This window comes from Cytobacillus oceanisediminis, from assembly GCF_007830235.1.
Taxonomy (GTDB): Bacteria; Bacillota; Bacilli; order Bacillales; family Cytobacillaceae; genus Cytobacillus; species Cytobacillus oceanisediminis.
The window spans coordinates 1-57,671 of record NZ_VLKI01000015.1 but is presented as its reverse complement, the minus strand read 5'-3'; the positions used below and the strand labels follow the sequence as shown (position 1 = coordinate 57,671).

At 43.7% G+C, this 57,671-nt stretch carries 52 protein-coding genes (1 of these 52 running past the window's edge); 8 read left to right on the top strand and 44 right to left on the bottom strand.

Translation table 11 applies throughout. The features are described from left to right. The 16 genes from wecB to prfA form a co-directional block, all read right to left on the bottom strand. Positions 1 to 1,050 carry the 5' portion of a non-hydrolyzing UDP-N-acetylglucosamine 2-epimerase gene (gene wecB, locus IQ19_RS19875; protein WP_144544387.1) on the bottom strand. 102 nt of this gene lie to the left of the window's left edge, so the window shows 1,050 of its 1,152 coding nt (coding positions 1–1,050); the start codon lies at positions 1,048 to 1,050; the stop codon falls past the left edge of the window. A 61-nt stretch (positions 1,051 to 1,111) separates the two neighbouring features. Continuing rightward, entirely contained in the window at positions 1,112 to 1,741 is a 630-nt protein-coding gene (gene upp, locus IQ19_RS19870; RefSeq protein ID WP_110063723.1) for a uracil phosphoribosyltransferase, read from the bottom strand. Positions 1,742 to 1,925: 184 nt separating this feature from the next. Further along, on the bottom strand, positions 1,926 to 3,167 hold the full coding sequence (locus IQ19_RS19865) for a serine hydroxymethyltransferase (protein ID WP_144544385.1): 1,242 nt from the start codon (positions 3,165 to 3,167) through the stop codon (positions 1,926 to 1,928). A 217-nt stretch (positions 3,168 to 3,384) separates the two neighbouring features. Beyond that, positions 3,385 to 4,380: an anti sigma factor C-terminal domain-containing protein gene (locus IQ19_RS19860; RefSeq protein ID WP_144544383.1), complete on the bottom strand. Its 996-nt coding sequence runs from the start codon at positions 4,378 to 4,380 to the stop codon at positions 3,385 to 3,387. Next, complete coding sequence (locus IQ19_RS19855; RefSeq protein ID WP_144544381.1) at positions 4,373 to 4,906, bottom strand: sigma-70 family RNA polymerase sigma factor; 534 nt, start codon at positions 4,904 to 4,906, stop codon at positions 4,373 to 4,375. Before IQ19_RS19855 ends, IQ19_RS19860 begins: the two co-directional genes overlap by 8 nt. Positions 4,907 to 5,082: 176 nt before the next feature. Further along, on the bottom strand, positions 5,083 to 5,646 hold the full coding sequence (locus tag IQ19_RS19850) for a TIGR01440 family protein (protein ID WP_144544380.1): 564 nt from the start codon (positions 5,644 to 5,646) through the stop codon (positions 5,083 to 5,085). Positions 5,647 to 5,699: 53 nt separating this feature from the next. Beyond that, positions 5,700 to 6,140 carry a ribose 5-phosphate isomerase B gene (gene rpiB, locus IQ19_RS19845; protein ID WP_144544378.1) on the bottom strand — a complete coding sequence of 147 codons (441 nt, stop codon included), beginning with the start codon at positions 6,138 to 6,140 and terminating at the stop codon, positions 5,700 to 5,702. A 143-nt stretch (positions 6,141 to 6,283) separates the two neighbouring features. Next, entirely contained in the window at positions 6,284 to 7,579 is a 1,296-nt protein-coding gene (locus IQ19_RS19840; RefSeq protein ID WP_144544376.1) for a methyl-accepting chemotaxis protein, read from the bottom strand. Positions 7,580 to 7,594: 15 nt separating this feature from the next. Next, positions 7,595 to 7,996 (bottom strand): low molecular weight protein arginine phosphatase, encoded by a 402-nt coding sequence (locus IQ19_RS19835; RefSeq protein ID WP_242021072.1) that lies wholly within the window; start codon positions 7,994 to 7,996, stop codon positions 7,595 to 7,597. Between the two features lie 311 nt (positions 7,997 to 8,307). Next, complete coding sequence (locus IQ19_RS19830; protein WP_144544372.1) at positions 8,308 to 8,859, bottom strand: manganese efflux pump MntP; 552 nt, start codon at positions 8,857 to 8,859, stop codon at positions 8,308 to 8,310. A gap of 382 nt (positions 8,860 to 9,241) precedes the next feature. Further along, a complete protein-coding gene (locus IQ19_RS19825; RefSeq protein ID WP_144544370.1) occupies positions 9,242 to 10,282 on the bottom strand; it encodes an L-threonylcarbamoyladenylate synthase in 1,041 nt (346 codons plus the stop codon). A 176-nt stretch (positions 10,283 to 10,458) separates the two neighbouring features. Beyond that, positions 10,459 to 10,905, bottom strand: coding sequence for a GNAT family N-acetyltransferase (locus IQ19_RS19820; protein ID WP_144544368.1), 447 nt, complete (start codon positions 10,903 to 10,905; stop codon positions 10,459 to 10,461). 163 nt (positions 10,906 to 11,068) lie between these two features. After that, entirely contained in the window at positions 11,069 to 11,449 is a 381-nt protein-coding gene (locus IQ19_RS19815; protein ID WP_144544366.1) for a KGG domain-containing protein, read from the bottom strand. A gap of 173 nt (positions 11,450 to 11,622) precedes the next feature. Further along, positions 11,623 to 12,315 carry a stage II sporulation protein R gene (spoIIR, locus tag IQ19_RS19810; protein WP_144544364.1) on the bottom strand — a complete coding sequence of 231 codons (693 nt, stop codon included), beginning with the start codon at positions 12,313 to 12,315 and terminating at the stop codon, positions 11,623 to 11,625. A 170-nt stretch (positions 12,316 to 12,485) separates the two neighbouring features. Continuing rightward, a complete protein-coding gene (prmC, locus tag IQ19_RS19805) occupies positions 12,486 to 13,340 on the bottom strand; it encodes a peptide chain release factor N(5)-glutamine methyltransferase (RefSeq protein WP_144544362.1) in 855 nt (284 codons plus the stop codon). 7 nt (positions 13,341 to 13,347) lie between these two features. Then, complete coding sequence (gene prfA / locus IQ19_RS19800) at positions 13,348 to 14,421, bottom strand: peptide chain release factor 1 (RefSeq protein WP_144544360.1); 1,074 nt, start codon at positions 14,419 to 14,421, stop codon at positions 13,348 to 13,350. Between the two features lie 216 nt (positions 14,422 to 14,637). Between prfA and IQ19_RS19795 the strand changes: the two genes are divergently transcribed. Both IQ19_RS19795 and IQ19_RS19790 read left to right on the top strand, forming a co-directional pair. After that, positions 14,638 to 15,297: a GntR family transcriptional regulator gene (locus IQ19_RS19795; RefSeq protein ID WP_144544358.1), complete on the top strand. Its 660-nt coding sequence runs from the start codon at positions 14,638 to 14,640 to the stop codon at positions 15,295 to 15,297. Positions 15,298 to 15,308: 11 nt separating this feature from the next. Next, complete coding sequence (locus IQ19_RS19790; RefSeq protein ID WP_144544356.1) at positions 15,309 to 16,271, top strand: DMT family transporter; 963 nt, start codon at positions 15,309 to 15,311, stop codon at positions 16,269 to 16,271. Positions 16,272 to 16,297: 26 nt separating this feature from the next. Here the strand turns inward: IQ19_RS19790 and IQ19_RS19785 are convergent, their stop codons facing one another. From IQ19_RS19785 to IQ19_RS19745, 9 genes are all read right to left on the bottom strand, one after another. Continuing rightward, complete coding sequence (locus IQ19_RS19785; RefSeq protein WP_144544354.1) at positions 16,298 to 16,738, bottom strand: hypothetical protein; 441 nt, start codon at positions 16,736 to 16,738, stop codon at positions 16,298 to 16,300. A gap of 499 nt (positions 16,739 to 17,237) precedes the next feature. Then, on the bottom strand, positions 17,238 to 17,858 hold the full coding sequence (locus IQ19_RS19780) for a thymidine kinase (RefSeq protein ID WP_144544352.1): 621 nt from the start codon (positions 17,856 to 17,858) through the stop codon (positions 17,238 to 17,240). Positions 17,859 to 18,152: 294 nt separating this feature from the next. Next, entirely contained in the window at positions 18,153 to 18,365 is a 213-nt protein-coding gene (gene rpmE, locus IQ19_RS19775) for a 50S ribosomal protein L31 (protein ID WP_009332279.1), read from the bottom strand. 417 nt (positions 18,366 to 18,782) lie between these two features. After that, positions 18,783 to 20,048, bottom strand: a complete 1,266-nt coding sequence (gene rho, locus IQ19_RS19770; protein ID WP_144544350.1) for a transcription termination factor Rho — start codon at positions 20,046 to 20,048, stop codon at positions 18,783 to 18,785. Positions 20,049 to 20,399: 351 nt separating this feature from the next. Next, positions 20,400 to 21,362 carry a class II fructose-bisphosphatase gene (gene glpX / locus IQ19_RS19765; RefSeq protein WP_144544348.1) on the bottom strand — a complete coding sequence of 321 codons (963 nt, stop codon included), beginning with the start codon at positions 21,360 to 21,362 and terminating at the stop codon, positions 20,400 to 20,402. A gap of 316 nt (positions 21,363 to 21,678) precedes the next feature. After that, positions 21,679 to 22,965 carry a UDP-N-acetylglucosamine 1-carboxyvinyltransferase gene (locus IQ19_RS19760; RefSeq protein WP_144544346.1) on the bottom strand — a complete coding sequence of 429 codons (1,287 nt, stop codon included), beginning with the start codon at positions 22,963 to 22,965 and terminating at the stop codon, positions 21,679 to 21,681. Between the two features lie 834 nt (positions 22,966 to 23,799). Next, a complete protein-coding gene (gene fsa, locus IQ19_RS19755) occupies positions 23,800 to 24,441 on the bottom strand; it encodes a fructose-6-phosphate aldolase (protein ID WP_144544344.1) in 642 nt (213 codons plus the stop codon). Positions 24,442 to 24,762: 321 nt separating this feature from the next. Next, entirely contained in the window at positions 24,763 to 25,620 is an 858-nt protein-coding gene (locus IQ19_RS19750) for a class II fructose-bisphosphate aldolase (protein WP_144544342.1), read from the bottom strand. A gap of 256 nt (positions 25,621 to 25,876) precedes the next feature. Beyond that, positions 25,877 to 26,254 carry a response regulator gene (locus IQ19_RS19745; RefSeq protein WP_199749505.1) on the bottom strand — a complete coding sequence of 126 codons (378 nt, stop codon included), beginning with the start codon at positions 26,252 to 26,254 and terminating at the stop codon, positions 25,877 to 25,879. A 214-nt stretch (positions 26,255 to 26,468) separates the two neighbouring features. Here IQ19_RS19745 and IQ19_RS19740 point away from each other — a divergent pair, with 214 nt between their 5' ends. After that, complete coding sequence (locus IQ19_RS19740) at positions 26,469 to 26,990, top strand: DUF2529 domain-containing protein (RefSeq protein ID WP_144544339.1); 522 nt, start codon at positions 26,469 to 26,471, stop codon at positions 26,988 to 26,990. A gap of 153 nt (positions 26,991 to 27,143) precedes the next feature. On the opposite strand, the gene IQ19_RS19735 is transcribed toward IQ19_RS19740, so the two are convergent. The 10 genes from IQ19_RS19735 to IQ19_RS19695 form a co-directional block, all read right to left on the bottom strand. After that, on the bottom strand, positions 27,144 to 28,748 hold the full coding sequence (locus IQ19_RS19735; protein ID WP_144544337.1) for a CTP synthase: 1,605 nt from the start codon (positions 28,746 to 28,748) through the stop codon (positions 27,144 to 27,146). 303 nt (positions 28,749 to 29,051) lie between these two features. Then, complete coding sequence (gene rpoE, locus IQ19_RS19730) at positions 29,052 to 29,630, bottom strand: DNA-directed RNA polymerase subunit delta (RefSeq protein WP_144544335.1); 579 nt, start codon at positions 29,628 to 29,630, stop codon at positions 29,052 to 29,054. A 506-nt stretch (positions 29,631 to 30,136) separates the two neighbouring features. Continuing rightward, a complete protein-coding gene (locus tag IQ19_RS28160; protein WP_181395925.1) occupies positions 30,137 to 30,313 on the bottom strand; it encodes a hypothetical protein in 177 nt (58 codons plus the stop codon). A gap of 163 nt (positions 30,314 to 30,476) precedes the next feature. Next, a complete protein-coding gene (icmF, locus tag IQ19_RS19725; RefSeq protein WP_144544333.1) occupies positions 30,477 to 33,743 on the bottom strand; it encodes a fused isobutyryl-CoA mutase/GTPase IcmF in 3,267 nt (1,088 codons plus the stop codon). A gap of 70 nt (positions 33,744 to 33,813) precedes the next feature. Next, entirely contained in the window at positions 33,814 to 34,458 is a 645-nt protein-coding gene (locus tag IQ19_RS19720; protein WP_144544331.1) for a TetR/AcrR family transcriptional regulator, read from the bottom strand. Positions 34,459 to 34,589: 131 nt separating this feature from the next. After that, on the bottom strand, positions 34,590 to 35,729 hold the full coding sequence (locus tag IQ19_RS19715; protein ID WP_144544329.1) for an acyl-CoA dehydrogenase: 1,140 nt from the start codon (positions 35,727 to 35,729) through the stop codon (positions 34,590 to 34,592). A 164-nt stretch (positions 35,730 to 35,893) separates the two neighbouring features. Continuing rightward, the gene (locus tag IQ19_RS19710) at positions 35,894 to 37,024 is read right to left on the bottom strand and encodes an acyl-CoA dehydrogenase (protein ID WP_144544327.1); all 1,131 of its coding nucleotides are present in this window, start codon (positions 37,022 to 37,024) and stop codon (positions 35,894 to 35,896) included. A gap of 85 nt (positions 37,025 to 37,109) precedes the next feature. Continuing rightward, positions 37,110 to 37,961: a 3-hydroxybutyryl-CoA dehydrogenase gene (locus IQ19_RS19705; protein ID WP_144544325.1), complete on the bottom strand. Its 852-nt coding sequence runs from the start codon at positions 37,959 to 37,961 to the stop codon at positions 37,110 to 37,112. Between the two features lie 436 nt (positions 37,962 to 38,397). Next, a complete protein-coding gene (locus IQ19_RS19700) occupies positions 38,398 to 39,585 on the bottom strand; it encodes an acetyl-CoA C-acetyltransferase (protein ID WP_144544323.1) in 1,188 nt (395 codons plus the stop codon). An 845-nt stretch (positions 39,586 to 40,430) separates the two neighbouring features. After that, positions 40,431 to 42,542: a heterodisulfide reductase-related iron-sulfur binding cluster gene (locus IQ19_RS19695; protein WP_144544321.1), complete on the bottom strand. Its 2,112-nt coding sequence runs from the start codon at positions 42,540 to 42,542 to the stop codon at positions 40,431 to 40,433. Positions 42,543 to 42,838: 296 nt separating this feature from the next. Here IQ19_RS19695 and cls point away from each other — a divergent pair, with 296 nt between their 5' ends. Together cls and uvsE are read left to right on the top strand one after the other, a co-directional pair. Next, positions 42,839 to 44,047, top strand: coding sequence for a cardiolipin synthase (gene cls / locus IQ19_RS19690; protein WP_415802569.1), 1,209 nt, complete (start codon positions 42,839 to 42,841; stop codon positions 44,045 to 44,047). Positions 44,048 to 44,078: 31 nt separating this feature from the next. Then, positions 44,079 to 45,035 carry a UV DNA damage repair endonuclease UvsE gene (gene uvsE, locus IQ19_RS19685; protein WP_144544319.1) on the top strand — a complete coding sequence of 319 codons (957 nt, stop codon included), beginning with the start codon at positions 44,079 to 44,081 and terminating at the stop codon, positions 45,033 to 45,035. Between the two features lie 268 nt (positions 45,036 to 45,303). Here uvsE and IQ19_RS19680 read toward each other — a convergent pair whose 3' ends face one another. After that, on the bottom strand, positions 45,304 to 45,855 hold the full coding sequence (locus IQ19_RS19680) for a cysteine dioxygenase (protein WP_144544317.1): 552 nt from the start codon (positions 45,853 to 45,855) through the stop codon (positions 45,304 to 45,306). 26 nt (positions 45,856 to 45,881) lie between these two features. Further along, on the bottom strand, positions 45,882 to 46,796 hold the full coding sequence (locus IQ19_RS19675; RefSeq protein WP_144544315.1) for a DMT family transporter: 915 nt from the start codon (positions 46,794 to 46,796) through the stop codon (positions 45,882 to 45,884). 186 nt (positions 46,797 to 46,982) lie between these two features. Between IQ19_RS19675 and IQ19_RS19670 the strand changes: the two genes are divergently transcribed. Together IQ19_RS19670 and IQ19_RS19665 are read left to right on the top strand one after the other, a co-directional pair. Continuing rightward, a complete protein-coding gene (locus IQ19_RS19670) occupies positions 46,983 to 48,614 on the top strand; it encodes an acetolactate synthase large subunit (protein WP_144544313.1) in 1,632 nt (543 codons plus the stop codon). Between the two features lie 14 nt (positions 48,615 to 48,628). Continuing rightward, on the top strand, positions 48,629 to 50,065 hold the full coding sequence (locus tag IQ19_RS19665) for an aldehyde dehydrogenase family protein (RefSeq protein ID WP_144544311.1): 1,437 nt from the start codon (positions 48,629 to 48,631) through the stop codon (positions 50,063 to 50,065). Between the two features lie 272 nt (positions 50,066 to 50,337). Here the strand turns inward: IQ19_RS19665 and IQ19_RS19660 are convergent, their stop codons facing one another. The 7 genes from IQ19_RS19660 to speE form a co-directional block, all read right to left on the bottom strand. Further along, positions 50,338 to 50,517, bottom strand: a complete 180-nt coding sequence (locus tag IQ19_RS19660; RefSeq protein ID WP_144544309.1) for a XapX domain-containing protein — start codon at positions 50,515 to 50,517, stop codon at positions 50,338 to 50,340. A gap of 133 nt (positions 50,518 to 50,650) precedes the next feature. After that, entirely contained in the window at positions 50,651 to 52,321 is a 1,671-nt protein-coding gene (argS, locus tag IQ19_RS19655; protein ID WP_144544307.1) for an arginine--tRNA ligase, read from the bottom strand. After that, complete coding sequence (locus tag IQ19_RS19650) at positions 52,308 to 52,760, bottom strand: YwiB family protein (protein WP_199749504.1); 453 nt, start codon at positions 52,758 to 52,760, stop codon at positions 52,308 to 52,310. Before IQ19_RS19650 ends, argS begins: the two co-directional genes overlap by 14 nt. 190 nt (positions 52,761 to 52,950) lie before the next feature. Continuing rightward, positions 52,951 to 53,130, bottom strand: a complete 180-nt coding sequence (locus IQ19_RS19645; protein WP_144544305.1) for a hypothetical protein — start codon at positions 53,128 to 53,130, stop codon at positions 52,951 to 52,953. 18 nt (positions 53,131 to 53,148) lie between these two features. Continuing rightward, positions 53,149 to 53,337: a DUF4177 domain-containing protein gene (locus IQ19_RS19640; protein WP_144544303.1), complete on the bottom strand. Its 189-nt coding sequence runs from the start codon at positions 53,335 to 53,337 to the stop codon at positions 53,149 to 53,151. An 88-nt stretch (positions 53,338 to 53,425) separates the two neighbouring features. Next, positions 53,426 to 54,310 carry an agmatinase gene (speB, locus tag IQ19_RS19635; RefSeq protein ID WP_144544301.1) on the bottom strand — a complete coding sequence of 295 codons (885 nt, stop codon included), beginning with the start codon at positions 54,308 to 54,310 and terminating at the stop codon, positions 53,426 to 53,428. Positions 54,311 to 54,364: 54 nt separating this feature from the next. Further along, complete coding sequence (gene speE, locus IQ19_RS19630) at positions 54,365 to 55,192, bottom strand: spermidine synthase (protein ID WP_144544299.1); 828 nt, start codon at positions 55,190 to 55,192, stop codon at positions 54,365 to 54,367. A gap of 256 nt (positions 55,193 to 55,448) precedes the next feature. On the opposite strand from speE, the gene IQ19_RS19625 reads away from it, so the two are divergent. Then, positions 55,449 to 57,518, top strand: a complete 2,070-nt coding sequence (locus tag IQ19_RS19625) for a transglycosylase domain-containing protein (RefSeq protein WP_144544297.1) — start codon at positions 55,449 to 55,451, stop codon at positions 57,516 to 57,518. Positions 57,519 to 57,671: the final 153 nt, after the last annotated feature.

The following is a 57,671-nucleotide window of genomic DNA, read 5'->3' as shown; positions in this document are numbered from 1 at the left end:
ATTTACGGCTTTAGCCATTTTTTCATACGCAGCCTGGTCAGTTAAAAGCTCTGTGGCCAGTTCATAGATTGGCTGTTCTTCGATACCGGCAAGCTTTAGGGTACCCGCTTCAATCCCTTCAGGCCTTTCCGTTGTATCACGCAGTACAAGTACAGGCACGCCAAGCGATGGCGCTTCTTCCTGAACTCCGCCTGAGTCTGTTAAAATCAAATGGGCTCTGGATGCAAAGTTGTGAAAATCAATGACATCAAGCGGTTCAATTAAATGAATTCGGTTGTCGTCACCTAGAATTTCAGAAGCGATTTCCCTTACAGCAGGGTTTAGGTGTACAGGGTAAACCACTTGAATGTCATTCTGTTCTTCCACAAGCCTCTTAATTGCCTTGAACATGTTTCTCATCGGTTCGCCCAAGTTTTCACGGCGGTGTGCGGTCAGCAGCACAAGGCGGTCATCGCCGACTTTTTCAAGCACTTCATGATGATACTCGTCCTTAACGGTTGTTTTAAGTGCATCTATCGCTGTATTTCCTGTAATGAAAATGTTCTCGGTCCGTTTGTTTTCATTTAAAAGGTTTTCAGCTGACTTCGCTGTCGGCGAGAAATGAAGATCAGCCATAACGCCTGTTAACTGGCGGTTCATTTCCTCAGGGAATGGAGAGTACTTATTCCATGTACGCAATCCAGCTTCAACATGGCCGACTTCTATCTGATTATAGAATGCAGCAAGGCTCGCAATGAAGGTAGTGGTCGTATCGCCATGAACAAGCACAATATCGGGCTTTACTTCCTTCATGATTTTATCAAGGCCTTCCAGTCCGCGCGTTGTCACATCCACGAGTGTCTGGCGATCTTTCATGATATTCAGGTCATAATCTGGTGTAACCTTGAAAATAGTTAAAACCTGATCGAGCATTTCACGATGCTGTGCTGTTACGGTTACAATGGATTCAAAATGATCAGGATGTTTTTGCAGTTCCAGAACAAGCGGAGCCATTTTAATGGCTTCAGGCCTTGTCCCAAAAATCGTCATTACTTTAATCGGGCGATTCATTCGAAGCACCTTCCTTTTTTAAAAGATATAAGATCTTTCGTCTGCTGCAAGATGTTTAAACTTATTTCGTACCGAATAAACGGTCGCCTGCATCTCCAAGACCAGGGACAATATAGCCTTTTTCGTTCAATTTTTCGTCTAATGCTGCAATATAAATGTCAACGTCAGGGTGTGCTTCCTTCACTGCCTCTACCCCTTCAGGAGCTGCAATCAGGCACATGAATTTGATGTTTTTGCCGCCGCGCTTTTTAAGAGAGTGAATGGCTTCAACAGCAGAACCGCCAGTTGCAAGCATAGGATCGACTACGATGAAGTCTCTTTCTTCCACATCACTCGGAAGCTTTACATAGTATTCAACCGGCTGCAATGTTTCCGGGTCGCGGTATAAGCCAATGTGTCCTACCTTTGCAGCTGGGATCAGCTTCAGGATGCCGTCAACCATACCGATTCCAGCACGTAAAATCGGGATAATTCCAATCTTCTTGCCTGATAATACGTTTGATTTTGTTAAGCTGACAGGTGTTTCAATTTCGATTTCTTCCAACGGCATATCACGAGTGATTTCGAATGCCATAAGTGTTGCCACTTCGTCGACAAGCTCGCGAAATTCCTTTGTTCCCGTACTTTTTTCACGAATGTATGTAAGCTTATGCTGAATTAATGGATGGTCAAAAACGTAAACCTTTGCCATGAGTATCTCTCCTTTTCAATATGCAGAATGAGTCGAACCACACTTCGTCTAATTTTACAGAAAAACAGTTCCATCGGCAACTATGATTCGCTTTTGTAAAGGAAAAGTCATTTTTCTAAGATTCCCTATATCTGTTTTTTGCATACAAAAGCCGGTCCCCGCAAAAGAGACCGGCTGCTTTTTATTATTTTTCAGGATATAAAGTGAAGCTGCTTGTTAAAGCTTCAACACGCTGGCTGGCTTCTTTAAGCTTCTCTTCATCTTCATGATTTTTTAATGTGAAGGCAATGATGGACGCGATTTCTTCCATCTCCTTTTCGCCAAAGCCGCGGGATGTAACAGCCGCTGTACCAATGCGGACACCGCTTGTTACGAATGGGCTTTCTGGATCAAAAGGAATTGTATTTTTGTTGACCGTAATGCCTACCTCATCAAGCACTTTTTCAGCTACTTTACCCGTTAAGCCAAGGGAACGAAGATCAACTAATAATAAGTGGTTGTCTGTGCCGCCGGAAACAAGGTCAATTCCTTCACTTTGCAATGCTTCAGCCAGCTTTTTGGCATTGGAAATGATATTGCCTGCATATGTTTTGAAATCTTCCTGAAGTGCTTCGCCGAAAGCAACAGCTTTTGCAGCAATTACGTGCATTAATGGACCACCCTGGATACCAGGGAAAATGGATTTATCAATCTTCTTCGCATACTCTTCTTTGCAAAGAATCATGCCGCCGCGCGGTCCGCGCAACGTCTTATGAGTAGTGGTTGTAACAAAGTCCGCAAACGGAACCGGATTCTGGTGAAGCCCAGCTGCCACAAGTCCTGCGATATGAGCCATATCAACCATTAGCATCGCGCCTACTTCATCCGCAATTTCACGGAAACGTTTGAAATCAATTTCACGCGGATAAGCACTTGCACCCGCTACAATTAATTTCGGCTTATGCTGGCGGGCTTTTTCAAGCACATCCTCATAGTTGATGCGATGTGTATCTTCATCCACACCATACTCCACGAAATTATACTGAACGCCGCTGAAGTTAACAGGGCTTCCGTGTGTTAAATGTCCCCCGTGGGAAAGATTCATACCAAGAACAGTGTCACCCTGCTCCAATACAGTGAAATAAACAGCCATGTTCGCCTGTGCGCCTGAATGCGGCTGCACGTTCACATGCTCAGCTCCGAAAATTTGCTTCGCGCGGTCACGGGCCAAATCTTCGACCACATCTACATGTTCACAACCGCCATAATAGCGTCGGCCAGGATAGCCTTCAGCATATTTATTCGTTAAAACGGAACCCTGTGCTTCCATTACCGCTTCACTGACAAAGTTTTCAGAAGCGATTAATTCAATCTTTGATCTCTGGCGTCCCAACTCATCTTGAATTGACTTGAAAACCTGCTCGTCCTGCTGTACTAAATGCTTCATAAGAATCCTCCCTTTTCCTCAACACACTTTTTGTTGGTTAGAAGTATAACCTTTCAGAACTAGACAGCTGTCCAGTCCCAGCGCCTATAAGACGCATACACATTTCTATGTATCGTTCTTTTGTAAAAATTCTTTTTTATTTTATCATGTTTTTAAAAAAAGTGACAGGTACCTAAACCAGTTCATTTAACTGATATAGGTACCTGTCACCATCTTGTTATTCCCAGTTCCAGTAATCCAATTCGCCGAGGCGGGCACCTCGGATTTGTTCTTCTTCTTTCAGCTTTAATAGTTCTTTTACCGGGCCGGTTACGACAGCGCCGTATACGCTGAAGTCATTTTCTTTTAGATAGTTATGTCGTTCTTCGAGGTGATCAAGCCCTAAGAAATTTTCATAATAGCTTTGTGATTCATTTTTTAAAAGGTTTTCCATCTGTTTGAGCATGATGGCTTTGTTTTCGTCCATAAATTCCTCTGTCAGTGATAATTTTGATTCTGACATATAATCATCGCCCGCTTCCCTGCCGCCTGTGAGGCCATAAATAGAGGATAGTTCGATTGAATCCCCTCCACCGCCATATCCGGTCTTGAATTCTTTCAGTTCACCTGTATATAGCGGCATCCAAAGAACTTCGAGGTCATATGGCTTTAACAGTTCAAGCAGTTCTTCTGGCTCCATGAATGATTTTGTAGAAAACGACATTTCTCCCACTGTGCCTTCATGGATTTTATCCAATGCGGACCACACATTTGGATTCCCTTGACCTGATAGTTTCGTACCACTGTTAGGGTTTTCAGGCAGGTAAAAGCGATAAATGCTTTCTGTATTAGGCTCAAACCGCTGAATGTTTAGGGTTGAATAGGTATTAAATAGCCTTTTTTCGAGCTGAACCTCTCCAACAGCCTGATATTCCCGCCCAACCTTGCGCGTAATAGGGTATGAGATTTTCTGTGTCATAAACGGGGTAACTTCTTTTGTTGTCATTCCGCCAAAATCCTCATGCAGATTCGGCTGTTTCCAATCCATTGCAACCTTGCTGTAGAACGTATGCTTCCTCTCACTATGATTGGCATCAGATATTATATTCACCGCCATCATATAGACCCAGAAAAGCAGCAGGCAGGCAGCTAGAACTCGTATGACTCTAATCGTTAACGTAAAACGATACCTGGTCATGATCTTCTTTTCGCGGTCCTTGTTCCAGTCAGTCATTTTTCTCCCTCCATTGTTCATCGGCCAGCTGTGCCAGCTTTCTCCGCGCCCGATGCAGTGTTACCTTCACCTGATTTACTGATAGATCGAGTGCTTCTTCTATCTCACTATAGCTAAAGGATTCAAATTCTCTTAAATACAAAATAGAGCGATATTGCTCCGGCAAGCAGCTTAGCAAATCTTCAACATTTTCTCTTGTTTCTCTTTTTATTGCTGAATCCTCCGGCAGCCCAAATGGACTCGTCATTTCATCCATGGGAAATATGTAATCGGCAAAGGGAATCTTTTTTCTTCTCTGCCGCTTTCGCCATTCATCCAAATAGGCATTTCTGGCTACTTTAAAAAGCCACGCCCTGACATCCTCCTGCTGATAGAAAGAGAGAGAAACCGTTGCCCTGACGAAAGTCTCCTGCGTTAAATCCTCAGCCGTTTCCTTTGAACCGGACATCTTATATAAATAGTAATAAAGCGGCCTGGCATAATGGCGATACAAATCGTCCAGTTGATTCCGCCGGCTCTCCTTCAAGGTTTCCCTCCCCCTCTCTTTCAGAACCTTCGCAAGTAAAACGTGCAGCTCTGCTAAATGTTACACCTTTTTTTCAAAAAAGGTACCAGGTACCTGTACCACTTCGGCCAACTGGTATAGGTGCCTGGTTCCAGCAGACTTTAATAAAAAAAGCCCCTCTTCTGAAGGGACTTCGATTAGCATGATTCGTTTTCGGATTTTCGTTCATAGATGGCCCTGGCTCCGCCGATTAGTTTTGGCCTTGTTTTTGCCATAGTGACATGGGCATCACCGACAGATTTCTGTGTAGTCCGGATAGGGACGGCTACATGCTTCAAATGCATGCCAATCAGCGTGTCTCCGATATCAATGCCGGCATCTGCCTTGATAAACTCCACCATTACTGGATCACGGAAGTGTTCATAGGCATATGTTGCCATCGCGCCGCCGGCCGTGCGGTGAGGGATGACAGTCACTTCATCGAGATTTTTCGCCTCAGCTGTTTCCCGCTCGACTACCAGCGCCCGGTTCAAATGTTCGCAGCATTGAAAAGCCAGCGCTACTCCAGTATCTTTACGGAGCTTGCCCATCCTCGTAAAAATCATGTCTGCTACTTGCTCAGTGCCGGACGTACCAATCCGTTTGCCTGCCACCTCACTTGTGCTGCATCCTACTACAAGGATTTGTCGTTCATTTAAAGGAACTTGTTCACTAAATTCATTAATAATTGTATCAAGCTCTTTTTTCCATTGTTCAATCAAAAAGCTCACCCTTTCGGAAGCTTTATTTATCGTACTTTTATGAACTAACGCTTTTATTTTGCTTCGTATGCTGTAATTTTCCCTACACGGTTTTCATGGCGGCCGCCTTCAAATTCAGTTGAAAGCCACACTTTGGCGATTTCACGGGCCAGTCCAGGTCCAATTACCCGTTCACCCATCGCAAGGATATTGCTGTCATTATGCTCACGGGTTGCTTTGGCACTAAAGACATCATGCACAAGCGCACAGCGAATTCCTTTAACTTTATTCGCAGAAATGCTCATGCCAATGCCGGTGCCGCAAATCAAAATAGCTTTTTCAAATTCGCCATTGGCTACCTTTTCAGCTACCGGAAGTGCATAATCCGGATAATCTACTGATGTTTCGCATTCACAGCCGAAATCTTCATATTCAATACCCATTTCATCCATTAAGCTTTTGATTTCTTCGCGGAGATTAATTCCGCCATGATCTGATGCAATTGCAATCTTCATCTGAAACCCTCCTGTTTGAAAAGCCCGCATTATAAATTAAAATCCTTCTCTTATTTTGACATAAAAGCAGGAAATTATAAAGATAATGATCATGTTGCAAGATGAAAGAGAGCCTCAATAATGAAGCTCCCTTTTACAGAATATTAAAGCTTAAATTTTGTGATCGTACCATTTAATTTTTCGGCTTGCTCTTTCAGTTCAAACGCCAGTTTTTCCACATTTGCAATCACAGCTGTTTGCTGTTGGGTAGCAGCAGCAACCTCCTGGGCCCCAGCAGAAGTTTCTTCGGCTATTGCCGCAACCTCCTGTGATTGTGTAGAGGTATGCTGAATGCCCTCCATTTGGTTGTCTACCAACCCGGAAATAGCAGAAACAGAAGCGGCCATTTCATTAACCGTTTTTGCCATTTCCTCGATGACTTCATTTGTTTGTGTTCCTTTTTTCACTTCATTGTTTGCCGTTTCTACTTGAAGTGAAATTTGCTTCACGACGTTACGGACTTCTTCCTGAATGTTTTTAATCAATTCGGAAATTCCCTGGACCGCCTGGGCACTTTCATCAGCCAGCTTTCTGACTTCTTCAGCTACCACAGCAAACCCTCTTCCATGGTCACCAGCACGGGCAGCTTCAATAGATGCATTTAAAGCGAGGAGATTTGTCTGCGCCGCAATATCGCCGACAAGCTGAATAATCTGCTCTACTTTAACTGCATTTTCTTCAAGCCGTTTAACCGTTTGAAGTGATTCTTCATTATCCTGCGCCAATTTTTCAATTCCTGAAATGAGAGAATGAATGACTTTCTTCGATTCCATCAGGTCCTCGACCATTTCCCCGGAAACAGTCTCAGACGCTTTAGCTTTATCCTGTACCTCTTCTGCAATGCGGATGACATCCTCCATTGATTCAGCGGTAGATTGGATCGAAACGGCCGAATTATCCGCTCCCAGGGAAATCTCGCTGATGGTTCTGGCGATGGAATTAGCCTGCTCTGCGGCAACGGAAGATTCCGTTGAAATCGCAATCACTTTATTATTTGTTTCTTTAAAGTTCTCATCAATTTTCTGGACCATATCTCTTAAACTGAATAGCATATGGTTAAACGCGATGCCGAGTGAACGGATTTCATCATCTGATTTGGATAGCTCTGCGTCTTCACGGATATCCCCCTGGGCAGCCATTAAAGCCGTTTTTTCAAGCTTCTGCAAAGGCTTGATAATAAATCCTGCGGCAAAGAAGGCTAATATCCCTGACCATATAACCCCCATGGTTAATGTTAAAATCCTAAAAACAACTTCTCCGAATGGAAGCGAATCTTCGATGCTTGGAAATAAAACATAAAGAAAAATAGCACTTGTTGTGTATGTAATAATGGCCAGTGAAGTAATAAATAAAACGAGCTTTTTCCTCAGGCCAAATTTATAACCCTTTTTCTCCCCCATTATTGTGCCCCCTGATTAATCTTTCTCTGTTTTTAAGCGGTTCAAAATCTGGTCAATCGTTTCTGTCATATCTTCATAAGTGCTTCTATATATCTCAACAGGCCCGCCATAAGGGTCGATAATATCGCCTGCTCCAGCCTGGCCAGCAAACTCTTTTAGCGTATAAGTTTTACCGGCTGCGCCAGGAAACATAGCAAGAACCGTCCCTTTATGGCCTGACGTCATTGTTAAAATATAAGTAGCCCAATCCGCTAAAGACTCGGTCATGCCAGAAGATTTATGCTCAAGCTGGATTCCCTGCTCTTCCAGCACCTTTTTCGTGTGTGCAGAAGCATCGCTTCCATCAGCTGCAAATACACCTGCAGATTTGACCTCAACACCCGGTAAGCCCTTGCTTTTTAAAATGGCTGCTGCCATCGGGCTTCTGCAAGTATTTCCTGTACAAACAAACAATACATTCGTCACAGATCGGTTCCTCCTTATTATATCGGTATAAATCCACAATCATTTATTTTTTGAGCGAAAAAATTACACATCTGTACTTTTCTTACATTATAAGTCAAATTTCCCATCACATATATAGCAACGGGTCAAAAAAAGAAAAAGGGTGACAGGTACCCTTTTCATTTTTCACAAATTATTAACATTTAAACACCGGCAAGACTGGCTGCTACTGCATTCGACAAAATTCGGGTGGTACCTGGTACCTCTACTGGTACCTCTACCTTTTATAAAAACAGCAATTTCACTCCAAACGCGAGCAGGATAGCCCCGCCAAGGGCTTCGCTGTAGGAGCCCATCCATCCCTTGACTTTTCTGCCTGTGAGAAGCCCTGCCCAGGTTAATGCGGTAGCACCGATTCCGAATAATGTCAGCACCAGAAGGGTTTTCGCACCGTAGATTCCGAGACTGAGCCCGACGGAGAAGCTATCAAGGCTTACGCTCAGAGCAAAAAGAAGCAACCCCAGACCCACTGGTGTAATCAGGCTATCTTCATCCTCCCTGAAGCTTGACCACATCATTTGCACGCCTAATAAAAGGAGCAATCCTCCGCCAACATAGCCGGCAATAGCCCCGAATGTATTTGAAAGGAATCTGCCTGCGATCATTCCCAGCAAGGGCATCCACACATGGAAAAGTCCGATTGTAATCCCGATTTTGAAAATTTGCCTGAGGCCGAGTCTGTACATTCCCATGCCCAGGCCGACCGAAAAGGCATCCATCCCCAACGCGAATGCCATTAAAGCCAGTGTTAGTATTTCTCCTATCATCGCTGACATTTTTCCGCCCCCTTGGACTTGCTAATTCAGCATATGCACGTCCAAACGGTTTTAGAATGCCATTCTATTTTTTGAAAATCTTCGGCTGGCTGGTTCATAACCTTTGAGTCTAAGTTTAGGTTTTTTGTTTATTTTGTTTGATTTTTGAATTCAATATAGCCTGTTTTTATATACCTATCTGAAAGATAGGAGATTTTATGGTATTTTTTCGTTTTATTGTTTCATTTTTTAAGGATTATAGAGCAACTTTTAATTTTTATATCACTTTTATAATTTACCGATCAACTTTTCTTTTTTATGCACGACTTCCCGGTCTGATAGGTTTTTTTCCAACTCAACGCAAAAAGCCGTCCCTTTCCGAAACGGCTCTTCTTCTATATAATCAGCTAATGACCCGATGGCCTGCTGCTTTCATCAGCCGGTTCATGATGGCGTGGCCTACGCCTTCGTTCGGAAACATTTCACTGAAAATAATATCAGCATCAGTATTATTAAAATGCCTTAAAGCTTTATATAGCGAGCTTGCGACAGTCTCAAGAAATTCGCGCTGCCCGCAAGCAAATACATAATTCGCCTGGTAAAATCCTTCGTTTTCAGCTGTTGTTAAAACTCCCACAGAAAGTCCTTCCTGCTTTTTTTCATCAACAAGCCGCTGAATGTCTTCTCGAGTTCCCTCTACTAAATAAAGAGGCGCATCCGGTGCGTAATGGCGATACTTCATTCCAGGAGATTTCGGTGCCTGTTCCTCATCGGTTAATGCAGGATCAACACTAATCTCGCCAACAACCGCTTCAAGCTGTTCCTTTGTGATACCGCCCGGCCTCAAGATGACCGGTACTTCACCTGTGCAATCCAGTACAGTCGATTCAACACCAACACCTGTCGGACCTCCATTCACAATGCCGGCAATCCGGCCATTCAGGTCTTCCCAAACATGGTCAGCTGTCGTTGGACTTGGTCTTCCAGACCGATTAGCACTTGGAGCTGCAATGGGAAGCCTCGTTTTTTCCAATAACGCAAGTGCCACAGGGTGATCTGGCATCCTGACTGCGACTGTGGATAACCCTGCTGTGGCGAAATCTGAAAGAACGCCTTTCTTCATATTAAAAATAAGTGTTAACGGTCCCGGCCAAAAACTCTCCATAAGCGCCTGCGCCTTCTCAGGTATTTCCTCTACAAAGGCGTTCAGCTGCCTTTGTTGAGCGATGTGGATAATAAGGGGATTATCGCTTGGACGTCCTTTTGCTCCAAAGATTTTCCTTACCGCATCATCATTTTCCGCATTCCCGCCTAAACCATATACCGTTTCAGTCGGGAAAGCTACCACTTCATTATTTTTTAAAAGATCGGCAGCCTGTGAAAGCTGTGGGTAACTTTCTCCTTTATCCACATTGTTATCCACCGACCATCTTTTAGTAATCATTGTTATCCACCTTCATAAAAAATGTTTTTTAGCTGTCAAAATTCCTTTGTTTTCGACATTTTTTTGAACATCACTTTGGAAAGTATAGTAGAAGATAGAGGATAACTCAAGTTTTATCCACAAATTGTGTATAAATAATGCGATTTTGTGTATAACTTTGGCAACATACCCACAATTCACATGGATAATTTCAAAAAGAAAGAGTTATCCACAGTCAGAATATGTTTTACGTGATCTGATTCAAATAAAACTTCTGGCAGTTGCTTTGTTTCCTCCTGTTTGAATCCAAGCAAACGGAAAAAATCTAGTGAGTTTCTTTTATTTGAAGCGAGATATAATGAATGGAGGTTTCGATCCCTTGCTAAGATTAATATTTGCTCGAAAAGGACGAATAAATCTTTTTCAGATGCGGAAGCTGACATAACAAGCGACCTCAACAAACCTACTTCTCCATGGGGCTCAATTCCCAGGGTAGCTTTAATATCCCCCGATTCATTCTCCATAATCAAAAAATATTCAATCGCATCCTTAATCCCATCCGTGCTTAAATTAGCCGCTTCCAAAAATGCTGTCAGTCTATCCGCATCTTCCAATTGTGCACATCGTACTACACCTGTTTCCATTTCTTCACCCCATTTTTGTTATTGTCATTCTATGAATATGAAAAAATAGAAAAAGTAGAACAAGAAAAATACTAGACTGCAACAATAAAACAAAAACACGGCAGCTGTCATTATCCGCTGCCGTGTCTATTTTAAAATCGTATTGAATTTTTCAGGTAAATAATTAGTCGTTAGAGTTGCCGCCTTTACGGCCGATTTCTTCGTAGAAATCGCGGTCGTGGTTTTCACTTGTTGCTTCTCCGCCTTTTCTTCCTATTTCTTGATAGAATTCTTTGTCATGGCTTTCAGCTGTTGCCTCTCCGCCTTTTTGTCCTATTTCCTGATAGAATTCACTATCATGGCTCTCAGCTGTCGCTTCTCCGCCTTTTTGGCCAATTTCCTGATAGAAGTCCTTATCATGGTTTTGGCTTGTAGCTTCTCCGCCTTTTGAGCCAATTTCCTGATAGAATTCTTTATCATGGTTGCGGCTAGTAGCTTCTCCGCCCATACGTCCTCTTTCCTCACGAGACATTTTATCGTTGTTATTATTGTTGTTTTTAGCCATTATCTTTCATCTCCTTTTTGTTTATGTTTTGTTGTTACACTACTTTAAATATCCGTTTTTGATAGAATCAAACGTATGAAAAGAAGATGTTAACACCTTGTCTTAATTGTAATATTTTTTCCAGCTTCTAAAATGATTCTAAAAAAGAAAAGACTTGCCGTCACAGCAAGTCTTTATCCGAAGATTTTCTCCCATATTTCTACTAAAAAGAATTTTACCTCTACAGGCTGTTCATCTTCTTCTGTATAAACAGGAGGTGTATCTTCCTTTGGCTCTTTTTTCGAATCTGTGCCAGCAGCAGCTACCTCTTTCTCTGCTTTAACGTCTCCCTTTTTTTCACCTTCTTCAAAACCTTCACTTACAGCCACACCGTTTGAAAAATCTAAGAAGCATAGAGGAGGGAATAACACACACCACCAGTTGGCCCCTTTGCCTTCACCCAGTGTAATTAAAATCGCTTCATACTCACCGGCGGGATATAAAAACTGGCCGTATAGCTTTGTAGGAAAACTTACTTTTCCAAAATCCGTATTTACTTTCTGGTCAAATCCTTCTCCCTCAACAACTTCTTCTGCAATCTTTTGAATCTCTGGCAATCTGGACTGAATCAAGTTTCGGGCATCTTCTATCGATGTTAACTCTGCAACCCACTCTGTAATCTCTTCGTTTACAGCGTCTCTAACTTTTCTCTTAAGTTCCTGGTCCTCTTCATCATCACTGTTAGCCAGAATTCGAAGCCTGATTGCCTCGCTTGGAATCACCATCGGTTCATCTGCCGTCACTTCTGTTTTTGGTATATATAAACTTAGAATCGTTCCCAAGGATAAAATCAACACATATAATTTCACAATCGTTTTTGTTTTCATCTCTCCGACACCGTCCCTTCACTATCCTCATTGTGGACAGGATGCCAGATTCTTAAACTATTAAAATTAAAAAAATTCCTAATAACATTTTCTTCTCTAACAACCTATAAAAATCGACAAAATTCGGGTGGTACCTGGTACCAATAAAAAAACCGCCACCCGGCGATTTTTTATCCTATTTCTGCAAATACCATGCGGTCTTTACCGTTGATGTCAAAGATTGTTTCTACTTTTGCATGTGGGAAGGTTTGCTGCAGAAGTGAGGAGACGGCTTCGCTTTGGCCGGTGCCTACTTCTAAGCCTACGATGGCCCGCCCGTTTAGGACGGCTGGCAGTTCCTCCATGAAACGCCTGTACAGATCGAGGCCATCTTCTCCGGCAAATAGAGCACGATGTGGTTCGTGCTTGGTGACAACGTCTGACATCCATTCTACGTCCCTCTCAGGAATATAAGGAGGATTTGATAGGATGATATCAAACCGCTTTCCCTGAGAAATAAATGGCTGCAGAAGATCCCCATGCACAAATTCAATGTCAGCGCCATTCTGCTCTGCATTTTCCTTTGCCAACTGCAGTGTCGGGCCGTAAATATCTGTTGCTGCTACATGTAGTTCTGGCTTCTCAAGCTTCATAGTGACTGCAATCGCTCCGCTGCCTGTACCTATATCCGCTAATTGGAGTCCATCAGCATCTCCAAACAACTTCGGGATCCTTTGCAGGGCATGATACACAAGCTCTTCCGTTTCCGGCCTTGGAATAAGTACATCCTCATTCACTAGGAAAGTCCGCCCATAAAATTCTTCAGAACCAATAATATATTGCACAGGCTGTCCCGCGGCGTGAGCATGTACAGCCTCCTGAAAGACCTCCAGGATCTCGGGCTGCAAATTTTCGCGTAAATTTGCCAAAAAGCTCGCTCTGCCCATTTGCATAAAGTGCTGCAATAATAACTCGCCGGCATTTTCATCGCGGTTCGCCTTTTTTAAAAAAGAAGAAGCCCAATTGAGGGCTTCATATACTTTCATGGTTGGATTACTCATTGGATGCACTGTCCAGTTTCGCAGATTGCTCTTCAACGATTAGCGCGTCAATGACTTCATCTAGTTTACCTTGAAGAATTTGATCAAGCTTTTGGATCGTTAAGCCAATGCGGTGATCGGTTACACGGTTTTGCGGGAAGTTGTACGTACGGATACGTTCTGAACGGTCACCTGTTCCAACAGCAGATTTACGCTGCTGATCGTACTCAGCCTGTGCTTCCTGCTGGAATTTATCATACACACGTGCACGAAGGACCTTCATCGCTTTTTCCTTATTCTTGATCTGTGATTTTTCATCCTGGCAGGATACAACCGTACCAGTCGGCAAGTGAGTTAAACGCACGGCTGACATGGTGGTGTTAACACTCTGTCCGCCCGGTCCGCTTGATGCGAATGTATCTACACGTATATCTTTTTCATGAATATCAATTTCGACTTCTTCTGCTTCAGGAAGAACAGCAACAGTTGCAGTAGAAGTGTGGATACGCCCGCCAGATTCTGTTTCCGGAACACGCTGAACACGGTGTGCGCCGTTTTCAAACTTAAGTTTGGAATATGCGCCATTTCCGTTGATCATAAAAATGATTTCCTTATATCCGCCAACACCTGTGGAGCTGGCTTCAATAACGTCGATCTTCCAGCCCTGCGCCTCGGCATAGCGGCTGTACATACGATATAAGTCGCCTGCAAATAAAGCTGCCTCGTCACCGCCGGCCGCTCCGCGGATTTCCATAATAACGTTCTTATCATCATTAGGGTCTTTAGGAATAAGAAGGATTTTCAGGCGGGCTTCCAGGTCCTCTTTTCTTTCCTCAAGCTCATCCAACTCTTCTTTTACCATTTCGCGCATTTCCGCATCAAGCTTTTCTTCCAGCATAGCACGCGCATCCTGGTATTGTTCTTTCACTTCTTTATATTCTCGATATGTGTCAACAGTTTCCTGAATATCAGACTGTTCCTTTGAATATTCACGCAGCTTTTTTGGATCATTGACAATTTCCGGATCGCTCAAAAGCTCATTTAGTCTTTCATAACGGTCCTCTACAGATTGAAGACGATCAAACACAGCCATTCACCTCATTTTATCCATTAGCCGCCGGACTTTAGCCAGCGGAATATATTTTAAAAATAAATTTACATCCGTAACTCCATAACATTCTAATTATAGTATAGGTGATAGTTGCAGTCAAAACCAATCGCGAATATGGATGCTGTCCTGCTGGCGAAAGAAATTTTCTGAAAAGTCATTGCCTGTTTTTGTGATATCCGATATATTGGTTTTATGAAAAATAAAAAATTTACTCCAATTAAACGTTTGTCCCTAAGAGATGAAGTTTACGAAACACTAAAGAACAGTATTGTCCAGCTTGATTTCGAACCGGGTGCGCGACTTCATGACAAGGAACTTGCTGAGGATTTCGGGATCAGCCGGACTCCAGTCAGGGAAGCTTTAAAGCGACTTGAGGATGAAGGGCTTGTTGAATCAACTCCCGGCTCCTCTACCCGTGTTACACCATTAAAAGAAGAGGAGGCCAGCCACGCTTTTACAGTAGCAGCTGCTTTGCACGCATTGGGCGCCAGGCTCTCAATTCCACAATTAGCTGAAAGAGATTTAGACCTGTTGGAATCAGCCAATGAAGAACTGGAACTTGCTTTGAAACAACAGGACTTTATTGGTGCGATCAAGGCTGATGAAGCTTTCCACCAAATATATCTTCAGGCAGCAAAAAATCCAGAGATTATCTCGGCTTTAAAAAGAATCATACCAAAGATTCAGCGTCTGGAAATAGCCCAATTCGGGTCTTTAAATGGGCTTAAATCTGTTGAACAGCATAAAAAGATTATTGAAGTTAGCAGGCAAAGAAATGCGGATATGGCATCCAGGCTTGTTGAGGAAAACTGGCTGAGTCTCGGAGAGCTTTTAACAAGCAAAGGAAAATGAGGTGATCTGGCTTGAAGGCAATTATATTAGGGGTTTGCTCCGCATTCTTCTTTGCGTTTACGTTCGTATTGAACCGCGCAATGGAAATGGATGGCGGCAGCTGGCTTTGGAGCGCGTCGCTCCGCTATTTTTTTATGGTTCCCCTGCTGGTGGCAATTGTGGCTTTTAGAGGGAACTTGCGCCCGCTTTTAGCTGAAATGAAAAAAGCGCCCGGACAGTGGCTATTATGGAGCTTTGTGGGCTTTGGTCTATTCTATGCCCCATTATGCTTTGCTGCAGCCTACGGACCTGGATGGCTGATTGCCGGTACCTGGCAGATTACGATTATTTCTGGTTCACTCCTGGCCCCTCTTTTTTACGTTGCCTATCAATCGGGAAATGGAATGGTTCGGGTACGAGGCAAGATTCCCTATCGCGGCTTGATGATGAGCACGATTATTCTGCTTGGAGTTGCGGTCATGCAATGGGAGCACGCCTCCTCCATCTCCTGGCGCGAAACCCTGTTAGTTGTACTTCCATTAATCTTAGCATCTTTCGCCTATCCATTAGGCAACCGCAAAATGATGGACGTCTGCGAAAACCGGCTTGATGCCTACCAGCGGGTGCTTGGCATGACCATTGCCAGTCTGCCCTTCTGGCTGATTCTTTCCTTAGCAGGTCTTGCTTCTGCTGGACTGCCAAGTTCTGGCCAGGTAATCCAATCCGGCTTGGTCGCCCTTTTCTCCGGTGTATTTGCGACCGTATTGTTTTTCGCAGCCACCGACCTTGTTCGAGGCAATATGCAAAAATTAGGTGCAGTGGAAGCGACCCAATCTCTGGAGGTTCTTTTTGCTGTCGCCGGCGAGGTAGTTCTGCTATCTAGCCCGCTTCCTTCAGGCGTTTCCTTGACCGGCATGGCACTCGTCATCGCCGGAATGGTGCTTCATAGTTATGTAACATCCAACAAAGTTATTTTAAAAAGAAAAGCTGCGTAAAAAAATGCCCTGTAAAGCAGGGCATTTTACGTGCGATCTTCCTGGACTTTTACTTCAATATGATAACGTGGAAGAGCTTTTATCAGCATTCTATGCAATTGCGCTTCGGCATCAATTTTTTCCTGATTGGTCATCATGCCTTTTCGATAAGCTGTTACCCACATATCTTCTCCATTTACCCAAACCGCACCAGGGCGGTAGCCTTCATTAGCGGCAATCACCTTGCGCGCATGGTTGATATCATCCTGGTTGTCCAGGCGTTTGCCATCGAAATTAATAAAATTGGGGTTCTGGTCGCCGCTAAAAGTCCTGTCCAATGTATCATTGTCCTCTGTGCGATCCAGATCGTTGTTTATAAATGAAGTGCCATCCCTGCTCTCTTGGTTATAAGCATTCTCTGTCCCCTGATCTTGGGCACAGCCAGCCATAAATGCGAGCATCAGAATGAAAACACTAAGTTTTTTCATAACTAACACCTCCTTTTTATAGGATGTCCGCTATAGGGAGGAATGTGCGGGCCAAATTAAGGCAAAATTCGGGGCATAGTACTTTCAATTAGCTGATTGGTAATAATGAAGACGTTTTTTAAGTTCTGATCACTTTTTTTGGCGTCATGAAACCTTTATGAAGACGTTTCATGAGCTCTGTTCACTTTTTTGGGCGTCATGAAGCCTTCATGAAGACGTTTTTTAGGTTCTGATCACTTTTTTTGGCGGCAGGGAGCCTTTATGAAGACGTTTTTTAGGTTCTGATCACTAATTTTGGCGTCATGGAGCCTTCATGAAGACGTTTTTTGGATTCTAATCATTAATTTAGGCGTCATGGAGCTTTTATGAGAACGATCTTTGTGTTTGGGCTTAACACACTTTTTGGCGTCATCGGACTAAATGAAGTCAAATCCCTTTTGCCTCCATAAAAAAACTGCCCGGAACATTGCCAGGGCAGAGAGATCGTTAAGTATGAAAATTATGATAAAGACTCAGTTGTCTCAGGATTTTCTATAATATTGGGCGACTTGGGAACTTCATGATGATGGCGACAGCGCGGTTCGTATGCTTCTGATGCGCCAACCAGGATAACTGGATCATCATATGAAGCAGGCTTTCCATTGATCAGGCGCTGTGTACGGCTTGCAGGCGATCCGCAAACGGCACATACAGCCTGGAGCTTTGTAACCAATTCAGCAATCGCCATGATCGCAGGCATTTGGCCAAAAGGCTCTCCGCGGAAATCCTGATCTAGCCCGGCAGCGATCACACGGTGTCCGCTATCAGCCAGGTGCTGGATGACCTTCACAATGTCGTTGTCGAAAAACTGCACCTCATCGATGGCAATCAAATCAATTTCAGAATTAATGTATTTAAAAATATCTGTAGACTGGTTTAGGGGTCTAGCTATGATAGAAGTTCCATTGTGTGAAACGACAGCCTCATCACTGTACCGGTTATCAATTTGCGGCTTAAATACGGCAATCTGCTGCTTAGCAAACTGAGCTCTTCGTACACGGCGAATCAGCTCTTCTGATTTGCCTGAAAACATGCTTCCGCAAATGACTTCCACCCATCCGTGATGATTCATAACGTACATGAACGGCCTCTCCTTCCTCATTCTAACTAATATAATTACGAAAAGCGTAAGGCGCCTGAAGCTAGACACTAGTCAGACTTCAAAATTACACTTTTCTATTTTTTGTTCTATTTATTATTTTATGAAGAAAGGGTCGAGCTGTTAATTTACCTTGTACTCGCGCGCTTTTTAAAGAGCCTTGGGTAAAAAGGCCCTGGCAAAAAAGTTCTTCATATCCGCATAAAGACCGGCGTCCGGCCTTCATTAGCAATAAAAAACAGGCAAGAAAGTTAACTTGCCTGTTTTTGTTGTTTATTATTTTTGTTCTGACTTAATGCCGTATTTCTTATTGAAACGGTCAACACGTCCGCCAGCTTCAGCGAATTTTTGACGTCCAGTATAGAATGGGTGGCACTCAGAGCAAGTCTCAACGCGGATTTCTTCTTGAACAGAACCGGTTTCGAACTCATTACCGCAAGCACATTTCACCATTGCTTTTTTATAGTTAGGATGAATTCCTGATTTCATTCTTTTCATCTCCTTCCGCCCTGAATCATTCGAAACAGAGTTATATATTACGGGCAACCATCGATTGCCGTAAACTTCAAAAACACACTGTCATCATTATAACAAGTCCATTTGTATTTTGCAATAAGCGAATTATGCATCCTGGATTTTCCAAAAAGGAACTCATTTCTCATAAATAGTTGTTTTGCTTGTTAATGTTGCCCGTTGATTTCCGCTGCAGGCACTCGCTTTCCACGGGGCTACCGGAAGCCTCCTCGACGCTATGCGTCTGCGGGGTCTCCCTTGGTACGCTACTCCCGTAGGAGTCTCGCGCCTTCCGCTCCAATCAACTCAGTGGGTTAACATTAATTTTTCGTCGAAAAAAACCTTATACAAAACAACCTTCCAAAAAAACTGCTAAAAAGCTTTCAAATGTTATTAAGAACGCTTAGCCTTCATTTCCTCAGCCAAATTAGCAAAGAACTCTTCGTTTGATTTTGTCTGTTTTAGCCTGCGGAGCAGTTTTTCAGCAAAGTCAGGTGAATCGGACATTGACTTGCGAATCGCCCATAGCTTATCAAGGTGGTCTTTCTGGATAAGCAATTCTTCTTTGCGCGTTCCGGAACGGCGAATATCGATGGCTGGGAAGATTCTTCTTTCAGCCAGCGAGCGGTCAAGGTGAAGTTCCATATTTCCAGTACCCTTAAACTCTTCGTAAATAACATCGTCCATACGTGAACCTGTATCAACCAGCGCAGTCGCAAGGATCGTTAAGCTTCCGCCTTCTTCGATATTGCGGGCCGCACCAAAGAAACGCTTCGGACGGTGGAACGCAGCAGGGTCGATACCGCCTGACAATGTTCTTCCGCTAGGAGGAATGACAAGATTATAAGCTCTTGCCAGCCTTGTAATGCTATCCATCAAAATGACAACATCGCGCTTATGCTCAACTAAACGCATGGCGCGTTCAAGAACAAGTTCGGCCACTTTAATATGGTTCTCTGGCACTTCGTCAAACGTTGAACTGACAACATCGCCAGCCACAGAACGCTCAATATCTGTTACCTCTTCCGGACGCTCGTCAATCAATAGGACAATTAATTCTGCTTCCGGATGGTTAGTTGTAATGCTATTGGCAATTTCTTTTAAAAGCATGGTTTTACCTGCTTTAGGAGGCGCAACGATTAGACCGCGCTGCCCAAAACCGACTGGCGCAAGCAAGTCCATAATTCTTGTGGAAACCTGTCTTGTACCTGTTTCCAGCTTCATATGGCGGTTTGGATATAAAGGTGTTAATCCTGGGAAATGAACACGCTCTTTCGCTGATTCCGGATCATCGCCATTAACAGCTTCTACTTGAAGCAGGCCGAAATAGCGTTCGTTTTCCTTTGGAGGGCGAACCTTCCCTGATACTTTATCTCCGTTTCTTAAATCAAAGCGGCGAATCTGCGAAGCGGAAATATAAATGTCCTCAGAGCTTGGCGAATAGTTGATCGGACGAAGGAATCCAAAGCCTTCTGATTGGATGATTTCCAATACGCCTTCCATGAAAAAGTAGCCCTCTTGCTCTGCCCTTGCTTTCAGGATGGCAAAAATTAATTCTTTTTTCGATAACTTGCTGTAATAAGAAACTTTATATTCACGGGCAAGTTCATAAAGCTCTTTTAGCTTCATATTTTCTAAACTTGAAATGTTTAAACCCATTTTTACACCACACTTTTGAAATTTTCAATCATTTCCTTCATATGCAGCTGTACGAATATAGGACTTTATATGAAAGGAATGGGAAAGACTCTTTTGAGGTTCTTGAAAAAGTTGAAGAATATCTACTTATGCTCTTAATAAAAGGTTTCGAGGAATGGACCGGTTTGATGTCCGTTTTCAGTTGAAATAAGGAGGTTTCCTCTTCAGTAAAAAACAATCTCTATTGTACCCCTTAATATGAATTTTAATCAATAACAAAATTTGAAATGGAAAATATAGCAGGAAGGAAATGAAAATGAGCAGGCTGGCACTCAAGGCCAGCACTCATTCTCAATCTATCTATGTCTTATCTTATTTAATCACAAGATTAGGCTTTTTCTTAAAGCTGTGGCGTCCCTCGATAAAGCGGACAGTTCCTGATTTAGCACGCATAACAACCGAATGAGTTGAACCGTATGAACCTTTAAACTGAACGCCTTTAAGAAGTTCTCCGTCTGTTACACCTGTTGCGGCAAATATGGCGTCATCGCCTCTTACCAAGTCCTCCATTAGAAGAACTTTGTTAATATCAAGACCCATCTTCAGGCAACGTTCTACCTCTGCGTCATTCTGAGGAAGAAGTTTACCCTGGATTTCCCCGCCAAGGCATTTAAGGGCAACCGCTGCAAGGACGCCTTCCGGAGCACCGCCTGAACCGAACAGGATGTCTACACCGGTTTCGTCGAAAGCTGTGTTAATCGCTCCAGCAACGTCACCGTCATTGATTAGTTTGATTCTTGCCCCTGCATCGCGCAGCTGGCTGATAATATGCTCGTGGCGCTCACGGTTAAGAACGGTTGCCACTACATCATTGATATCTTTATTTTTTGCTCTTGCGACCGCTTTCAAATTATCCAAAACAGAAGCGTTAATATCAATTTGTCCTACCGCTTCAGGGCCGACAGCAATTTTATCCATGTACATATCCGGAGCATGCAGCAGGTTTCCATGGTCAGCAACAGCCAGTACAGCCAGTGCATTCCAGCCGCCAGATGCTACGATATTCGTACCTTCCAATGGATCGACTGCTACATCGACGCGAGGTCCGTAGCCTGTTCCAAGCTTTTCCCCAATGTAAAGCATTGGCGCCTCATCCATTTCACCTTCTCCGATAACCACTGTTCCCTTCATCGGTACAGTATCAAACACATCTCTCATCGCAGATGTAGCTGCATCATCCGCTTCATCCTTTAAACCGCGCCCCATCCAGCGTGCTGATGCTAAAGCGGCACCTTCTGTTACACGGACAAGCTCCATTGACAAACTTCTTTCCATCGATCTTTCCTCCCCAGATTCTAAGGCAGAATTGCATGGGTGAATGGCAGGCCGGTTTATGGCCAGCGCCGCATCACCCGCCTTATTTTATTGGTGTAAAGTTCTCTTTATCTTAAGAACTGTTAAACTTGCCTGTTGATTTCCGCATCAGGCGCTCAGCGAACCGCGGACGGTCCGTCGCTCCTCCCGCAGGACATTGAGTAAGCATCCTCGAATAAACACCGCACGAAGAAAATGCGAATGCATTTTCGAGGGTCTGGCTCCTTCCGCTCCAATCAACAGGGTGCCAAAACCCAACTTTGATTTTTAAACGGCACTAAGCGTTTTTCATTTGTTCCAGTTCTTCTTTGCTCATTTCTTCGCGCCAAATTGTGGCACCCAGCCCATTCAATTTTTCAACCAAGTGGCTGTAGCCTCTGTCAATATGCTCAAGACCCGTTACTTCCGTGACTCCCTCAGCCATTAAGCCTGCGATCACAAGCGCAGCGCCTGCTCTCAAATCACTTGCCTTCACCTTGGCGCCCTGAAGCTGGACTGGACCGTTAATAATTGCGGAACGGCCTTCCACCTTAATATTGGCATTCATTCTGCGCAGCTCATCAATATGCTTAAAACGGGCACTATAAATGGTATCAGTGACCATGCTCGTTCCTTCTGCCCCTGTCAGCAGCGAGGTCAGCGGCTGCTGGAGGTCAGTAGGGAAACCAGGATATACCAGTGTTTTAATATCGACAGCTTTCATTTTTTCAGCCGGGCCGACAAAAACCTGATCGTCCTTCGTTTCTATCTGAACGCCCATTTCACGAAGTTTTGCAATCAGCGATTCAAGGTGATGAGGAATGACATTGTCAATCAGCACACCCTCGCCTGCTGCAGCGCCAACGATCATATATGTTCCTGCTTCAATCCGGTCAGGAATGATCGTATGCTGGCAGCCATGCAGGTTGTCGACTCCGTCAATACGGATGACATCTGTACCGGCTCCCTTAATTTTCGCACCCATATTGGTCAGCAATGTAGCAACATCGATAATTTCCGGTTCTTTTGCGGCATTTTCAATTATTGTTCTGCCTTTTGCCCGGACTGCGGCAAGCATAATATTAATCGTTGCCCCAACGCTGACAACATCCAGATAAATACGCGCCCCGCGCAGTTCATCGGCACGCAAATAAATGGCCCCCTGCTCGTTAGTCACACGTGCGCCAAGAGCTTCAAACCCCTTAATATGCTGGTCAATCGGCCTTGGCCCAAGATGGCAGCCTCCAGGCAATCCAATGACAGCTTTTTTAAAGCGGCCAAGCATGGCTCCCATCAAGTAATAGGAAGCACGCAATTTTTTTACTTTTCCGTTCGGCAAAGGCATGGAAATCATGGAAGAGGGATCAACAGTCATATCATTGTCTGTAAATTCAACCGTTCCCCCTATTTCTTCAAGCAGATCTTTTAAAATTTGAACATCCGAAATATCCGGCAAACCTTCAATCGTCACAGGCGACTCCGCTAAAATAGTAGCCGGGATCAATGCCACCGCACTGTTCTTGGCTCCGCTAATCCGGACTGTTCCTTTTAAAGGATATCCGCCTGCAATCATAAGCTTTTCCATTTGTAACTCCCTTCTAAGCCGTTGTTAATCGTGGACTGCTGAGAATAGCTTCTTAATTAGATAACTGTCTAGCTCCAATGCCTAGCCCCTCGAGTCATAAGCCAAATCACTCCAGAAATCAGGATTTCCTGCGTGATTCGTCTTATGCTTGTCGGGGCTGAACAGGCACTTCCGCTTTTCTAATGAGAGCCCTTACAGCAAAAGCTATACACTACTTTTCTAACCAATTACGTCAGAAAATAGCCCTAGCTTCTATAAGAAACCGAAATAGGCTTGTCCTATTGAATGTCAGAAAATATCTTTGGGAAAATATGCACTTTCATATTATCATGTATCTGCCGTTTTACAACATTGTTAGATGTATTAGGAACAATTTTCCATCTGTTTTTTACAGATTCCGACATTATCTTTATCTTATAGTTTACACGAAAAATCAAATCTCATGTATCGATAACGAAAAAAGTTAAAATTAAGAAAGAAGTACTAAAAGCAGAGGTTCAGGTTATGGGGCTGGCTTTGTTCCGCCATATTTCCTGCAGCGGATACAAAGCCAGATACCTAGAGTTATTTTACCGAAGAATCAAAACTGCTTTCTATAAAGTTTAATCTTATAGAATAGACAGTTGTCTAGCTCCAGCACCTATCGACTTGACGTGCTTCCCTCACCTCGTCTACGACGACGCACAGGATGTGCTAGTAAGGCGAGGCGCACAGGACGTGCGCGCTTCCGAGCGTTATAAGTCAACATCGAATCGCTATCGCTCTTCGTGTTTCCTTTATCTCACTCGGCTCAGTCCACCACGCTTCGTCGATGAGCAAGGTGCCTCCGCTTTTCTATCTGGAATTCCAGTCCGCTAAGAAAGCTTCAATTCCCTTATCTGTCAGCGGATGGTTGAATAATTGCTGAATTACTTTATACGGAACAGTCGCAATATGCGCACCTCTTAAAGCTGCATCGGTTACGTGCTGAGGATGTCTGATGGATGCTGCAATGATTTCCGTTTCAATGTCATGAATAGCAAAGATTTCTGCAATTGTTGAAATTAAATCCAGACCGTTGTGGCCAATATCATCCAAGCGCCCAAGGAATGGTGAAACATAGGTTGCACCAGCTCTTGCCGCAAGAAGTGCCTGGTTTGCACTGAAGATTAATGTAACATTTGTTTTAATGCCTTCTTTTGAAAAAGCGCTAACGGCCTTTAATCCATCCGGAGTCATCGGAACTTTAATGGTAATGTTTGGTGCAATTGCGGCAAGCTCTTTCCCTTCTCTAATCATTCCTTCTGCATCGAGGGCGATTACTTCTGCACTCACTGATCCTGGGACCAATTCCGTAATTTCGCGAAGGCGGTCAGGAAATGATACATTTTTTTCCTTCGCAACCAATGATGGATTTGTTGTTACACCAGCTACTACACCAAGCGAAAAAGCTTCTTTAATTTCTTCCATATTTGCCGTATCGATAAAAAACTTCACAATAATCCCACCTTATATAATATTTTGATAATTATTAATGAAAATCTCTATGTATCCTTTATTAGGGTCTTTTTTAAATTTGCCTGTTGATTTTCGTTCAAGGTACTCTCTTTCCGCGGGCGGCCCGGGAGCCTCCTCGGCGCCGCGCCTGCAGGGTCTCCCTTTACTCGCTTCTCCCGCTGGTGTCCCGTGCCTTCCACTTCAATCAACAGGGTGCCAAAATCACTAACCCGCTTTAACATACCTTTTATTAATATAAAATGAAGGGAAACCGCCTCTGTAAACTAGAAGGCGGTTTCTATTATTGCTTGTTCAGTTCTTTTATGCTTTATCTGAAGAACCAAACTCACGCATTTTGCCGATTACTGTTTCTTTAATCGCTTCACGTGCAGGCCCTAAGTATTTGCGTGGATCATACATTTCTGTATCTGCAGCCAATACTTCACGAACACGCTTTGCAGAAGCAATTTGGTTCTCTGTATTTACATTGATTTTAGCTGTCCCTAAAGAAACTGCTTTTTGAATATCTTTTGTTGGGATACCTGTTCCGCCATGAAGAACTAAAGGAACACCTGTAAGGTTTCCGATTTCTTCCATTTCAACAAAACCTAAGTTAGGTTCGCCTTTGTAAGGGCCATGAACAGAACCCAGTGCTGGAGCAAGGCAGTCGATGCCTGTGCGCTTCACTAGCTCTTCACATTCTTTTGCATCTGCATAAATAACGCCATCAGCAACAACATCGTCTTCCTGTCCGCCGACAGTTCCTAACTCAGCTTCTACTGAAACGCCTTTTGAATGTGCATATTCAACCACTTTGCTAGTAGTTGCTACGTTTTCTTCAAACGGATCATGGGAAGCGTCGATCATAACAGAAGTGAATCCTGCATCGATTGCTTCTTTACATTTATCAAAACTTGAACCGTGGTCTAAATGGATAGCCACTGGCACTGTAATTTTGTAATCTTCCAGCAGTCCTTCAACCATTTTTACAACCGTTTTGAAGCCGCCCATGTAACGAGCCGCACCTTCGGAAACACCAAGGATTACAGGTGATTTTTCCTCTTCTGCAGCCTGCAGGATAGCTTGAGTAAACTCAAGGTTGTTTAAGTTAAATTGACCTACTGCATAGCCTTCTGATTTTGCTTTGTTCAGCATTTCAGTCATAGAAACTAAAGGCATTTTTCTTCCTCCTTATTGATGATCGTTTAAGTTTTCACAGGACAAATACTGTTAAAGTTTTCCCCTTAACACTACCGAATATGTACCCTTTAAACTCCCTGATAAACGAAAGCGATCCTATGGAATTCATTTGTTATCATACCAAAAAGGATTTAGAAATGCCATTAATCTTGAGCGTTTTTCTTAATTGTCATAAAGCAAACGCTATCATTTTCATAACGATGGAATTTCAGGGTAAAAACGGTTTTTTTACGCTTTAATTCGAATTGGGAACCGGCAAATACTTCTTCACCGCTGCCCGAATATCATCGATATCAAATGGTTTTGCAAAGTGGGTAAGAGCGCCAAGATCTTTGGCTTCCTGAATCATATCCAACTCACCATATGCAGTCATGATGATAACCCGGATATCCTGATCAACCACTCTCATCCTTTTTAAAATTTCAATCCCATCCATTCCTGGAATTTTCATATCCAGAAGGACAAGGTCAGGCGAATGCTTGGAAACAATGTCGAGAGCCTGGACTCCATTGGCAGCCTGGTATGTGTCGTACCCTTCTTTTTGTAATACCTCATTAAGTAAAATGCGGATTCCGAACTGATCATCTACGATTAAAATTTTCCCTTTCATCAAGCCACCTCTTCCTGTCGTTTTAAAAGCACTTTGATTAAATACTTACTCAAGTATGACTGCAGGTCACTTAACTGTACATTCTCCTACAAGTAATTTCTCTACAAAACAGCATTATTCCTGCTATTTTTTGCAATTTTACTGTGAAAATTTTACCTTTCCCTTTCGTTTTACTATAATAGAACCTCAGGAGCAGTGACCGAAGGAGTGAAATACTTTGTTAAAAATGTTTTCTACCCAGCTTGCAGGATTGTTCAAACGGCTGCAGGAAAAAGAGGAATTTACCATCGAAGACAGCGCGCGCCTTCTGGCCCAAGCCGCTGCAGGCGACGGAAAAATATATTTTTATGGAACAAAGGAAATGAGCGGAATTGGCTATGAAGCTACCCAAAGCCAGGAACCGTTCCGGGATGCGGCTATTTGGGAAAATGATGACGAAATTTCGGAAACAGACAGATTTATTATTTTTTCAAGGAATTCCGATGATGAAGAGGCTATTGAATTAGCAAAAAAATTGGCCAATAAGGAAATCCCATTTGTGGCAGTTAGTACGGAAAAAGCTGATAGCAGCGACAATCTCGCCAATTTGGCCGATGTTCATATCGATTTGAAGTTAACGAAAGGGCTCCTTCCTGACGAAGAAGGAAACCGCTTCGGCTACCCTGCCTCCATGGCTGCTTTATTTGTGTATTACGGAATCAAATTTACGATTGAAGAGATTTTGGCTGAATACGAATAATACTTTTGCCATTTTCAAGAAAAAAGGCTAAAACTCCTATTCCAAATTGAATAGAACCGCGAAATATCCATTTTTATCCGCGGAAAGTACCTCATGTTCTTTTCAGCCTACTAAAAAAATCCCTCCGCACCTGGAGGGATTTTTCATATCTTATCATTTCTCGCTAACTTTCAGTGATGCCCCAATAAATTCACGGAATAGAGGCTGCGGGCGTGTTGGCCTTGAAATAAATTCCGGATGGAACTGGGATGCAACGAACCAAGGATGATCCTTCACTTCGATGATTTCCACCAAGCGGCCGTCCGGGCTTGTACCAGAAAAGACAAAACCGGCTTTTTCCATGTCCTGGCGGTAGTGGTTGTTAAACTCATAGCGATGGCGATGGCGCTCATAAACCACTTCATCCTGGTAAGCTTCAAATGCTTTCGTGTCTTCATCCAATTTACAAGCTTGTACTCCAAGTCTCAATGTTCCGCCTAAATCTTCGATGTCTTTTTGCTCAGGCAGAAGGTCGATGATTGGGTGCTCTGTGTTAGGGTCTATTTCTGCAGAGTGTGCATCTTTTAGGCCCAGTACGTTTCTTGCAAATTCAATGGAAGCCAGCTGCATGCCAAGGCAAATGCCCAGGAATGGCTTTTTATTTTCACGGGCAAATTGGATCGCAAGAATTTTACCTTCAATCCCGCGGTCGCCGAATCCTCCTGGAACAAGGATTCCATCTGCATCGTTCAGCAATTCTGTTACATTATCCTTATTTACTTCTTCAGAATTGATCCATTTAATTTCAATATCAGAATCATAAGCATAACCTGCATGTTTTAATGCTTCTACTACAGAAATATAAGCATCCTGCAATTCAACATATTTACCGACAAGGGCAATTTTTGTTTTCTTGGACAGGTTTAGAACCTTATCAACAAGCTGCTTCCACTCTGTCATATCCGCTTCTCCGCACTCCAGCTTCAAATGCTTGCAGACAATCTGGTCAAGTTGCTGCTTTTGAAGAGATAGCGGCACAGAATATAAAGTTTCTGCATCTGTTGCTTCAATAACCGCTTCCTTATCGATATCACAGAATAGAGCAATTTTATCCTTCATGTCCTGGGAAATCGGCATTTCCGTACGAAGAACAATCACGTTTGGCTGGATGCCAAGGCTTCTTAGTTCTTTCACGCTATGCTGAGTCGGCTTTGTTTTCATTTCTCCTGCTGCTTTAAGATAAGGAACCAATGTACAGTGAATGTACATCACATTGTCACGGCCGATATCGCTCTTGATCTGGCGAATCGCTTCAAGGAAAGGAAGTGATTCGATATCCCCGACCGTTCCGCCGATTTCTGTAATGACAACATCCGCATTGGTTTCATGCCCTGCACGGAAAACCTTGTCCTTTATTTCATTGGTAATATGCGGAATAACCTGTACAGTTCCTCCGTTATAATCTCCACGGCGTTCTTTTCGAAGCACCGTTGAGTAGATTTTACCCGTTGTAACACTGCTGTACTTTGTCAGGTTAATATCAACAAAGCGCTCATAGTGCCCCAAGTCCAAATCAGTCTCTGCACCGTCACCCGTTACGAAAACCTCACCATGCTGGTACGGGCTCATTGTTCCCGGATCCACATTTATGTAAGGATCAAATTTTTGAATCGTAACCGTTAAACCTCTGTTTTTCAAAAGGCGACCAAGTGATGCTGCTGTGATCCCTTTTCCTAATGACGAAACAACTCCGCCTGTTACAAAAATATACTTTGTCATGTAAAATTCCCCCTCAATATCAGTTTGTGCATATTCGTCTTGGTTTAAAGACTTCATTATAAAAATTCTATCTTCCAGCTGCCGGATTTTTTAACTCGCAGCTGCACCATTCGGCAAAGGGGAGGAAACGCAATTTTATCCTATTCACCCTAGGCAGAGACTGTTATTCGCCTCTTCCATATAAAAAATAAAAAGCGCTCCGCTTACTTATAAAGTAAGGGAGCGCTATTAGCGTCTAACGAATCGTTCCTTTTTTAAGGAGCCCAAAAATGATTCTACAAGCCCTGAAACGAAAAGTCAAGATTATAAATCTTCTTCTTCATCCTCAAGCTCAAGTTCATCTTCTTCAAGCTCTTCATCATCATCTTCAAGATCGAATTCTTCATCCTTATCAATGATTTCCTCGTCATCCTCGAAGTCTTCGTCAATATCATCATCGTCATCAAGAAGATCGTCATCATCGTCGTCTTCTGTCAGGTCGTCATCATCAAATCCGTCGATATCATCGTAATCGATATCCTCTTCATCCAGCTCATCGTAATCTTCAAGGTCAAGATCATCATCAACCTTCTTCTTCGCCTTTTTCTTCTTAGGCTTGATAACGGTAACGACTTCTTCTTCATACTGGTCTACCGGATACCAGGAACGAAGGCCCCAGCGGTTGTCACCCAATCCGATAAAATGGCCATCTATATTTAAATCAGTGTAGAACTGTGCAATTTTCGATTTAACTTGTTCTTCTGAAAGGTCCAGAAGTTTAGCCACTTCACCCATAATGTCATTAAAAGCCATTGGCTCTTTTTTGCTTTTTAAAAGTTCATAAGCCACTTCAATTAATGACATCTCTTGTAATTCTTCTTTTGAGATTTGTTTCAAACTCAATATCAGCACTTCCTTTCCCTATGTAACGCTATGGAACAGCGTAATAACCTATCAATCACTTTAAGTGAAGCTCCGCAATATCAGTACGGCATTGCTTCAAATCTTCAGGTCCGCCCCTTAAAGAGCTTTGGACAGCCTGCAAGAAGGCATATTCTTCATTATAAACAAATTTTTACGGTTTATGCCAGTTATATCTGCTGTTCATCCATTTTTTCTGCGATTTTATTTTGCAGTCCTTTTTAACATAAAGCTCTGTTAAAGAGGACTGTTGATTTCCGCTCAAGAAACTCAGCGAACAGCGGGCGGTCCGACGCTCCTCGTCGCTTTGCTCCTGCGGGGTCTCCCTTTGATCCGCACTCCCGCAGGACTTTGAATAAGCATCCTTGTATAAACACCGCACGAAGAAAATGCGAAATGCATTTTCGAGGAGTTCGTGCCTTCCGCTCCAATCAACAGGGTGCTAAAAACAACAATAAGCTTTAACAGAGCCTAATAAAAAGAAGAATTTAATCTGCCCTTTTCCTTTTCCTGCTTTTCAATGGCTGATCCATCTGTTTATAAGCCAGCCAAGTAAAATAAAACGATAATAAAAAGAATGCAATGGCTCCAAGCTGTCTTTCATATAGGAAGTAAACGCCCGCAATAGCCCCCACTAAAGCTGCATACAGAAATATTCTCTTCACATTTTCACATCCTCAGCATCCCCGAAGTGCACCACTATGTATAATGATTCCATTATATAGGATATGGATGTATCTTGTGTTAATTCAGTGTAAAAAAACAGGACCTATAACTCTGGAAAAATAAGGGCCTGCAGCAAGAGGCTGCAAGCCCTTATAAATCCTTTTACATATTCCGGCGATATTGTCCGCCAACTTCATATAGCGCACGTGTGATTTGTCCAAGGCTTGCCACTTTGACGGTTTCCATTAATTCAGCAAAAATGTTGCTGCCGCTGACAGCCGTTTCCTTCAAACGGTTCAAAGCCTTTTCTGCTTTATCTTTATTGCGCTCCTGGAAGCTGCGCAGATTGCGGATCTGGGTTTCTTTTTCTTCCTTCGTTGCTCTTGCAAGCTCCATACTGTCCATTTCTTCCTCTGAAGGAGGGTTCGGATTCAAGTATGTGTTTACTCCGATAATTGGAAGCTCCCCTGTATGCTTCTTCATTTCATAATACATGGACTCATCCTGGATCTTGCCGCGCTGATATTGAGTTTCCATGGCACCAAGCACGCCACCGCGATCATTAATGCGTTCGAACTCCTTTAATACCTGCTCTTCTACAAGATCGGTTAGCTCATCTACAATGAACGCGCCCTGAAGCGGATTTTCATTCTTTGATAAGCCATGCTCTTTAGTAATGATCATCTGGATGGCCATCGCACGGCGAACAGATTCCTCTGTCGGTGTGGTAATCGCTTCATCATAAGCGTTTGTATGAAGCGAGTTGCAATTATCCTGCAGGGCCATCAATGCCTGCAGAGTTGTACGGATATCATTAAAGTCGATTTCTTGTGCATGCAGCGAACGTCCGGAAGTCTGGATATGGTACTTCAGCTTCTGGCTTCGTTCATTGGCGCCATACTTATCCCTCATTACGGTTGCCCAGATGCGGCGCGCCACACGGCCAAGCACCGTATACTCAGGATCAAGTCCGTTTGAGAAGAAGAATGAAAGGTTTGGTGCGAAATCATTGATGTTCATGCCTCTGCTCAAATAGTACTCTACATATGTGAAGCCATTTGCCAATGTAAACGCGAGCTGTGAAATCGGGTTGGCACCCGCTTCAGCGATATGGTAGCCAGAGATCGATACAGAGTAATAATTCCGGACTTTGCGGTCAATAAAGTACTGCTGGATATCTCCCATCATTCGAAGCGCAAACTCTGTGGAGAAGATACATGTATTTTGGCCCTGGTCTTCTTTTAAAATATCAGCCTGAACCGTTCCCCTCACTGTCTCCAGTGTTTTCGCCCTTACTTCGGTAAACTCTTCCGGAGTGAGCACTCGGCCAAGTACCTGCTCTTTTGCTTCAATCTGCTGCTCAATCGCTGTATTCATAAACATGGCCAATATGATCGGAGCCGGTCCATTAATCGTCATGGATACGGATGTAGATGGATGGCATAAATCAAATCCTGCATACAGTTTTTTCATATCATCAAGCGTACAAACACTGACACCGCTCTCCCCAACTTTTCCGTAAATGTCCGGGCGGTAATCCGGGTCTTCTCCGTAAAGGGTGACCGAATCAAACGCAGTGCTCAAACGCTTAGCTGAATCATCTTTTGAAAGATAGTGGAAGCGGCGATTTGTCCGTTCAGGTGTACCTTCGCCGGCAAACTGCCTTTTCGGGTCTTCTCCCTCGCGTTTGAATGGGAAAACGCCTGCTGTATACGGGAATGAACCCGGGACATTTTCTCTGTACACCCAGCGGATGATTTCTCCATAATCCTTGTACTTAGGCAGTGCCACCTTTGGAATAGAAAGGCCTGATAAGCTCTTTGTTTTTAAAACCGTTACGATTTCCTTATCACGGATTTTTGTCACAAATTGCTCGCCTGAATATTTTTCCTTCAGACTATCCCAGCCTTTAAGAATATTCTTCGTTTCTGCTGTCAGTCTATCTTCCGCTGCACCTTTGATTGCCTCCAGAGAAGCGATAACCTCATCGTTTCCTTCCTGTTCCTTTACCGCAAGAAGGGCACCCTCCAACTGGAATAATTTGCGGGCAAGCTCGGCCTGCTCTTCGGCTTTCTTATGATAGCCTCGGACTGTGTCTGAAACCTCACGCAAATAATAGCGCTGCTCATTTGGAATAATGACATTCTGCTTTTCAACTTTCGCTTCTTTTGAAAAACTTGTCTCCCAATCTGTGCCCGCATTTTTGTTAATTGTTTCAACCAGTGCAGCGAACACCGCATTCGTTCCCGGATCATTGAACTGGCTTGCAATCGTACCGTATACCGGCATTTCTTCTAATTCTTTTTCAAAAAGCATACGGCTGCGCTGATATTGCTTTTGCACCTGGCGCATGGCATCTTCAGACCCCTTGCGCTCAAATTTATTGATAACGATTAAGTCTGCATAATCAATCATGTCTATTTTTTCAAGCTGGGAAGGAGCGCCGAACTCACTTGTCATCACATACATAGAGACATCACAAATTTCAGTAATGCCCGCATCCCCTTGCCCGATTCCGCTCGTTTCCACAATAATCAAGTCAAAGCCGGCTGCCTTTACAACCGAAATCGCATCCTGAATCGCAAGTGAAAGCTCACTGCGTGAATTTCTTGTTGCAAGGCTTCTCATATAAACGCGCGGATTAAAGATTGCGTTCATACGGATGCGGTCACCCAGAAGCGCACCGCCCGTTTTTTGCTTAGTCGGATCAACGGACAGGATGGCGACCTTCTTTTCCGGGATTTCGTTGATAAAACGGCGGATCAGCTCATCCGTTAAAGAGCTTTTACCTGCACCGCCTGTACCTGTAATCCCAACAACCGGCACCTGTTTTTCAAGCGACTTTACTTTCTCCATAACGGTTTCCAGAGATGCCGCTGCTTCTTTGCTCTCCGTAACCTGATGCTCAGCAAGGGTAATCAGCTTGGCAATTGCATTGGTTTCCCCCTCCTGAAGCTTTTCAATTTGCTCGGATGACTCTGCTGTGAAAGTCGGAAAATCACATTCTTTAATCATCTGGTTGATCATGCCCTGCAGGCCGGACTTTCGACCATCTTCAGGAGAAAAGATTCTTGCGATTCCGTAATCATGCAATTCCTTGATTTCCTTCGGGATGATCACTCCGCCGCCACCGCCATAAATGCGGATGTGGGAAGCGCCTCTTTCCTTCAGCAAGTCATACATATACTTAAAATATTCAACATGTCCTCCCTGATAAGAGGAAATCGCGATTCCCTGTACATCTTCTTGAATCGCCGCGTTGACGACTTCTTCTACCGAGCGGTTATGTCCGAGATGGATAACCTCCGCACCGCTTGCCTGAATAATTCTTCGCATTATGTTAATGGAAGCATCGTGGCCATCAAAAAGACTTGAAGCCGTCACAAAGCGAATATGATTTTTCGGCTTATACACTTCTGGATTACTCATACTTCTCCCCCTTGTCCGAAAGCACAGGCACCTGGGCAGCTGATGCCTGTGCGCATAAAATTTAAACTTATTAAGCGTTTTCCGAAACCTTGCTTGGGTTTCTTATCCCTTGAAAAAGCAGATCAGTCTGCAGCTTGATATATTCCTCAATCGTATACATTTTTTGCAATGTCCAGCGCCGGAATGCCCACATTTGCCCCTGTACAAAAATGTTATGGGCAATCATTTTAATTTTCTCCTCGGGCAGATCCAGTTCACCGTTTTCCACACAAAGCGTAATCACATGCTCAAACATGCCAACCATTTCAATTTCTTTTTTCAGAACGTACGGAAGCGCGTCCTTTGTTAAGGATTTTACTTCCTGGTACATGACGAGCACTTCATCCTGCATTTCATCGACTACCTTGAAATAATCAGCGATCCCCTGCTCCAGGCTTTCAAGTGTACCCTGTTTTGTATCAAGGCCTTTTTGCAGCCGCTCTGCAACCTGGTCATAAATACTGTCACAAACCAGGTATAACACGTCTTCCTTCGTCCGGATGTACTCATAAAGCGTCCCGATACTAAAACCAGATGCCTTTGCGATCTCTCTAGTTGTTGTACGATGGAACCCTTTTTGAATAAAAAGGGTGACGGCACCTTTAATCATTTGATCGCGCCTCTTTTTAACAAGGCGCTCATCTTTAACAGAAGCCTGCACTTCCCGTTTTTTCATTTTTACCTACCGCCTTTGCAAATCCCCCGTTTTTGCTGAATCCCTGTTTCAGCTTGAATAAGACCAAAGCACCTGCCGCCTATTTTATTGGAAGCCGGACAACTGGCCTGCCCCAAGTTAAATTACTTTTCTTATTTCGTTACCATACGCGAGATTACGAGACGCTGAATTTCCTGCGTTCCTTCGTAAATCTGCGTAATTTTCGCGTCACGCATAAAGCGTTCTACCGGATAATCCTTTGTATAGCCATATCCGCCGAAAATTTGAACAGCATCCGTTGTCACCTTCATTGCCGTGTCGCCGGCTAGAAGCTTAGACATTGCAGATTCTTTTCCGTATGGAAGGCCTTCTGATTCCAGCCATGCTGCCTGATAAGTTAATAGTCTTGAAGCTTCAATGCTTGTCGCCATGTCCGCCAGTTTGAATCCGATCCCCTGCTGAGCAGCAATCGGCTTGCCAAACTGTACTCGCTCTTTTGCATACTCGATGGAAGCATCCAAAGCACCCTGTGCAATTCCGACAGCCTGTGCTGCGATACCATTGCGTCCGCCATCAAGTGTCATCATCGCGATTTTGAAGCCTTCTCCAACTTCTCCTAGTACGTTCTCAACAGGAACCTTGCAATCTTCAAAAATAATTTCTGTTGTCGGCGATGAACGAATGCCCAATTTCTTTTCCTTCTTGCCTACAGAAAAGCCTTCAAAGCCTGCTTCCACAATAAATGCTGTTGTTCCTCTATGTTTTTCAGCCGGATCAGTTAACGCGAATACCACATAAATATCTGCAACTCCCCCGTTTGTGATGAAAATTTTGCTGCCGTTCAATACGTAATGGCCGCCTTCCAGACGCGCAGTTGTTCTCATTCCGCCTGCATCTGAACCGCTGCCAGGCTCAGTTAGTCCGTACGCACCGATTTTTTCACCCTGGGCCATTGGCTTTAAATACTTTTGCTTTTGTTTTTCGCTGCCAAACTTGAAGATCGGCCAGCCTGCAAGGGAAGTATGTGCAGAAAGGGTTACACCTGTTGAAGCACACACTCTTGAAAGCTCTTCAACTGCGATGCAGTATGCAAGGTAATCGCTCCCGATTCCGCCGTACTCTTCAGGCCAAGGAATACCTGTTAAGCCAAGCTCCGCCATCTTATTGAAGATTTCACGGTCAAAACGCTCTTCCTCATCACGCTCTGCCGCTGTTGGAGCTACTTCATTTCTGGCAAAGTCGCGAACCATTTTTCTTATCATTTCATGCTCTTCACTTAATTGAAAATTCATTGTCAGTCCCTCGCTTTGTATGAATCGTTGATATAATTTGAATTTCGTTGATATAGTGGAAACTTCGTTGATAAAAGGTTGGTTTTCGTTGATATATTGAAATTTTCGTTGATAAAATGTCTTTCCTGCTGCTTTTCGGCTATGATAGGGCCTGTCTCGCTCTATTAAAGCTGCTTACTGATGACAATCCGCTGAATTTCACTTGTTCCTTCGTAGATTTCGGTTATTTTTGCATCACGGAAGTAGCGTTCAACCGGATATTCCTCTGTATAGCCGTATCCGCCAAAAACCTGGATGGCTTCTGTCGTAACTTCCACTGCTGTTCTTGATGCAAAAAGCTTTGCCATGGATGCTTCCAGCCCGCACTTGATTCCGCGCTGGCGAAGCTCAGCAGCGCGATAGATTAATAGCTTTGCAGCTTCAACATTTGTCGCCATGTCCGCTAGCTTAAATCCTATTCCCTGCTGAGCAGCAATCGGCTTTCCGAATTGTACGCGCTCCTTTGCATAATCGGCTGCTGCTTCAAATGCTGCCTCAGCAATTCCAAGTGCCTGTGCAGCAATCCCGATCCGCCCTGCATCCAGGTTTGCCATAGCAATCTTAAAACCTTCACCTTCATTGCTGAGAAGGTTTTCAGCCGGAACGCGCATATCTTCAAAAGTCAGCTGCAGCGTCCTGGATCCGTGCAAGCCCATTTTGTGCTCATCTTTTCCGAATACAAGGCCTGGAGCATCCTTCTCTACGATAAACGCGGAAACTCCTTTGCTGCCCAGCTCCGGATTTGTCGAAGCAAATACAATATACACATCTGCCTCGCGGCCATTGGTAATGAATACCTTCGATCCATTGATAACGTAATGGTCTCCGTCTTTTACTGCACGTGATTTTAAACTTCCCGCATCTGAGCCTGCGCTCGGTTCTGTGAGGCAAAAAGCGCCAAGATACTCGCCTGAAGCAAGCTTTGGTACATATTTTTGCTTTTGCTCCTCTGTTCCGAAATATAGTATCGGATTAGTCCCTACAGATGTATGGACCGATAAAATAACGCCTACCGTCGCACTTACTCGGGACAGCTCATGAATGGCAATGATATAAGAGGTAAAATCCATTTCCGATCCGCCGTACTTCTCCGGAATTGGAATCCCCATCAAGCCGAGATCGCCCATTTTACGCAGAATCTCTCTCGGAAACTCGCCCTGCTCCATTTTTTCAACAAAAGGTGCAATCTCCGTCTGGGCAAAATCGCGCACCATTTTTCTCATCATTTCCTGCTCTTCTGTAAATCTCAGGTTCATTTGTATTCCCCCCGATGCTGCTTGGCTTTTAGTAGCCAAGCCCCTATGATTGGTAAACTGTCTCAAGGGCCTTAAAGCCCTTGCTTTATTCGTAAACGTAGAAGCCTCTGCCTGTTTTCTTGCCGAGCCAGCCAGCTTTAACATATTTTCTTAATAATGGGCATGGGCGGTATTTATCATCGCCAAAGCCTTCGTGGAGTGTTTCCATAATATAAAGACAAGTATCCAAGCCAATGAAATCTGCTAAAGTCAGCGGTCCCATCGGATGGTTCATGCCAAGCTTCATCACTTCATCAATCGCCTCTTTCGATGCAACCCCTTCATAAAGTGTATACACCGCTTCATTGATCATCGGCATCAATACCCGGTTGGAAACGAACCCTGGGAAGTCGTTTACTTCAACAGGTACCTTTTTAAGCGTTTTCGTAATATCTTCGATTGTTTGGTACACTTCATCCGCTGTAGCAAGGCCGCGGATGATTTCAACCAGCTTCATCACAGGCACTGGATTCATAAAGTGCATGCCGATCACTTTTTCCGGACGGTTTGTAGCAGCCGCGATTTCTGTGATTGGAAGGGATGATGTATTGCTTGCCAAAATCGCATGCTCTGGTGCAATTTCATCCAGCTGGCTGAAGATCTTTGTTTTAATCTCCTTGTTTTCAACTGCCGCTTCGATGATAAGGTCAACATTTTTTGCATCCTGCAAATCCGTTGAAGCGGTTACATTTCCGAACACAGTTTCCATTTCCTCCGCTGTCATGCGCTCTTTCTCCACCTGGCGGGAAAGATTCTTTTTAATAACGCCCAGTCCGCGTTCTACAAACTCTGCCTTCAGGTCGTTCAGCAGCACGCTGTATCCCGCCTGTGCACAAACCTGTGCAATTCCAGATCCCATTTGTCCTGCCCCGATTACCATAATGCTTTTTACGTTCATGTTCATATCCTCCGTTCTTGAACTTTGGCCGGTATTTCTGCTGCTTTGGCCGGTAAATCATCATTTTTGGCCGGTAAATGTATGAATTCGGCCGGTAAAAGCCGTAAATTGGCCGGTAAATGACTTAAAAGTTATATACAATCTATTAAACTGCTATTTTTGACCGATCCCTCTTTTATTTGGCCGATAAACTTCTAGTTTAGGCCGATAAATATTCAAATTTGGCCGTTAAATTGCCTTTTTTGGCCGATAAAAACTAGAATTTGGCCGTTAAACTGCTTTATTAAGGACCGGTAATCCTTGAATGGACCATTAAACTGCCCTTTTGAACGGCAATTCCTCGAATTAGCCATTAAACTGCTTTTTTTTGACCAATAATTCCTCGTATCTGTCATCAATTGCACTTACGGCCGTTAAACACCCATCCTGCTCTAAATTACTGCTTCGGAACCTCGATCATGACTGCATCGCCCTGGCCGCCGCCGCTGCAGATGGCCGCAATGCCGATTCCGCCGCCCCGGCGCTTTAATTCATGCATTAATGTTAAAATAATTCTCGCTCCGCTTGCGCCGATTGGATGTCCCAGCGCGACTGCTCCACCGTTCACGTTGACTTTTTCTTCATTCAGATTGGCAATTTTTCCACTCGTTAACGCAACTGCCGCAAACGCTTCGTTAATTTCAAACAGATCAACTTCTTCAAGAGATTTTCCTGTCTTTTTCAAAAGCTCATTTATAACAAGTCCCGGAGTCTGCGGGAAGTCTTTTGCTTCAACTGCGATAGCTGCATGGCCGAGGATATAGGCTTCCGGCCTTTTGCCTTCACGTTCTGCACGCTCTTCGCTCATGAGCACCAATGCTGCTGCGCCATCGTTAACACCCGGTGCATTTCCGGCAGTAATCGTTCCGTCCGAATTGAACACGGATCGAAGCTTACCCAGCTTTTCTAAAGAGGTATCTTTACGAGGCGATTCATCCTGAGAAACAACGACAGGTTCACCTTTTCGCTGCGGAATTTGCACAGGTACAATTTCCTCTGCCAATTTGCCAGATTCAATTGCAGCGATCGCACGTTCATGGCTTCTTAATGCCCAGTTGTCCTGCTCTTCACGGCTGATTTCAAATTTTTCCGCTGTTGAATTTCCGTACGTTCCCATATGGACGCCTGTGAAGCTGCAGCTTAACCCATCATGAACCATTAAATCCTTAACTGTCGAATCACCCATGCGCAAGCCCCAGCGTGCTTTCGGCAATATGTAAGGAGCATTGCTCATAGACTCCATGCCGCCAGCCACAATCACTTCCTCGTCCCCTGCACGGATAATTTGGTCACCCAACGTCACACTGCGCATCCCGGAAGCACAAACCTTATTGATCGTTTCGGTTTTTATTTCCCATGGCAAGCCTGCTTTTCTTGCAGCCTGGCGCGAAGGAATTTGGCCCTGTCCGCCCTGGAGAACGGTTCCGAGAATCACTTCGTCCACTTCTTCAGGATTTACACCGGCGCGATTTAATGCTTCTTTTACTGCAAATCCACCAAGATCAGAAGCAGAAAAGCTGCTAAGACCTCCGGCAAATTTTCCAAAAGGTGTTCTTACTCCGCTAAGAATTACGGTTTTCCCCATAAAAGAATCGCTCCTTTGTACTATTAATTTAAAATGTTCGAAAAATTTTTTAGAAAAAATTTTGAGTCTCTGCAGTTGGTCTTGTTGAAGTTAAATGTAGGTGAGGTACTAAGGTTGACTGAACGCTCGCTCGAAAAGACGGCGTACAAATAGGAGATAATCGATCTCCATCCCGTTTTTTAAAAATTGTAAGCGCTTTATTCTATTTTACTAGAAAAATAGCAGAAATTGAAACACTTTACACAAAATTCATAAAGTTTAACTTCCATGAGCGGGTCCCCCACATGGTTAGTTAAACTTACCATGCTTAGGGCGCCACATCCTCCCAAAAGCTACCGCTTTCGGTCGTGCGATGAATCGCTGACGAAGTTTCCTTGTCCTGTGGCATCGCCTGGCTAGGACGTCCTGTCCGTCGCCGGGCTTTCACTGGCAGTTGTCCACCTAATATTCAGCAGATAAAACTGTCTATCAATTGTGGACTTACTGCCAGTTAATCTGCGGCAAAAATCATTCTCCTGTCACATACATGTATGCCCGAAAGTGACTAAAAATGCTTTAAATAATTTTGTTTCAGTGCTTCCATTTCTACTAATGTTACTTTATTTTAGGCTTTGTTAACTTGTCTGTTGATCTCCGCTCCAGACGCTCAGCGAACCGCGGGCGGTCCGGGAGCCCCCTCGGCGCATGACGCACCTTCGGGGTCTCCCTTTGACTCGCATTCCCGCAGGACATTGAATAAACAGCCTTGAATTAACACCTCACGAAGAAAATGCGAATGCATTTTTGAGGATCTCGCGTCTTCCGCTCCAATCAACACGGTGCCAAATTATATAATTACCATATTTTTAAGAAGCTAAATTCTGCTTTTCACCCACAATGGACTTTTCTAGAATTTCAGCAACATCGTACGTGTGAACCTGTTCTTCCACTTCTTTTGCTTTTGTTCCATCAGAAAGCATGGTTAAGCAGTAAGGACATCCTGAACTGATCACTGACGGGCTAACCGCAAGCGCCTGCTCTGTACGTGATACGTTGATGCGGTGTCCTGTTTCTTCCTCCATCCACATCAAGCCGCCGCCCGCTCCACAGCACATGCCGGTTTCGCGGTTTCTTTCCATTTCCACAAGCTTAACGCCTGGAATAGACTTAAGGATTTCACGCGGAGGATCGTAAACCTCGTTGTAGCGTCCAAGGTAGCAAGAATCATGGAATGTGATTGTTTCGTTCACTGCATATTGCGGCTTCAGCTTGCCTTCTTCTACAAGCTTGGCAAGAACCTCAGTATGGTGATATACCTCTGCCTGCAATCCGAAATCCGGATACTCGTTTTTGAAAATGTTGTAGGCATGCGGGTCGATTGTAACGATTTTCTTCACTTCATTTTTCTCAAATTCTTCAATATTCTTAGTCGCAAGCTCCTGGAATAAGAACTCGTTGCCTAGACGTCTTGGCGTATCGCCTGAGTTCTTTTCCTTGTTTCCAAGAATAGCAAACTTGACGCCTGCCTCATTCAATAGCTTGGCAAAGGATAGAGCAATCTTTTGGCTGCGGTTATCGTAAGATCCCATTGAGCCAACCCAGAATAAGTATTCGAACTCTTCTCCCGCCTTTTTCATTTCCTTCACTGTCGGCACATGAACATCCTCGCGTGCCTCTCTCCAGTCTTCGCGCTCCTTGCGGTTTAGTCCCCAAGGATTGCCCTGGCGTTCGATATTCGTCATCGCTCGTTGTGCATCAGCATCCATTTTACCCTCTGTTAAAACAAGGTAACGGCGCAGATCGATAATCTTATCAACATGCTCATTCATAACAGGACATTGGTCTTCACAGTTGCGGCAAGTCGTACATGCCCAGATTTCTTCTTCTGTAATGACTTCGCCAATCAGGCTTGGGCTGTATGCAATGCCAGCCGCCGCTTCTTCAGCACCTTGGCCTGCTGCTGCAAGAGCAATCTGATTGCCTTTCGTGTTTGAAAAAGCAAATGTTGGCACCCAAGGCTGCTTGGATGTAACAGAAGCACCGTGGTTTGTTAAATGGTCGCGCAATTTGATAATCAGATCCATAGGCGAAAGCATTTTACCAGTACCTGTAGCCGGACACATATTTGTACAGCGTCCACATTCCACACATGCATAGAAATCAATCATTTGGTGCTGTGTAAAGTCTTCAATCTTGCCGACACCAAAGCTTTCTTGCGATTCATCTTCAAAATCGATTTCTTTTAATTTTCCCGGGTTATCCATGCGGTTGAAATAAACGTTGGCCGGTCCGGCGATTAAGTGAGCGTGCTTGGATTGCGGCACGTACACAAGGAATGCTAATAGGAACAGCAAATGAATCCACCATGCGATATAGAATACAACGATCGCCCCGGTTTCTCCCATCCATGAGAATGCTCCTGCAATGAGGGACGCAACAGGCTCAGACCATGTTCCTTCATGGCCATGCCAGATCATGCTCATCCCATTTCCAAGGAGAACAGAGAGCATTAACCCTCCGATAAAAATAAGTACAAGACCTGCTTTAAATCCTCTCTTTAAGCGAACAAGCTTTTCAACATAACGTCGGTAAAAAGCCCAGATCACTGCAACAAGGATCATCAGGGTCACAATTTCCTGGAAAAACGTGAAGCCAGGATATAAAGGTCCCAGCGGCAAATGTGCACCAGGCTTAATTCCCTTGATAATAAAATCAATGGCACCGAATTGAACAAGAAGAAATCCGTAGAAAAACATGAGGTGCATGATTCCGCTTTTCTTATCCTTTAAGAGTTTCTTCTGTCCAAACACATTGACCCAGATTTTTTCTAGGCGCTCTTTTACTTTGCCGTCAAATTCGACCTTTTTGCCAAGCTTGATATATTCGATCCGTGTCTTGACAACATAGACAAACAGGCTGACAGCGTAAGCGGTTACAAGAAGGAATGCAATTAAATTAATCCATAATAAACCGTTCATAGGGCATAGTGCTCCTTTCGTAAATTATCCCAGCACTTTTTGTGCTAATTCATTCTCCTTAGAAAATTTTAAATACAATAAAATTTTCTGAATTTATCTCTTACTCCCATTATATTATGAATGAGCATTCAGTCAACCACTTTTTCAATAAAGTTGTTCGAAAAGTTTAATTATTTTGTTATCCACATGTAGATAACTTCTATTCGTTTTGGAAAAAGTCCTGCAATAAACTTGAAGATTCCATGATAGAAATGCAACCGAAGGAAATACTAACAGGAAATCTTGTTGAGAGGAAGATGGCATTGACAGTCTGGAATATCATCATGGTCATTTTACTCGTGCTCTTTTTATGGATGTATATCGATTTTACATTGGGCCGTAAAAATCATTTAAAAAAACTTGAGCGAACAAATTGTCCAATCCGCCAGAGCGATATGGAGATGTTTACAGACGGGCCTGCTCTATTCAAAGACTTGTTTTCCGAAATAAGAAACGCCCAAAAGCATATCCATATTTTATTTTATATTTTGAAAGATGATAAAATCAGCCAGGAGTTTTTAGCCATTCTAAAGGGTAAAGCAAAGGAAGGGGTTGAAGTCCGCCTCCTTCTCGATTGGGTCGGCAGCTTTCCTGTTAAGAGAAAAACAGTTAAAGATCTCAAGAGCAGCGGAATTAAATTTTCCTTTGCACATGTTCCAAAGCCGCCTTTTCTTTTCTATTCGTTTCAAGCTAGAAACCACAAGAAGATTACCGTTATTGACGGAAAGATCGGGTTTAGCGGCGGTTTTAATATCGGGAAAGAATACATTAATAAAGACCCAAAGCTGACACCCTGGCGCGATTACCATTTAAAATTCCAAGGCGAAGGTGTTCACGATCTTCAAAGAGAGTTTCTTGTAGATTGGTACAAAGCAACAAAGACCGACCTGCTGGCAGACAGCATCTATTTTCCTGAACTCCATACGGGCAAATATAAACATCAGTTGGCTGCTTATAAAGGGGCCTTTATGGAAGAAAGCTTTTCCTCTATAATCCGAAATGCAAAGAAGTCCATTACAATTGGCACGCCTTATTTTATTCCGAGCAAAAGGCTCTTCCAGGACTTAAGCCATGCATTGAAACGAGGCATCACTGTAAAAATTCTTGTTCCCTGCATGACGGATCATGTCCTTGTAAAAGAAGCCTCTTATCATTATTTAAGAAAGCTGCTAAAGCAAGGTGCCTATGTATATGAATATTTGAACGGCTTTTACCATGCCAAGGCCATTATCATTGATGATGAAACCAGTGATGTCGGAACTGCCAATTTTGATAAACGGAGCCTGTTTTTAAACTATGAAATCAATTGCTTTATTTATGACAAAGAATTCATCCAAAAAGTCCAAGCAGTTTTAGATAAGGACATTCAAAATGCGAAAAGATTAACGTTAAAAGAATTAAACCGTCCGGATCCTTTTCGGACATTTAAGGAGATGCTTGCCCGCACGGTGGCCAGTTTCCTTTAAGGGAATCCGGGGAAAAGAAGGTGCAGCAAAAATGAAGATTCGCTTAGGATATGTTTCCCACGCGATCAGTTTGTGGGAAGCTTCCCCTGCCAGAACTTTAACCTTTACCCGCTATCAGCAAATGCCTGCCGAAGAAAGGCTGGAAAAACTGAAAACAGTCACAGCTCAAAATCTGCAGAACACGTTAAGGATGCTGCATTACAATATTGCACATGAAATTCAATTGTACCGGCTCTCCAGTTCCATCGTCCCCCTAGCCACCCATCCTGAAGTATTATGGGATTTTGTCACACCCTTTAAGGAAAAGTGGCTGGAGATTGGCGAGGTTATCAAAAAACATAAACTGCGGGTCAGCTTCCACCCCAACCAGTTCACCTTGTTTACATCACCCCGGGAAGAAGTAACAAAAAACGCTGTCAAAGATATGGAGTATCATTACCGGATGTTTGAAGCCATGGGTGTGGAAAAAGAAAGCATCATCAATATCCATATCGGCGGGGCATATGGAGACAAGCTGACGACAATTGATCGTTTTCATGAAAATCTAAAGATGCTGCCATCTTACATTAAAGAAGTAATGACGCTGGAGAACGATGATAAAACCTATAATACGGATGAAACTCTGTTGGCCTGCCAGCAAGAAAATATTCCTCTTATGTTCGACTATCATCACCATATCGCCAACCTCGGGAACCGGCCGTTGGAAGAACTCCTGCCGGAAATTTTCCTTACATGGGAAAAAACCAGCCTGGAGCCGAAGATTCATATTTCATCCCCTAAATCTGAAAAAGCTTTCCGGTCCCACGCTGACTACGTAGATCTTGACTTTATCAGGCCGCTTCTCAATTTGCTGAGAACCTTTGACCGGGACATCGACTTTATGATTGAAGCAAAAGCAAAGGACAAAGCAGCTCTTAAGCTGACAGAGGAGATCAGCAGCATACGCGGCGTCAAAAGGCTCGGCGGTGCGGAGATTGAGTGGAAATAACGAGGGAGTTCCTCCGCCAAAGAGGAACTCTTTTTTTGGGCTCTGTTAAACTTGCCTATTGATTTCCACTCAATATGCTCAGCGAACAGCGGGCGGTCCCACGCTCCTCAAGCACTAAGCCTGCGGGGCCTCCCTTTAACTCGCTTCTCCCGCTGGACAATGAATGGCGTCCTCGAATAAGGAAATGCGGCATTTTCGAGGTGTCTTCCGCCTTCCGCCTTCCGTTCCTACAGGGTGCCAACATCAACAATGAACTTTAACAAGCCTTTTATTTTAACTGGATTTCTTTTACCTTTTTCCTCATATCTTCTGGCCACCATGCCCCACAGTCATCTGATACGATACAAGCAGCGCATTTCTCCAGATCATATACCTTCATCCCCGTAATTGGCGGTGAATAAAGATGCAAAGTTACAAGATAATCCATACCTGCTCTCTTCATTTTGTGAACGCCCTTTTTAGGCGCAAAAAAGAAGGAACCCTGCCCCTTTATCTCAGCAAACAGCTCCTGTGGAATCTGATTTTGTTTCACTGCAAAAACTGTATTTTCAGAAGCCCCGTTTAAAACTTGTATCCATCCGCATGAATTCCCATGATCGTGAGGGGCACATTCTAAATCCGACCAGTTCATTACAAGTAGTTCCACTTCATCATTTTGATAGAGAAGCTTGCGATAGTAGGGCTTTCCATCTGCAGATTGCAGATAAGGAAGCATCTCTTCCAGGTTAATATCCAGTGATTTCAACGCCTTTTTAAGCTCTTCTGCAGAAGGCGAATTCAATTCATCCAAACAGCCTTTAAACCGGTCATGCAAAGCCATAAATGATTCCCCCTTCACATTTTGGCTTATCGTCTCCTCCATAAAATAATCGTACCTATCTGACCATTGACTATCAGAACTCCTATAATAATTATGACACCACCCAGTATGCTTATGAAAAAAACTTTCTCATGCAGCAGAAAAATGGCCGCAATCAGGGTGAACAACGGTTCCATATACATAAACATCGAAACCTTTGACGCTTCCAATACTTCGTGCGCCTTAGCCCAATACCAATAAGCAATCCCTGATACAAATACACCTAGAAATACTATATGGCTCCATTCGACGGCAGTTAAAAGATGAAAGCTCTCCCATCCCCTATCTCTTACCAGAAAAGGGATGGTTAGGCTGCATCCCAGCAAACTCATATAAAATGTAACAACAAGAGATGGAAGTTCAATGTGCAGCCTTTTTAACAGTACTGAGTAGACCGCCCAATTCAGCGTACTTATAATCATTAGGATATAACCAATATTTATGGCAAACCCCAATGTCTGACCGCTTCTCGCCCCGGTCACCATCAAAACCCCTGAAATAGCAATCATTATACCGATTGACCTTACGAGTGTCAGCTTCTCATGCAAAAAAACCATCGAAAGCAATACTGTGAACACAGGCGAAAATGAAATCATCCACCCTGCTGAGGAAGCGTCAATCGTAAGAAGAGCAGTCGCCTGGATCACTTGATGAATAAAAACCCCCAACACACCGAGCACAATCAAATGCGGAATATATTTGACGGGAATCTTTAAGGGATATCTTTTCAAAAGCAGTAAAAAGAATAAAAATGCTGCACCAATCGCAAAGCGAAGCATAAGCAGCGTGAACGGATCCAATTTATCAATGACTGCTTTTGTTGAAACAAAAGAAATTCCCCAAAAACAAATCGAAATCGTGGCATATAAAGAAGCTGCAAAATTAGCTTTTACTGGAATCATAGGATACCTGATTTCCTTTCCGAATATATGTCTTTTTTCATCATATGCTCGTCCAATTGGAAAATGCTGATCTTGTCCATCAAACAGTCTGCTGGTTAAGGGATGCCATTCTGTTTATGAGGACATATATGTGGAATAGTCAAATAAGCAATATTTTTTATCAAATAGACCCAGGAGGTGTTAAGAATGAAAGCAGCACAGCTACTTATTAAGTGTCTTGAAAACGAGGGTGTTGAATATATTTTCGGTGTTCCTGGCGAGGAAAACCTGGATATTATGGATGCTCTTCTCGATTCAAGCATTGAATTTATTGTGACCAGGCATGAAACAAATGCAGCGTTTATAGCAGGTACCTATGGCCGCCTGACAGGAAAGCCTGGAGTCTGCTTATCTACTTTGGGACCGGGCGCAACAAATCTGCTGACAGGGGTTGCTAATGCAAATATGGACCACTCCCCTCTCATTGCCATAACCGGACAAGCAGGCTTGGACCGGCAGCACAAAATTTCCCATCAATACTATGACCTGGTTTCCGTTTTTGAACCGGTGACAAAATGGAATGCCCAAGTTAAAACAACAGATATCATTCCGGAGGTTGTCAGGAAAGCTTTTCGAGTAGCCACGAAAGAAAAGCCTGGAGCTGCTCATATTGATCTTCCTGAAGATGTTGCGGCCATGGAAGTGGATTCATCCCCGCTTGAAATGATGAATCATTCTCTGCCGGAAGCCAGTGAACGAGTGATCCAGGAAGCCGCAAATTTGATAGAAAAAGCAGAACACCCGCTTATATTGGCTGGCATGGGGGTTGAAAGAGGACAAGCTGCCGACAGCTTGCGTGAACTTGTGGAAAAAACCAGGATTCCCGTTGTCCATTCCTTTATGGGTAAAGGAGCCATATCCTGGAGAAATGAGTTAAGCTTGCTTACCGCCGGTTTAAGCAGCAATGATTATATTACTTGCGGATTCCGGGAATCAGATTTAATTATTGCAATAGGTTTTGATATGGCAGAATATCCGCCAGGAAATTGGAATCCCGGCGGGCGAACACCGATTTTGAATATTGATACGATCGAAGCTGAAACGGATGCAAGCTATCCGGTTAAGCATCATGTACTAGGCGATCTAAATGAAAATCTACAAGCATTGCATAAAGCCCTCTCCCCTTCCAGCCGAGACAACAAATGGGTTGCAAATGTCAGGGACAAAGCACTCAACGAATTGGAGACGTTTGAAAATGACTCAGGTTTCCCTGTCAAGCCGCAAAAAATCATTGCTGATTTGCGAGCTGTTTTAAATGATGAAGACATCGTGATATCTGATGTTGGGGCGCACAAAATGTGGATGGCCAGAATGTATCATACCTATGAACCGAATACATGCCTCATTTCCAATGGCCTTGCTTCCATGGGCGTAGCTGTTCCGGGAGCCATTGCCGCCAAAATGGTCCATCCCGACAAAAAGGTGGTCGCCGTCTGCGGTGACGGTGCCTTTCAGATGTCCAGTGCTGAGCTTGAGACAGCCAAAAGACTCAATCTTCCTATCGTTATTCTATTATGGAGAGACGAAGGCTACGGTTTAATTGAATGGAAACAGTTAAATGAGTTTAACCGGTCATCCCATATTAAATTCGGAAATCCGGATTTTATCCAGCTTGCTCATTCATATGGATTTGAGGCAATCGAGATACAAAACACAGGCGAATTAAAGCCCGCTCTGGAAAAAGCAGTTGAGATGAATAAGCCAGTCTTAATTGATTGTCCGGTAGACTATAGCGAAAATATGAAACTCACAGAAAAATTGGGTAAAATTCTCTGCTAGCAAAGGAGGAATAGATGATGATCATAGGCTCGATTATCAATGGAAAAGAGAGAAGCGAAACCCACCGTGAAACGCTCGAAGTCCGTAATCCCTATAATCAGGAGATCGTAGCTGAAATCGCCCTTGCAGATAAAAGCGACATGGAAGAAGCCGTGAATAATAGTGTCAAAACCTTTGAAACAACCATGAAAAAAATGCCCGCTTTTGAAAGGGCTGAAATATTGCGGAAAGCTGCCGACATTCTGGAGGAGAAGGCTGAGGATTTTGCGGCGATCATTATGCAGGAGGCAGGAAAACCGATCAAGCATAGCCGGGCAGAAGTTAAACGGTCTATTCAGATTCTCCGTTTTGCATCTGAGCTTTCCAAGAATATAACTGGTGAAGTCCTTCCTATGGATGCTGCCTTGCGCGGAGAAAACAGAATGGGAATGGTTAAGCGCACGCCAATCGGCCCAGTAGGTGCTATCACTCCTTTTAACTTTCCTTTAAATTTATCTCTTCACAAAATTGCACCTGCTATAGCAGCCGGCAATACCGTTATTTTCAAACCTGCTGAAAAAACGCCTGTCTCTGCCTATATGCTTGTTAAACTCTTTGAAGAAGCCGGGCTTCCTGATGGTGTGCTAAACCTTGTCCTTGGCACCGGAGAAACAGTAGGTGCCCACCTGACCATCCATAAACTGGTTCCGAAGATTACCTTTACCGGAAGCCTTGCGGTTGGAAAAATGATCAGGGACACTGCCGGCCTAAAAAAAGTAACGATGGAGCTTGGTTCAAATTCGCCTAATCTTATTTTCGAAGATGCCGATCTTGATAACGCGGTGGACAAACTAGTGATGGCGGCATTTGGCTACTCAGGTCAGGTATGTGTTTCTGCACAAAGAATCTATGTCCATCAAAGCATTTACGAGCAGTTTCTTGAAAAATTTATTAAAGCTACAAACAAGCTTAAGATTGGCGACCCGCGTGAGGAAAGCACCGATATAGGTCCAATGATTGATGAAGGGGCAGCTTCCAAGACAAAAGCCTGGATCGACGAAGCCAGGGATCAGGGTGCAAAGGTTGAAACCGGCGGGGAACAAGATGGAACTGTTGTGTCACCAACCATTTTAACCAGTGTGAAAAGTGATATGAAGGTTGTTTCAGATGAAGCATTTGCTCCCCTTGTTTCCGTTATGCCTTTTGAGACCGAAGAGGAGGCAATCCAGCGTACCAATGATTCGGTATACGGATTACAAGCCGGTGTGTTCACGAAGGATATTAACCGTGCTATCCGTGTAGCGGACAGTTTGGAAATGGGCGGCGTCTGGATCAATGAAGCTTCAAGCTACAGGCAGGACAACTACCCTTACGGCGGTGTAAAAGAAAGCGGCATTGGCCGCGAAGGCGTAAAATATGCAATTGATGAAATGACAGAAATGAAGTTCATTGGGATTAATTTGAAAGGCTAATTAAGATAAAATGGACAAATCCTCATGGGTTTGTCCATTTTATCATTGCCTATTATAGTAAAATCCTATTCCCCTCCCTGTTTGGATCCTCAAAGAATGTTTTATTCGCAAAATCCAGAAGTTTATTCGCAAGTTTACCCATTTTGTTCGCAAAATCCAGGATTTATTCGCTAATTTTGATCGTTTATTCGCTAAAATTCAAGATTTGTTCGCTAAGTTCACAATTGATCCCCAAAAAGGGATAACCGAAAATATGCGGGCCTTCCTTTTTCCTATCTCACTATATTCTGCAGCCATGGCAGAACCACTTCATATGCTTTAAAGCCGAGATAAATGCCAACAATTCCCATAATACCCGGAAGAGCGGGAGGTGCAGGGATCGGCAGCTTCATAAAAGCAAATATAAATCCAACCAGAAATCCTGTAACTATTGATAAAAGAACGATTTTCATAATATCCTCCTTAACCTTGCTTACTATGTTTTACCAGTCTAACTATAAACCTAAACTTATGCTTATAGCTTCCCCTTTTTCGGTAAAAACATGAAAAAAGCCGGCACTGTGTGTGCCAGCCTTGTATTAGTTATTACATTTTCTCAGGAGCAGATACTCCGATCAATGCCAGTGCGTTTTTCAATGTTGTTTGTACCGCTTTGATCAGTGCCAAACGGGCTTTTGTTCTTTCCGGATTTTCAGCGTCCAATACTTTTTCCGCGTTATAGAAGCTATGGAAAGTGGAAGCCAGTTCAAAAATATAGTTCGTAATTCTGTGCGGCATGCGCTTTTGAGCTGCTTCAGCAACAGCCTGCGGGAATTCGCCGATCTTCTTAAGAACGTCCATTTCCTTTTCTGCTTGGATAAGAGAAAAATCTGCATTATTGTCAGCAGAGATGCCCTGCTCTTCCCCCTGGCGCAGGATGCTGGAAATACGTGCGTGTGCGTACTGAGCATAATAAACAGGATTTTCATTTGACTGGGATACAGCCAGATCAAGGTCGAAATCAAGATGTGTATCCGCGCTTCTCATTGCGAAGAAGTAGCGTGTAGCATCCAGTCCCACCTCTTCCACTAGATCGCGCATCGTTACGGCTTTACCTGTACGTTTGCTCATCTTCATTTTTTCGCCGTTTTTATACAAATGAACAAGCTGGATGATTTCCACTTCAAGTGCTTCACGGTCATAGCCCAGTGCCTGAATTGCTGCTTTCATACGCGGGATATAGCCGTGGTGGTCAGCACCCCAAATGTTGATCAGCTTTTCAAAGCCTCTTTCAAGCTTGTCTTTATGGTAAGCAATATCCGGTGTCAGATACGTGTAAGAGCCGTCATTTTTGATCAGAACGCGGTCTTTATCATCGCCGAAAGTAGTAGAGCGGAACCATGTGGCGCCGTCCTCTTCATAAATATGGCCGTTATCCTTTAACGCCTGAAGGGCAGTGTCGATTTTGCCGTTATGGTAAAGAGAAGTTTCAGAGTACCACACATCAAAGCCCACACGGAAGTCTTCAAGGTCTTGCTTAAGCTTGGCCATCTCATATTTCAGGCCATATTCACGGAAAAAGTCAAAGCGTTCTTTTTCATCTTCATTCACATATTTATCACCGAACTCTTCCGCAAGCTTTTTTCCAATGCCGATAATATCTTCACCATGGTAGCCGTCAGCCGGCATTTCTTTTTCCATGCCAAGAGCCTGGAAGTAACGTGCTTCAACAGATAGAGCCAGATTGTTTATTTGATTTCCTGCATCGTTTATATAGTATTCACGGGAAACATCATAGCCTGCTTTATCTAAAATATTGCATAGGGAGTCCCCGACTGCCGCACCGCGGGCATGTCCCAAATGCAAATCGCCAGTCGGATTCGCAGAAACGAACTCCACCTGGATCTTTTGGTTGTTGCCGATTGTCGTTTCGCCGTACTTATCTCCTGCTTCAACAACAGCCGGGATCAAGTCAGTCAAATAAGAGTTATTCATGTAAAAATTGATAAAACCAGGGCCGGCAATTTCAATTTTTTCAATGGAAGCCTTTGAGCTATCAAAATTAGCGATAAGATCTTCCGCAATCATTCTCGGCGCCTTTTTGGCCACGCGTGCCAATTGCATCGCCATATTGGTAGAATAATCGCCATGCGCCTTTTCCTTCGGGATTTCAAGAATCACATCCGGAATTTGCTCTTCCGCGGCCAAACCGGCTTTCACGACCGCATCCTTAATTTCCTGCTTTAATTTGCTTTGAACCTGCTCAACTATGTTCATTGTTCTCCTCCTCAAACGTTATCGCCAAATGGTATGTACCTGCCTGGGATCCTTGCATTTTTAAATCGTATAAAATATCGATCGAGCCTTCACCGGATTCGTCATCATATTGGTGAACCATCCTTTTGGTCATAGTGCCCATCTCAAACACTCCATAAGGCGTCTGGTAGCTGCCCCGGAGCTTTTTATTCATCTTAAAAGGGAGCCTCATCTTCACGGCGCCGCTTCGTAAAATCAGTCCATCTGTATCGGACATCTTTATAGTTGTTTTTACTGCTCCCTCTTCCATCTCTTCATCATACTGAAGGAAACGGGAAGCATCTTTTATATAGTATCGGCCAAAAGCAGTCAATTCAAAAGTATCTTTACTGCCTCCGCTGCGAATATCCGTCTTCACTTTAATCTTCACAGGCATTTGTTCCGCTGAGCGACTGGACAACGGCAACACATCCTTTTCATCTTCATCTAGTCTATAACTATATAAGTATAAATACTCCACAGGGAAAGTGCAAGATGAGTACCATTCACTTCACTGATATGCTTCCTTGCAAATGCGACAAACATGACTAGCAAGTGATGTTTGTCGCAGGTACCACCCGAATTTTGTCGAATAAAAAAAGGATGAAACATTATGTTTCTTCCTTTTTACTTTGTTCAAGGCTGCGGGAAATTTCCCTAAGTATTTGATTATTTTCCTTTTGTGTTTTAATCAGGCTAACCGCAAACCAAATGCCGAAGACCAGGACAGCGATATAAAACAAAAAAGGGATAATAGCGAACAGCGGAAAAAGTGCTCCTGCATCCATCATTTATACTTAACCTCCCTCTTAATCAACTTTCCGTTTGAAAATAAGCTCATAAAAGGCTGGAGTGCCATAGCCCCTAATTCCTGGAGCAAAAATTTGAACGAGCTCCCATCCTTCTCTTTCATGTTCCCTGACAATCTCGTGATAATCCTTTGTTGGCGCCAACTTAAATGTGGATAATTCTACTTTAACAAATTTATGCTCATACATAATTAAGCCCCCTTTTCCTTACATACGGAGGTCGGAGGAAAAAGTTTCAAGTACACAAAAAACGGAGACAAAAGCCTCCGTTTCTCAATTATTTCTTTACCCACCCAAGAATCATTTCACGAATCATCTTGCTCGCTGTATTGGCTGTTTGTTCAGATGGGTCATAGATTGGCGCAACTTCTACAAGATCAGCCCCGACAACTTTTACATCTGAATGCGCAATTTCATGGATAGAAGCAAGCAATTCTCTTGATGTGATGCCGCCTGCGTCCACTGTACCTGTTCCAGGCGCGTGCGCAGGGTCTAAAACATCAATGTCAATTGTTACGTAAACCGGTCGGCCTGCAAGCTTAGGAAGGATATCTTTCAGCGGCTTATGCACTTCAAATTTTGAAATGTGCATCCCGGCTTTCTTCGCCCATTGGAATTCCTCTTTCATTCCGGAACGGATTCCGAAAGAATAGACATTGCCTGGTCCGATCAGATCCGCAGCTTTACGGATTGGTGTAGAGTGGGATAATGGCTCCCCTTCATAATGCTCGCGGAGATCCGTATGGGCATCCATATGGATAATCGCTAAATCCGGATACTTTTTGTACATCGCCTTAATGACAGGCCAGGAAACCAAATGCTCTCCGCCCATGCCAAGCGGGAACTTATCTTCAGCCAGCAGCTGATCGATAAACTCTTCAATCATATCGATGCTTTTTTGCGGATTTCCAAAAGGCAGCGGAATATCTCCAGCATCATAGTATTTTACCTCTTCCAGCTCGCGGTCAAGGTAAGGGCTGTACTCTTCAAGCCCGATAGACACTTCACGAATGCGGGCAGGGCCGAAACGTGAACCCGGACGGTAGCTGACTGTCCAGTCCATCGGCATTCCATAAATGACCGCTTCACTTTCTTCATAGCTCGGATGGCTTTTAATAAATACGTTGCCGGAGTAGGCTTCGTCGAATTTTACCAAGGTCATCCCTCACTTCCTATGTAATGGCAGGCTGCTTTAAAAAGGCAGCCTAAAATTAAATTACTTCACTAAATCCTGCACGAACTTCGGCAATACGAATGCCGCTTTATGCAATTCTTTTGTATAGTATTTTGTTTCAATCTCATGGAAACGCTCTTCGCTTACTTCTAGCGGATCATATTTTTTTGATCCAATTGTGAATGCCCACATTCCACTTGGATATGTAGGAATATTCGCAGTATACAGACGTGTGATTGGGAAAATTTCTTTTACATCGCGCTGCACGTTACGGATTAAGTCCGCTTTGAACCAAGGATTGTCGGACTGCGCTACAAAGATACCGTCTTCTTTAAGCGCTTTAGAGATTCCAGCGTAGAAGCCTTTTGTGAATAGGTTTACAGCAGGTCCAACAGGCTCAGTAGAATCAACCATGATCACGTCATATTCATTTTCGCTTTCAGCAATGTGCATAAAACCATCGCCTACCTGTACATCAACCCGAGGATCATCCAGTTTGCCTGCAATCTCAGGAAGGTACTTTTTAGAGTACTCGATTACCTTTCCGTCAATATCAACAAGAGTCGCTTTCTTTACACTTGGGTGCTTAAGCACTTCGCGAATTACACCGCCGTCACCGCCTCCAACGACAAGCACGTTTTCAGGGTTTGGATGCGTAAATAGAGGAATATGCGCCACCATTTCGTGATATACAAACTCATCCTTGATAGAAGTCATAACCATATCGTCAAGAAGAAGCATATTGCCCCACTCTTCTGTTTCAACCATATCAAGCTTTTGGAAATCTGTCTGTTCTGTATGTAAAGTACGCTTCACCTTCATTGTAATCCCAAAATTCTCAGTTTGTTTCTCTGTAAACCAAAGTCCCATTCTTTAATCATTCCTTCCATAAAAAAATGAATTATCTCTTATATGAGCAGCAAAAAGCATTATCATCTTTTATACTTCCCTAACATGCAAATTACAAACACAGAAAAAGTATAGTTGAATCTAGCAAAATTGCAAGAAAAATTTCGTAATTGCTAGAGAAAGATGTTTAAAACTCCCCTGTTTTTTCAATACTGAAGATATGTACTTATCATTACTTTGTTTTTTTAAAATAAGAAAGAATTTGGGGGTGACTCAATTGGAGATTATGACGGATCAGCGTTTTCGAAAAACGATGAAATATTTGCGCGCTATACTCATTATTAGCTTAATAGGCATGGCTCTAACAGTCGTTATGATTGGGGGCATCTTGGTTTATGCAAAGATATTGGGTCCGCCTCCGCTCGCCGTTCCGCAATCCACATTATTTTTCGCAGATGATGGTACGGTAATTGGGGAAAGCCATAACGGTCAAAAACGCTATTGGGCACCTCTTGAAGATATAAGCCCTCATTTAATCAATGCGACTGTTTCGATTGAGGATAAGAATTTTTTTGAACATAATGGGTTTGATTATAAAAGAATCGCCGGCGCAGCTCTGGCTGATATTAAAGCGATGGCAAAGGTACAGGGTGCGAGTACCATCAGCCAGCAATATGCCCGCAACCTTTTTCTTGAACACGAAAAAACATGGAAGCGGAAGATCCTGGAGGCCTTCTACACCATTCGCCTTGAGATGAACTACACCAAGAAGGAAATCCTCGAAGGCTATTTAAATACGATTTATTATGGAAATGGCGCTTATGGTGCACAGGCAGCAAGCCACTTTTACTTCGGAAAAGACGCCATTGATCTGACCCTGGCTGAGGCTGCTATTTTATCCGGAATCCCCAAGGGCCCTGGCATCTATTCGCCATTTGCATCAGCTGAAAAAGCAAATTTGCGGCAAAAGGTTATTCTGCAAACGATGGTTAAAAACGGGATGATCAGCCAAAAAGAAGCTGATCAAGCTGTAGCAGAAGAGCTTAAACTTGTTGGTGAGCACCTCCACCCTAAAACTAAAACAGCACCCTATTTCCAGGACGCTGTCCGCAACGCGCTAAAAACGCAGCTGAAGCTGGATGAGCGAACGATTGAATTGGGTGGATTAAAGGTTTACACCACTCTGAACCTGAAGGAACAAGAAATCGCGGAAGAAACAGTTAGTAAGCTTATGTCAAGAGACTCGGAGATTCAAGTGGGATTTGTAGCCATGAATCCTAAAAACGGCTATGTTAAAGCAATGGTTGGAGGACGGAATTATGAGGAAAGCCCATTTAACAGGGCAATCCAGGCTGTCAGGCAGCCCGGATCGACGATAAAGCCGCTGTTGTATTATGCAGCCCTGGAACAGGGTTTTACCCCTTCAACTCCGATTCGAAGCGAACAGACGACATTCCGCTTTGAAGATGGCACACCCGATTACACACCGCATAACTTTAACAGCAAATATGCGGATGATGAAATAACAATGGCTCAGGCGCTTGCCCTGTCAGACAACGTCTATGCCGTAAAGACCCACTTGTTTTTAGGAGAGGAGACTCTCGTCAATACAGCCAAGAAATTTGGCATTACGTCGAAAATGGCGAAGGTTCCTTCACTCGCACTCGGTACTTCTGGTGTGAGAGTCATCGAGCTTGCAAACGCATACAGCATGTTTGCCAATGGCGGCAAAAAGGTATCCCCTGTCATGATTAAGCGCGTTGAAAACCATAAAGGCGACGTAATCTATCAGCAGGAGCCCTTCCAAATGAAGGTCCTGCGTACGGATCTCGCTTTTGTGATGACCCATATGATGACCGGAATTTTTGATCCGAAGCTAAATGGATATGCCCGTGTAACAGGAAGCACGGTGATTAACGACATGACACGCCCATACGCCGGAAAGTCGGGATCAACCGAAACAGACAGCTGGATGGCTGGCTTCACCCCTCAGCTGGTGACGGCTGTATGGACGGGCTACGACAAAGGCCAAATGATCACTAATACAGTTGAAAAAACCTATGCCAAGAACATATGGATCCGGTTTATGGAGGAAGCCCATAAAGGAAAGCCCTCAAAAGCATTTAAAGCGCCAGAGGGCACAGTTGGCGTCTATGTGGACCCTGCCAACGGAAAAATTGCTGCAGATAACTGCCCGGTCAAACGCCTGACCTATTTCACCGAAGGCACAGAACCGACCGAATACTGTACAGACCATTTAAGCCACGAACAAGAGAAAAAACCTGAGCAGTCTGATAAGAAGCCGAAGACACCTTGGTATAAGAAATTGTTCCAGTGGGCTTCGTGATTTGGAAATCGTCTGGATGCCCGATCTTAAAAATGAGATTGGGCATTTTTGATTTTCAATCAATCTTCCTGTTGAGTTTGAGAACAATTGGCTCTTTTCGTCCCCTTTCTCTGGCTTTCCCGCCGAGTTCGGGCACGATTGACCTCTTTTCGT

What these genes read in the sequence shown, in the direction of transcription:
- upp (WP_110063723.1), bottom strand. Translation starts at nt 1,741, where the DNA reads ATGGCAAAGGTTTACGTTTTTGACCATCCATTAATTCAGCATAAGCTT.
- IQ19_RS19865 (WP_144544385.1), bottom strand. Translation starts at nt 3,167, where the DNA reads ATGAAGCATTTAGTACAGCAGGACGAGCAGGTTTTCAAGTCAATTCAA.
- IQ19_RS19860 (WP_144544383.1), bottom strand. Translation starts at nt 4,380, where the DNA reads ATGACTGACTGGAACAAGGACCGCGAAAAGAAGATCATGACCAGGTAT.
- rpiB (WP_144544378.1), bottom strand. Translation starts at nt 6,140, where the DNA reads ATGAAGATTGCAATTGCATCAGATCATGGCGGAATTAATCTCCGCGAA.
- IQ19_RS19840 (WP_144544376.1), bottom strand. Translation starts at nt 7,579, where the DNA reads ATGGGGGAGAAAAAGGGTTATAAATTTGGCCTGAGGAAAAAGCTCGTT.
- IQ19_RS19835 (WP_242021072.1), bottom strand. Translation starts at nt 7,996, where the DNA reads ATGGCAGCAGCCATTTTAAAAAGCAAGGGCTTACCGGGTGTTGAGGTC.
- IQ19_RS19830 (WP_144544372.1), bottom strand. Translation starts at nt 8,859, where the DNA reads ATGTCAGCGATGATAGGAGAAATACTAACACTGGCTTTAATGGCATTC.
- IQ19_RS19825 (WP_144544370.1), bottom strand. Translation starts at nt 10,282, where the DNA reads ATGATTACTAAAAGATGGTCGGTGGATAACAATGTGGATAAAGGAGAA.
- IQ19_RS19820 (WP_144544368.1), bottom strand. Translation starts at nt 10,905, where the DNA reads ATGGAAACAGGTGTAGTACGATGTGCACAATTGGAAGATGCGGATAGA.
- IQ19_RS19815 (WP_144544366.1), bottom strand. Translation starts at nt 11,449, where the DNA reads ATGGCTAAAAACAACAATAATAACAACGATAAAATGTCTCGTGAGGAA.
- spoIIR (WP_144544364.1), bottom strand. Translation starts at nt 12,315, where the DNA reads ATGAAAACAAAAACGATTGTGAAATTATATGTGTTGATTTTATCCTTG.
- prmC (WP_144544362.1), bottom strand. Translation starts at nt 13,340, where the DNA reads ATGAAAGTATATGAAGCCCTCAATTGGGCTTCTTCTTTTTTAAAAAAG.
- IQ19_RS19795 (WP_144544358.1), top strand. Translation starts at nt 14,638, where the DNA reads ATGAAAAATAAAAAATTTACTCCAATTAAACGTTTGTCCCTAAGAGAT.
- IQ19_RS19785 (WP_144544354.1), bottom strand. Translation starts at nt 16,738, where the DNA reads ATGAAAAAACTTAGTGTTTTCATTCTGATGCTCGCATTTATGGCTGGC.
- IQ19_RS19780 (WP_144544352.1), bottom strand. Translation starts at nt 17,858, where the DNA reads ATGTACGTTATGAATCATCACGGATGGGTGGAAGTCATTTGCGGAAGC.
- rpmE (WP_009332279.1), bottom strand. Translation starts at nt 18,365, where the DNA reads ATGAAATCAGGAATTCATCCTAACTATAAAAAAGCAATGGTGAAATGT.
- rho (WP_144544350.1), bottom strand. Translation starts at nt 20,048, where the DNA reads ATGGGTTTAAACATTTCAAGTTTAGAAAATATGAAGCTAAAAGAGCTT.
- glpX (WP_144544348.1), bottom strand. Translation starts at nt 21,362, where the DNA reads ATGGAAAGAAGTTTGTCAATGGAGCTTGTCCGTGTAACAGAAGGTGCC.
- IQ19_RS19760 (WP_144544346.1), bottom strand. Translation starts at nt 22,965, where the DNA reads ATGGAAAAGCTTATGATTGCAGGCGGATATCCTTTAAAAGGAACAGTC.
- IQ19_RS19750 (WP_144544342.1), bottom strand. Translation starts at nt 25,620, where the DNA reads ATGCCTTTAGTTTCTATGACTGAAATGCTGAACAAAGCAAAATCAGAA.
- IQ19_RS19735 (WP_144544337.1), bottom strand. Translation starts at nt 28,748, where the DNA reads ATGACAAAGTATATTTTTGTAACAGGCGGAGTTGTTTCGTCATTAGGA.
- icmF (WP_144544333.1), bottom strand. Translation starts at nt 33,743, where the DNA reads ATGAGTAATCCAGAAGTGTATAAGCCGAAAAATCATATTCGCTTTGTG.
- IQ19_RS19720 (WP_144544331.1), bottom strand. Translation starts at nt 34,458, where the DNA reads ATGAAAAAACGGGAAGTGCAGGCTTCTGTTAAAGATGAGCGCCTTGTT.
- IQ19_RS19715 (WP_144544329.1), bottom strand. Translation starts at nt 35,729, where the DNA reads ATGAATTTTCAATTAAGTGAAGAGCATGAAATGATAAGAAAAATGGTT.
- IQ19_RS19710 (WP_144544327.1), bottom strand. Translation starts at nt 37,024, where the DNA reads ATGAACCTGAGATTTACAGAAGAGCAGGAAATGATGAGAAAAATGGTG.
- IQ19_RS19705 (WP_144544325.1), bottom strand. Translation starts at nt 37,961, where the DNA reads ATGAACGTAAAAAGCATTATGGTAATCGGGGCAGGACAAATGGGATCT.
- IQ19_RS19700 (WP_144544323.1), bottom strand. Translation starts at nt 39,585, where the DNA reads ATGGGGAAAACCGTAATTCTTAGCGGAGTAAGAACACCTTTTGGAAAA.
- IQ19_RS19695 (WP_144544321.1), bottom strand. Translation starts at nt 42,542, where the DNA reads ATGAACGGTTTATTATGGATTAATTTAATTGCATTCCTTCTTGTAACC.
- cls (WP_415802569.1), top strand. Translation starts at nt 42,839, where the DNA reads ATGGCATTGACAGTCTGGAATATCATCATGGTCATTTTACTCGTGCTC.
- uvsE (WP_144544319.1), top strand. Translation starts at nt 44,079, where the DNA reads ATGAAGATTCGCTTAGGATATGTTTCCCACGCGATCAGTTTGTGGGAA.
- IQ19_RS19680 (WP_144544317.1), bottom strand. Translation starts at nt 45,855, where the DNA reads ATGGCTTTGCATGACCGGTTTAAAGGCTGTTTGGATGAATTGAATTCG.
- IQ19_RS19675 (WP_144544315.1), bottom strand. Translation starts at nt 46,796, where the DNA reads ATGATTCCAGTAAAAGCTAATTTTGCAGCTTCTTTATATGCCACGATT.
- IQ19_RS19670 (WP_144544313.1), top strand. Translation starts at nt 46,983, where the DNA reads ATGAAAGCAGCACAGCTACTTATTAAGTGTCTTGAAAACGAGGGTGTT.
- IQ19_RS19665 (WP_144544311.1), top strand. Translation starts at nt 48,629, where the DNA reads ATGATGATCATAGGCTCGATTATCAATGGAAAAGAGAGAAGCGAAACC.
- IQ19_RS19660 (WP_144544309.1), bottom strand. Translation starts at nt 50,517, where the DNA reads ATGAAAATCGTTCTTTTATCAATAGTTACAGGATTTCTGGTTGGATTT.
- argS (WP_144544307.1), bottom strand. Translation starts at nt 52,321, where the DNA reads ATGAACATAGTTGAGCAGGTTCAAAGCAAATTAAAGCAGGAAATTAAG.
- IQ19_RS19645 (WP_144544305.1), bottom strand. Translation starts at nt 53,130, where the DNA reads ATGATGGATGCAGGAGCACTTTTTCCGCTGTTCGCTATTATCCCTTTT.
- IQ19_RS19640 (WP_144544303.1), bottom strand. Translation starts at nt 53,337, where the DNA reads ATGTATGAGCATAAATTTGTTAAAGTAGAATTATCCACATTTAAGTTG.
- speB (WP_144544301.1), bottom strand. Translation starts at nt 54,310, where the DNA reads ATGACCTTGGTAAAATTCGACGAAGCCTACTCCGGCAACGTATTTATT.
- speE (WP_144544299.1), bottom strand. Translation starts at nt 55,192, where the DNA reads ATGGGACTTTGGTTTACAGAGAAACAAACTGAGAATTTTGGGATTACA.